Origin of the sequence: Terrabacter ginsenosidimutans, assembly GCF_039539425.1 — a bacterium.
GTDB classification, from domain to species: domain Bacteria; phylum Actinomycetota; class Actinomycetes; order Actinomycetales; family Dermatophilaceae; genus Terrabacter; species Terrabacter ginsenosidimutans.
In genome coordinates, this window is the sequence record NZ_BAABDC010000012.1 from 1 (window position 1) to 56323 (window position 56323).

At 72.0% G+C, this 56323-nt stretch carries 51 protein-coding genes (1 of these 51 cut by a window edge); 17 read left to right on the top strand and 34 right to left on the bottom strand.

Annotation, left to right across the window (positions count from 1 at the left end; translation table 11 throughout):
* Positions 1-483: 483 nt before the first annotated feature.
* From ABD831_RS20610 to ABD831_RS20645, 8 genes are all read right to left on the bottom strand, one after another.
* A complete protein-coding gene (locus ABD831_RS20610) occupies positions 484-2313 on the bottom strand; it encodes an ABC transporter substrate-binding protein (RefSeq protein ID WP_344951377.1) in 1830 nt (609 codons plus the stop codon).
* Positions 2314-2437: 124 nt separating this feature from the next.
* Positions 2438-2851, bottom strand: coding sequence for a hypothetical protein (locus tag ABD831_RS20615; protein WP_142175055.1), 414 nt, complete (start codon positions 2849-2851; stop codon positions 2438-2440).
* A gap of 77 nt (positions 2852-2928) precedes the next feature.
* Entirely contained in the window at positions 2929-5331 is a 2403-nt protein-coding gene (locus ABD831_RS20620) for an ATP-binding cassette domain-containing protein (RefSeq protein ID WP_344951385.1), read from the bottom strand.
* Between the two features lie 117 nt (positions 5332-5448).
* Positions 5449-6183 carry a glutamine amidotransferase gene (locus ABD831_RS20625; RefSeq protein WP_344951388.1) on the bottom strand — a complete coding sequence of 245 codons (735 nt, stop codon included), beginning with the start codon at positions 6181-6183 and terminating at the stop codon, positions 5449-5451.
* A complete protein-coding gene (locus tag ABD831_RS20630) occupies positions 6180-6908 on the bottom strand; it encodes an esterase family protein (protein WP_344951391.1) in 729 nt (242 codons plus the stop codon). Before ABD831_RS20630 ends, ABD831_RS20625 begins: the two co-directional genes overlap by 4 nt.
* 24 nt (positions 6909-6932) lie before the next feature.
* Complete coding sequence (locus ABD831_RS20635) at positions 6933-8084, bottom strand: alpha/beta hydrolase-fold protein (protein WP_344951394.1); 1152 nt, start codon at positions 8082-8084, stop codon at positions 6933-6935.
* On the bottom strand, positions 8081-9007 hold the full coding sequence (locus ABD831_RS20640; RefSeq protein WP_344951397.1) for a type 1 glutamine amidotransferase family protein: 927 nt from the start codon (positions 9005-9007) through the stop codon (positions 8081-8083). Before ABD831_RS20640 ends, ABD831_RS20635 begins: the two co-directional genes overlap by 4 nt.
* Positions 9008-9017: 10 nt before the next feature.
* Positions 9018-10247 carry an ATP-grasp domain-containing protein gene (locus tag ABD831_RS20645; protein WP_344951400.1) on the bottom strand — a complete coding sequence of 410 codons (1230 nt, stop codon included), beginning with the start codon at positions 10245-10247 and terminating at the stop codon, positions 9018-9020.
* A gap of 152 nt (positions 10248-10399) precedes the next feature.
* Between ABD831_RS20645 and ABD831_RS20650 the strand changes: the two genes are divergently transcribed.
* Positions 10400-11077, top strand: a complete 678-nt coding sequence (locus ABD831_RS20650) for an HdeD family acid-resistance protein (protein ID WP_344951403.1) — start codon at positions 10400-10402, stop codon at positions 11075-11077.
* Positions 11078-11159: 82 nt separating this feature from the next.
* Here ABD831_RS20650 and ABD831_RS20655 read toward each other — a convergent pair whose 3' ends face one another.
* Positions 11160-11525: a YciI family protein gene (locus tag ABD831_RS20655; RefSeq protein ID WP_344951406.1), complete on the bottom strand. Its 366-nt coding sequence runs from the start codon at positions 11523-11525 to the stop codon at positions 11160-11162.
* Between the two features lie 117 nt (positions 11526-11642).
* On the opposite strand from ABD831_RS20655, the gene ABD831_RS20660 reads away from it, so the two are divergent.
* Complete coding sequence (locus ABD831_RS20660) at positions 11643-12242, top strand: class I SAM-dependent methyltransferase (RefSeq protein ID WP_344951409.1); 600 nt, start codon at positions 11643-11645, stop codon at positions 12240-12242.
* A gap of 46 nt (positions 12243-12288) precedes the next feature.
* On the opposite strand, the gene ABD831_RS20665 is transcribed toward ABD831_RS20660, so the two are convergent.
* From ABD831_RS20665 to ABD831_RS20680, 4 genes are read right to left on the bottom strand one after another with little or no spacing between them, the layout of a single operon-like run.
* A complete protein-coding gene (locus ABD831_RS20665; protein WP_344951412.1) occupies positions 12289-12903 on the bottom strand; it encodes a response regulator transcription factor in 615 nt (204 codons plus the stop codon).
* Positions 12900-13988, bottom strand: coding sequence for a sensor histidine kinase (locus ABD831_RS20670; RefSeq protein ID WP_344951415.1), 1089 nt, complete (start codon positions 13986-13988; stop codon positions 12900-12902). Before ABD831_RS20670 ends, ABD831_RS20665 begins: the two co-directional genes overlap by 4 nt.
* Complete coding sequence (locus tag ABD831_RS20675; protein WP_344951418.1) at positions 13985-14731, bottom strand: ABC transporter permease; 747 nt, start codon at positions 14729-14731, stop codon at positions 13985-13987. The genes ABD831_RS20670 and ABD831_RS20675 overlap by 4 nt, the downstream gene beginning before the upstream one ends.
* Complete coding sequence (locus ABD831_RS20680) at positions 14728-15723, bottom strand: ABC transporter ATP-binding protein (RefSeq protein ID WP_344951420.1); 996 nt, start codon at positions 15721-15723, stop codon at positions 14728-14730. Before ABD831_RS20680 ends, ABD831_RS20675 begins: the two co-directional genes overlap by 4 nt.
* Before the next feature lie 99 nt (positions 15724-15822).
* Between ABD831_RS20680 and ABD831_RS20685 the strand changes: the two genes are divergently transcribed.
* Complete coding sequence (locus tag ABD831_RS20685; RefSeq protein ID WP_344951423.1) at positions 15823-16266, top strand: hypothetical protein; 444 nt, start codon at positions 15823-15825, stop codon at positions 16264-16266.
* A gap of 105 nt (positions 16267-16371) precedes the next feature.
* On the opposite strand, the gene ABD831_RS20690 is transcribed toward ABD831_RS20685, so the two are convergent.
* Positions 16372-17388, bottom strand: coding sequence for an LLM class flavin-dependent oxidoreductase (locus ABD831_RS20690; protein WP_344951426.1), 1017 nt, complete (start codon positions 17386-17388; stop codon positions 16372-16374).
* Between the two features lie 94 nt (positions 17389-17482).
* Here ABD831_RS20690 and ABD831_RS20695 point away from each other — a divergent pair, with 94 nt between their 5' ends.
* The 5 genes from ABD831_RS20695 (at position 17483) to ABD831_RS20715 (ending at position 22545) form a co-directional block, all read left to right on the top strand.
* Positions 17483-19051, top strand: coding sequence for a molybdopterin-dependent oxidoreductase (locus ABD831_RS20695; RefSeq protein WP_344951429.1), 1569 nt, complete (start codon positions 17483-17485; stop codon positions 19049-19051).
* Positions 19052-19165: 114 nt separating this feature from the next.
* Positions 19166-19831 carry a fasciclin domain-containing protein gene (locus tag ABD831_RS20700; protein WP_344951432.1) on the top strand — a complete coding sequence of 222 codons (666 nt, stop codon included), beginning with the start codon at positions 19166-19168 and terminating at the stop codon, positions 19829-19831.
* Positions 19832-19877: 46 nt separating this feature from the next.
* Positions 19878-20489, top strand: coding sequence for an ECF RNA polymerase sigma factor SigK (sigK, locus tag ABD831_RS20705; RefSeq protein ID WP_344951434.1), 612 nt, complete (start codon positions 19878-19880; stop codon positions 20487-20489).
* The gene (locus tag ABD831_RS20710; protein WP_344951436.1) at positions 20486-21313 is read left to right on the top strand and encodes an anti-sigma factor; all 828 of its coding nucleotides are present in this window, start codon (positions 20486-20488) and stop codon (positions 21311-21313) included. The genes sigK and ABD831_RS20710 overlap by 4 nt, the downstream gene beginning before the upstream one ends.
* Before the next feature lie 206 nt (positions 21314-21519).
* Complete coding sequence (locus tag ABD831_RS20715) at positions 21520-22545, top strand: AAA family ATPase (protein ID WP_344951438.1); 1026 nt, start codon at positions 21520-21522, stop codon at positions 22543-22545.
* A gap of 70 nt (positions 22546-22615) precedes the next feature.
* Here the strand turns inward: ABD831_RS20715 and ABD831_RS20720 are convergent, their stop codons facing one another.
* Entirely contained in the window at positions 22616-22792 is a 177-nt protein-coding gene (locus ABD831_RS20720; protein WP_344951440.1) for a hypothetical protein, read from the bottom strand.
* Positions 22793-22819: 27 nt separating this feature from the next.
* A complete protein-coding gene (locus ABD831_RS20725; protein WP_344951443.1) occupies positions 22820-23737 on the bottom strand; it encodes a class I SAM-dependent methyltransferase in 918 nt (305 codons plus the stop codon).
* 48 nt (positions 23738-23785) lie between these two features.
* On the opposite strand from ABD831_RS20725, the gene ABD831_RS20730 reads away from it, so the two are divergent.
* Both ABD831_RS20730 and ABD831_RS20735 read left to right on the top strand, forming a co-directional pair.
* Positions 23786-24379, top strand: coding sequence for a helix-turn-helix domain-containing protein (locus tag ABD831_RS20730; RefSeq protein ID WP_344951445.1), 594 nt, complete (start codon positions 23786-23788; stop codon positions 24377-24379).
* A gap of 91 nt (positions 24380-24470) precedes the next feature.
* Complete coding sequence (locus ABD831_RS20735; protein WP_344951447.1) at positions 24471-24935, top strand: VOC family protein; 465 nt, start codon at positions 24471-24473, stop codon at positions 24933-24935.
* Here the strand turns inward: ABD831_RS20735 and ABD831_RS20740 are convergent.
* From ABD831_RS20740 to ABD831_RS20750, 3 genes are read right to left on the bottom strand one after another with little or no spacing between them, the layout of a single operon-like run.
* A complete protein-coding gene (locus tag ABD831_RS20740) occupies positions 24880-26148 on the bottom strand; it encodes an RNA polymerase sigma factor (RefSeq protein ID WP_344951449.1) in 1269 nt (422 codons plus the stop codon). The genes ABD831_RS20735 and ABD831_RS20740 overlap by 56 nt on opposite strands.
* An 8-nt stretch (positions 26149-26156) precedes the next feature.
* On the bottom strand, positions 26157-26543 hold the full coding sequence (locus ABD831_RS20745) for a YciI family protein (protein WP_425582863.1): 387 nt from the start codon (positions 26541-26543) through the stop codon (positions 26157-26159).
* 5 nt (positions 26544-26548) lie between these two features.
* Complete coding sequence (locus tag ABD831_RS20750; protein WP_344951452.1) at positions 26549-26929, bottom strand: YciI family protein; 381 nt, start codon at positions 26927-26929, stop codon at positions 26549-26551.
* 147 nt (positions 26930-27076) lie between these two features.
* On the opposite strand from ABD831_RS20750, the gene ABD831_RS20755 reads away from it, so the two are divergent.
* Positions 27077-27631, top strand: a complete 555-nt coding sequence (locus ABD831_RS20755) for a hypothetical protein (protein ID WP_344951455.1) — start codon at positions 27077-27079, stop codon at positions 27629-27631.
* Between the two features lie 29 nt (positions 27632-27660).
* Complete coding sequence (locus ABD831_RS20760) at positions 27661-28602, top strand: phosphotransferase enzyme family protein (RefSeq protein ID WP_344951457.1); 942 nt, start codon at positions 27661-27663, stop codon at positions 28600-28602.
* 15 nt (positions 28603-28617) lie between these two features.
* Here ABD831_RS20760 and ABD831_RS20765 read toward each other — a convergent pair whose 3' ends face one another.
* Entirely contained in the window at positions 28618-29850 is a 1233-nt protein-coding gene (locus tag ABD831_RS20765; protein WP_344951458.1) for an AGE family epimerase/isomerase, read from the bottom strand.
* Positions 29851-29985: 135 nt separating this feature from the next.
* Between ABD831_RS20765 and ABD831_RS20770 the strand changes: the two genes are divergently transcribed.
* Positions 29986-30540 (top strand): hypothetical protein, encoded by a 555-nt coding sequence (locus tag ABD831_RS20770; RefSeq protein WP_344951460.1) that lies wholly within the window; start codon positions 29986-29988, stop codon positions 30538-30540.
* 14 nt (positions 30541-30554) lie between these two features.
* On the opposite strand, the gene ABD831_RS20775 is transcribed toward ABD831_RS20770, so the two are convergent.
* The gene (locus ABD831_RS20775) at positions 30555-30734 is read right to left on the bottom strand and encodes a hypothetical protein (RefSeq protein ID WP_344951463.1); all 180 of its coding nucleotides are present in this window, start codon (positions 30732-30734) and stop codon (positions 30555-30557) included.
* A 159-nt stretch (positions 30735-30893) separates the two neighbouring features.
* Here ABD831_RS20775 and trxA point away from each other — a divergent pair, with 159 nt between their 5' ends.
* Positions 30894-31271 carry a thioredoxin gene (gene trxA, locus ABD831_RS20780; protein ID WP_344951466.1) on the top strand — a complete coding sequence of 126 codons (378 nt, stop codon included), beginning with the start codon at positions 30894-30896 and terminating at the stop codon, positions 31269-31271.
* Positions 31272-31298: 27 nt separating this feature from the next.
* Complete coding sequence (locus tag ABD831_RS20785; protein ID WP_344951469.1) at positions 31299-31697, top strand: DUF302 domain-containing protein; 399 nt, start codon at positions 31299-31301, stop codon at positions 31695-31697.
* 1 nt (position 31698) lies between these two features.
* Here the strand turns inward: ABD831_RS20785 and cobA are convergent, their stop codons facing one another.
* From cobA to ABD831_RS20845, 12 genes are all read right to left on the bottom strand, one after another.
* The gene (gene cobA / locus ABD831_RS20790; protein ID WP_344951475.1) at positions 31699-32922 is read right to left on the bottom strand and encodes a uroporphyrinogen-III C-methyltransferase; all 1224 of its coding nucleotides are present in this window, start codon (positions 32920-32922) and stop codon (positions 31699-31701) included.
* The gene (locus ABD831_RS20795) at positions 32910-34283 is read right to left on the bottom strand and encodes a sulfate adenylyltransferase subunit 1 (RefSeq protein ID WP_344951478.1); all 1374 of its coding nucleotides are present in this window, start codon (positions 34281-34283) and stop codon (positions 32910-32912) included. The genes cobA and ABD831_RS20795 overlap by 13 nt, the downstream gene beginning before the upstream one ends.
* Positions 34283-35239, bottom strand: coding sequence for a sulfate adenylyltransferase subunit CysD (gene cysD, locus ABD831_RS20800; protein ID WP_344951481.1), 957 nt, complete (start codon positions 35237-35239; stop codon positions 34283-34285). Before cysD ends, ABD831_RS20795 begins: the two co-directional genes overlap by 1 nt.
* Positions 35236-35985 (bottom strand): phosphoadenylyl-sulfate reductase, encoded by a 750-nt coding sequence (locus ABD831_RS20805; RefSeq protein ID WP_344951484.1) that lies wholly within the window; start codon positions 35983-35985, stop codon positions 35236-35238. Before ABD831_RS20805 ends, cysD begins: the two co-directional genes overlap by 4 nt.
* Complete coding sequence (locus tag ABD831_RS20810) at positions 35982-37706, bottom strand: nitrite/sulfite reductase (RefSeq protein WP_142175109.1); 1725 nt, start codon at positions 37704-37706, stop codon at positions 35982-35984. The genes ABD831_RS20805 and ABD831_RS20810 overlap by 4 nt, the downstream gene beginning before the upstream one ends.
* A 111-nt stretch (positions 37707-37817) precedes the next feature.
* On the bottom strand, positions 37818-38771 hold the full coding sequence (locus ABD831_RS20815) for a lytic murein transglycosylase (RefSeq protein WP_344951488.1): 954 nt from the start codon (positions 38769-38771) through the stop codon (positions 37818-37820).
* A gap of 149 nt (positions 38772-38920) precedes the next feature.
* Positions 38921-40831: a copper resistance CopC/CopD family protein gene (locus ABD831_RS20820; RefSeq protein WP_344951491.1), complete on the bottom strand. Its 1911-nt coding sequence runs from the start codon at positions 40829-40831 to the stop codon at positions 38921-38923.
* Complete coding sequence (locus ABD831_RS20825) at positions 40831-41349, bottom strand: hypothetical protein (RefSeq protein ID WP_344951494.1); 519 nt, start codon at positions 41347-41349, stop codon at positions 40831-40833. The genes ABD831_RS20820 and ABD831_RS20825 overlap by 1 nt, the downstream gene beginning before the upstream one ends.
* A gap of 68 nt (positions 41350-41417) precedes the next feature.
* Complete coding sequence (locus tag ABD831_RS20830; protein WP_344951497.1) at positions 41418-44606, bottom strand: multicopper oxidase domain-containing protein; 3189 nt, start codon at positions 44604-44606, stop codon at positions 41418-41420.
* Between the two features lie 10 nt (positions 44607-44616).
* Positions 44617-45966: a multicopper oxidase domain-containing protein gene (locus tag ABD831_RS20835; protein WP_344951500.1), complete on the bottom strand. Its 1350-nt coding sequence runs from the start codon at positions 45964-45966 to the stop codon at positions 44617-44619.
* 19 nt (positions 45967-45985) lie between these two features.
* On the bottom strand, positions 45986-47293 hold the full coding sequence (locus ABD831_RS20840; RefSeq protein WP_344951505.1) for a multicopper oxidase domain-containing protein: 1308 nt from the start codon (positions 47291-47293) through the stop codon (positions 45986-45988).
* 124 nt (positions 47294-47417) lie between these two features.
* Positions 47418-52886: an IPT/TIG domain-containing protein gene (locus tag ABD831_RS20845; protein ID WP_344951618.1), complete on the bottom strand. Its 5469-nt coding sequence runs from the start codon at positions 52884-52886 to the stop codon at positions 47418-47420.
* A 319-nt stretch (positions 52887-53205) separates the two neighbouring features.
* Between ABD831_RS20845 and ABD831_RS20850 the strand changes: the two genes are divergently transcribed.
* Complete coding sequence (locus tag ABD831_RS20850) at positions 53206-53877, top strand: response regulator transcription factor (protein ID WP_344951510.1); 672 nt, start codon at positions 53206-53208, stop codon at positions 53875-53877.
* Positions 53877-54956 carry a sensor histidine kinase gene (locus ABD831_RS20855; RefSeq protein ID WP_344951514.1) on the top strand — a complete coding sequence of 360 codons (1080 nt, stop codon included), beginning with the start codon at positions 53877-53879 and terminating at the stop codon, positions 54954-54956. The genes ABD831_RS20850 and ABD831_RS20855 overlap by 1 nt, the downstream gene beginning before the upstream one ends.
* A gap of 3 nt (positions 54957-54959) precedes the next feature.
* On the opposite strand, the gene ABD831_RS20860 is transcribed toward ABD831_RS20855, so the two are convergent.
* On the bottom strand, positions 54960-56323 hold the 3' portion of the coding sequence (locus tag ABD831_RS20860) for a 5-oxoprolinase subunit B/C family protein (RefSeq protein WP_344951518.1). The gene runs 268 nt beyond the window's last position; only the last 1364 of its 1632 coding nucleotides appear in the window; its start codon lies off the right edge, out of view; it ends in the stop codon at positions 54960-54962.

A 56323-nucleotide genomic window follows, 5' to 3' on the forward strand; every position in this document is an offset into this window, starting at 1 on the left:
ACCAAAGGATAATTCGCCCAAAACACAACCCGACCACCAGAACGATGGACCGAGCCACGCCTCGAGACGAGGTAATTGGCATCGATTTTTGACACGCTGTTGAGTTCTCAAGAATCGGACACACACCTTCACCCGGCTCTGTGAGCCAGCCTCAGGGGCATTCCTTCAAAGTTATCCCGCCTCAAGCTTGGGAGTCAAAAGCCGCGAAACGATCTTCAGACCGCGCAGCTCGACCCGCTTGGTTCAGCGGTTCTTGCCCTCCAAGGCTACCCGATCAACTCGAGTGCCTCGGACCATCTCGCCAACCCCGGGACCGGCCAACTTCGCTCGCGATCACTCGCTCCGCGGTGGCGTCCGTTCCTCCCTGTCGGGCTGACGAAGAGAACATTACATGGGGCCTCCCGGATCGCATAATCCGGCCGAGGCCGTCCTTGGGACCGCCTCCAGCGCTGCCCGAGAAGGTCGCCCGTGGCCTCAGCGGGCTCAGCGGATGCGGGCGAGATCGAGCGTCCACACCGGGTTGCCCGGCACCGTCTTGACCCGGTCGCCAGTCGCAAAGCGCGTGGAGGGCTGGACGAGGGGGACGAACGGGCTCCGCTCGTTCATCGCGAGCTGCCACGCGGCATACGCCCCCGCCCTGTTGTCCCCCACGGACTCCCGCGCGGCCTCGGTGAGGTCGTCGACGACCTGGTCGGTGCCGCGTGCCCAACCGGCGCGCGAGCCGACGAGCTCCCCGGGTGCGAAGGCGAGGTAGTTCTCCGGGTCCGGGAAGTCCGGGCTCCATCCCCACAGGCTGAAGGCGCTGCGCCCGGACCGGTAGGCCGCGAGCGCCTCCGCGGCCGGCGCCGGGTTGAGCTGCACCTTGATGCCCACCTCGGCGAGCTGCGAGCGCACGGCCACGGCGAGCGCGCTCGTCGGGATGCCCTGGATCGGCAGGTCCGCGGCATACGACAGCGGGATCGGCTGGCCGCGGTAGCCCGAGCGCCGCAGCGCGGCCTTGGCGGCCCCGACGTCGCGGGCGGGCACGAGCGGCAAGGTCACGACGGGGGTGGGCATGCCGTTGGCCCCCGTCGTGACGGCCGGGCTCGGTGTCGCCGGAGCTCCCGTGGACGACGGGGACGAGACGCCGGGGGAGGAGGACGACGAGGTGGCGGACGAGGGGCTCGGCGTCCCGGTGCCGACACCCCCGGTGGAGTCGGTCGCCGTCGGCGTGGGCGACGGCGCGAGGTCCTCGAGCGCGCCCACGATCCCGGCGGGGATGAGACCTGCAGCAGGGGTCGATCCGGGTGCGGCGCGAGCCAGGGCCTCTCTGTCGAGACCCCGGCGCACCGCCTCGACGAAGTCGGGGTCGGCGGTCCACTGGTTGAGGGCCTTGTTGCGCGCGAGGGCGAGGTAGACGAGCGTGCTCGAGCGCATCGTCGTGACCGTGGCCGGCGGGACCTTCGACCCGGCGTCGACCTTCTCGGCCTGACTCGGGGAGAGGTCGAGGGCGACGTCGACACCGCCGGACTGCAGCTCGGAGAGCTGCCGCTTCGCGTCGAGGTTGCGCACGACGAGCTCGGGGAAGGCGGGTTTGGTGCCCGTCCACAGCGGGTTGGCCTTGAGCCGCACCTCCGACGAGCCTCGCACGCTCTCGATGACGTAGGGGCCCGAACCCGCCGAGTGCTGCGACAGATAGCCGCTTGCGGTGTCGCCGGGGCCGATGGTCCCCCCGTGCGCCTTGACCGCCGTCGCGTTGAGGATGCCGAAGGCCGGGTTGGCGAGGATCGCCGGGAGCGCGAAGTTCGAGCCGGTCGAGCTGAGTGTGAAGGTGCGGTCGTCGACCTTGGTGATCGAGACCGTGCCGATGATCGACGAGGCCGGACCGGAGAGCCCCTTGGCGCGCTCGAGGGTGAAGATGACGTCGTCCGTCGTCACGGGCGACCCGTCGGAGAAGACGAGGCCCTTGCGCAGCCGCAGCGTGAGCCAGCGGCCCTCGGGCGAGAGCGTGTACTCGGCGATGCCGGGCACGACCTTCGTCGGGTCGACGGGGTCGAGGGTCGTCAGCGTCTCGTAGAGGGCGTGCGTCAGCATCGAGCCGCTGCGGTCGAACTGCCGCGTCGGGTCGAGCGTCGAGTGGTCGAAGACGGCACCCAGGACGAGCGGGGCCGATGCCGTGGTGGGGGCCGGCGTCGTCGTGGCTGCGCCCGGTGTCGTACCGCCGGTGGGAACGGGCGTCGCCGTGCTCGTCGGGGCGCTGGTGCAGGCAGCGGTGGCCAGCGCGAGCACGCCGACCGTCGCCACCACCGTGGGGCGGACGAGACGTCGGCGCATGGACTTCCTTCGGGGGCGCCCGGCCGGGACTGGACCCAGGCCGGGCTCGGGGCGGCGGCAGGAACGAGGAGACGGCAGGTGGCACCGCCGGCAACCCGGAGCACCCCTGTCCGTGGTCCGGAGTCTAGCCGCCGGCGCCCGCCGCCGTGCCCGCCTGCTCGGCCGTCGGCGCGAGCACGAGATAGGCCTGGGCGACGAGGACGACACCGATGGCCACCCACTTCCCGGTGGGCAGCTCCACGCCGTAGCGCCAACGGTCGACGAGGACGAGTCCCACCTGCAGCATGACGACCCAGCCCATCGTGACGAGGGCGAGCTCGGCGTACCTCAGCGACGACGCATACACCCAGAAGAGGACGAGGAAGGCGCCCGCGCCGAGGACCAGCGCGCGGATGCTGCCGTTCTCGGCCCACTCCTTGGCGAAGACCGCGCCGAGCAGGTCGAGCCCGGCGAGGCAGACCATGGCGATCGTCGCGACGACCGGGACCGGCCAGGCCTCGGGCGCCTTGATGAGGGGGAACACGTCGGTCACGCTCATGAGGCGTCCTTCCGGGGAGGGGCCCGACCCCACGGACCCTTCCCCTCAGAGGGCGCCGTCGACCGCGCTGATACGCCTCACGCTCCGACGTAGGTGGCCAGGTGCTCGCCGGTCAGGGTCGAGCGGTCCGCGACGAGCTTCGCGGGTGTCCCCTCGAAGACCACGTTGCCGCCGTCGTGGCCGGCGCCCGGACCGAGGTCGATGATCCAGTCGCCGTGCGCCATGACCGCCTGGTGGTGCTCGATGACGACGACCGACTTGCCCGACTCGACGAGGCGGTCGAGCAGTCCCAGCAGGTTGTCGACGTCGGCGAGGTGGAGGCCTGTCGTCGGTTCGTCGAGGACGTAGACGTCACCCTTCTCGGCCATCTGCGCGGCGAGCTTGAGGCGCTGGCGCTCGCCGCCGGACAGCGTGGTCAGGGGCTGGCCGAGCGTCAGGTAACCGAGGCCCACGTCGGCGAGCCGGGTCAGGATCGTGTGGGCGGCCGGGGTCTTCGCCTCGCCCTCTGCGAAGAAGTCCAGCGCCTCGGTCACCGGCATCGCGAGCACCTCGGCGATGTTGCGTCCGCCCAGCTCGTAGTCGAGCACCGCGGCCTGGAAGCGGCGCCCCTCGCACTCCTCGCACGTCGACTCGACCGTGGCCATGACACCGAGCTCGGTGTAGATGACGCCGGCGCCGTTGCAGGCGGGGCACGCGCCCTCGGAGTTGGAGCTGAAGAGCGCCGGCTTCACGCCGTTCGCCTTCGCGAACGCCTTTCGGATCGGCTCGAGCAGGCCGGTGTAGGTGGCCGGGTTGCTGCGGCGGGAACCCCGGATGGCGCCCTGGTCGACGACGACGACCCCGTCGCGCTTGGCCAGCGACCCGTGGACGAGCGAGCTCTTGCCGGAGCCCGCGACGCCGGTGACGACGCACAGCACCCCGAGCGGGATGTCGACGTCGACGTCGCGCAGGTTGTGCGTCGACGCGCCACGGATCTCCATCGCGCCGGACGCCTCGCGCAGCGCGTCCTTGAGGCTGACCCGGTCGTCGAGGTGGTGACCCGTGACCGTGTCGCTGCGACGCAGCTGCTCGACGGTGCCCTCGAAGACGACCTCGCCGCCGCCGGTGCCGGCACCCGGTCCGAGGTCGACGACGTGGTCGGCGATGGCGATGGTCTCGGGCTTGTGCTCGACGACGAGGACCGTGTTGCCCTTGTCGCGCAGCTGGAGCAGGAGCGAGTTCATCCGGGCGATGTCGTGCGGGTGCAGCCCGATCGTCGGCTCGTCGAAGACATAGGTGACATCGGTGAGGGACGAGCCGAGGTGCCGGATCATCTTCGTGCGCTGAGCCTCTCCGCCGGACAGGGTGCCGGCCGGCCGGTCGAGCGAGAGGTAGCCCAGGCCGATCTCGGCGAACGAGTCGAGCAGGTGCTGCAGCCCGCGCAGCAGCGGCGCCACCGACGGCTCGTCGAGCTCGCGCAGCCACTCGGCGAGGTCGCTGATCTGCATCGCGCACAGGTCGGCGATGTTCTTGCCCCTGATCTTGGAGGACAGCGCCTCCTTGGACAGGCGGGTGCCGTTGCAGTCCGGGCAGGTCGTGAACGTGACGGCGCGCTCGACGAAACGCCGCACGTGGGGCTGCATCGCGTCGAGGTCCTTGGACAGCATCGACTTCTGCACCTTGGTGAGGACGCCCTCGTAGGTGAGGTTGACGCCCTCGACCTTGATCTTCTCGGGCTGGCCGTAGAGCAGCTTCTGGCGCTGCTTGTCGGTGAACTTCCCGATGGGCTTGTCCATGGGCAGGCCGGCGCCGCTGAAGATGCGGCCGTACCACCCGTCCATGCTGTAGCCGGGGACGAGCAGCGCTCCCTCCGCGAGCGACTTCGTCTCGTCGTAGATCGCGGTGAGGTCGAAGTCGTTGATCGCCCCCATCCCCTCGCACCGTGCGCACATCCCGCCCTGGTAGACGGCCTCGCGGACGATCGAGGTCTCCTGCCGGTTGCCGCGGTCGGTCTTCATGACGCCGCTCGCGACCCGCGTGGGCACGTTGAAGGCGAAGGCGGTGGGCGGGCCGATGTGCGGCGTGCCGATGCGGCTGAAGAGGATCCGGAGCATGGCGTTGGCGTCGGTCGCGGTGCCGACCGTCGAGCGCGGGTTGGCGCCCATCCGCTCCTGGTCGACGATGATCGCCGTCGTCAGGCCCTCGAGGAGGTCGACGTCCGGGCGTGCCAGCGACGGCATGAAGCCCTGGACGAACGCGCTGTAGGTCTCGTTGATCATCCGCTGCGACTCGGCCGCGATCGTCGCGAAGACGAGCGAGCTCTTGCCGGAGCCGGAGACGCCGGTGAAGGCCGTGAGGCGGCGCTTGGGCAGCTCGAGGCTGATGTCCTTGAGGTTGTTCTCCCGCGCGCCCTGGACGCGGATCGTGTCGTGGACGTCGGCGGGGTGGGACTCACGCGAGGCGGCCGGTGCGGTCCTGGTGGCGGCGGTCTTCGTCTCCATGCGACGTACGCTACGACGCCGCGGCCGCCCGCGGGTGGCGACGTCGTGTGCACAGTTCCCGACGTCGAGGTTCCGTCGGGACGTGGGCACTCGAGGGGGTGGGGTGGGACGTGCCGCTCAGCCGAACTCGGTGACGAACCGGCGCAGCACGTCGTGCGCTGCCGACACGTCGGCGGCCTCGACGACCTCGATGATCGCGTCCTGCTCGTCCGGGCGGAAGTAGCCGAGGTGGGCGTAGGCGCGGATGCGCTCGACGAAGGTCTCGACCTCGAGCTCGGGATGGAACTGGGTGACCCATGCGCACGGCCCGACGCGGTAGGCCTGCACCGGGCACGCATCGCTCGTCGCGACGACCACGGCGCCGGGAGGGGTCTCGGTGGCGGCCTCCTTGTGGCCGACGAAGGCCGCGAACGTGTCGGGCAGGGCGCCGAAGATGCGGTCCTCGCGGCCGGCGTCCGTCACCCGCACCGTGGTCGTGCCGACGGGCTCGCCGTACGTGCGGTCGACGACGCCGCCGAGCGCGAGGCTCGTCGCGCCGACGCCGTAGCAGAGCCCGAGGTAGGGCACCTGCCGCTCGACGAGCTCGCGCACGAGCACGGTCAGCTCGTCCTCGACGCGCCGCTCGGTCGGCGACTTCGCGGAGTCGGGCTCGCTCACCGTGAACGGGCTGCCGCCCAGCACGACGCCGGAGTATGCCGTCACGTCGAGGGGCAGGACGGGCCCCTGCTCGAGGCGGTGCTGCACCACGGCGTCCTCGCGCAGGCCGGTCAGCCGCAGGAAGGCGGCGCGCTCCTGGACGGCGAGCGTGTCGTCGACCCGCGTGGTGAGGAGCAGGAAGGGGCGTCCCGTCACGGCAGCAGGTCGTCGAGGTAGAGCGGCAGCATCTCCCACCAGGTGGGCCAGTCGTGGTCGTAGGACGGGCCCCAGTCGTCGACCCGGTTGGGGATGCCCTTGCTGCCCAGCACGTGGGCGACGGCACGCGACTCCCCGACGTCCTCCCACCGGCCGCTGCCCGAGGCGAGCACGACCATCCGGGTGCGCAGCACGTCCAGGGCCGGCCCCTCGAGCCCGGGCAGGAAGCGCAGCGGCGAGCTGAAGTAGAGGTCGTCGTTGACGTGGCCGTCGAGGAACCGCTCGATGGCATACGTCCCGCTCATGCAGACCGCGGAGTGCACGAGCTCGGGATAGCGGCACGTGATCGCGAGGGCGTTGAAGGCGCCGATGGACGAGCCCGCGACGGTGACCGGGACGTGGTGGCCCCCGAGGTCCGAGTGGATCGCGGGGATCACCTCGCGGGCGATCGTCTGGTGGAAGGCGTTGAACAGGGCCAGACGGTCCTCGACCGAACCGCGGTGCTGGGCCAGGGCCCGGCCGGCGACGCTGTCGACGGAGTAGACCTTGGCGCGACCCGAGGCGATGAGGGGCTCGAGGTGGGCGATCATGTGGTGCCGCTCGACCTCCTCGGCATCACCGCCTGCGGTCGGGAAGAGCAGCACGGGGGCGCCGTAGCTGCCCCACCTCGCGACGCTGATGTCCTGGCCCAGACGGTCGGAGTACCACCGGTCGGTCACCTTCATGAGCTGCCTGCCCTCTCAGTTGCTTCACTCGTAGACGAACTTCTGGGGTCCAGGGAAGAGCCAGGACAGGCCGTCGCCGAGCCGGTCGCGCCAGTTCTCCCAGTTGTGGCCGTCGCGCGACTCGGTGTAGCGCACCGTCATGCCGGTGTGACGGAAGACCGGCACCATCGACCGGTTCGGGGTGATGAGCGGTTCGTAGACGCCGCAGGACATGAAGATCCGGTCGACGACGGCGGACGGCTTCTCGCGAAAGCGGTTGACGAACTTCACGACCGGGTCGAACGCCGGACCACCGCCGTGATCGAAACCGATGTCGGTGAAGACCAGCGACGCGGACTGCAGCATCAGGGAGCCGAAGAACCCCGGATAGCGCACGGCCGTCGAGAGCGACGCGATGCCGCCGAACGAGCTGCCCATGAGGCAGCGCGCCTCGGGGGCGTCGATGAGGGGCAGCCGCTCGGTGAGGAGCGGAACGAGCTCGCGTGCGACGAACCGGGCGTGCGGGGCGTGGTTGGGATACTCCCTGAGCCGGTCGCGCGGCGGCACGAAGACCGCGACGAGCGGGTCGATGTCGAGGCGGTGGATGAGGTTGTCGAGGACGGTCTTCATCGCCGCGAACTCGAGGTAGTCGGTGCCGTCGTGGACGACGAGCAGCGGGTAGCGCTGCGCCCGGTTGAAGCGGGCCGGCAGGTAGATCTGGACCGGCTGGTCGCGGCGCAGGGCCTTGCTGCGGACCTGCTCCTCGACGAGGGTGCCCGGGCGTGCCTCCGGGTCGAAGGCGACCCACTCGGGCACGCGGTAGCCGATCGCCGCGCACACCGACGACGACCCCATCGGGCTGTGCGCCAGCCGCGGGTTGAGCGGGTCGTTGAAACGCTCGTAGTGCTCGCCCTTGCGGATCTCGATCTGGTACTCCACCCGCGACCCCTCGGGAAGCACGGTCGTGACCGACCACAGGTCGGACTCGCCGATCCGCTTGAGCGGCAAGGGGTCCGGCAGCCCCACGACGCGGTGCCGGACCCACACCTCGTCGACATCGCCGCGGTAGAGGAAGGTCGCGCGCTCGCCCTCGATGATCGGGCAGCCGTATCGCTCGACGAAGCGGTCGATGGTCGGGCCGTCGAGGGGCATGCGCTCGCGCAGCAGGTTGACGGCGAGACGCTCCATGGCGCTCATGCGACCCCCACCACGGTCACGTGTCCCGTCCGGTCGAGGACTCGAGCCCCGGCCGGGAGGTCGGTGACGCCGTCGGGGAAGCGCACGACGGCGCCGTCGTCGAGGAGCAGCAGCTGGTGCTCCGCGAAGCGCCTCGCCAGGACCGACATCCGCGCATGGTCGTCGAGCCGCAGGCGCCGCTTGGCGTGCGGCAGCGCGATGACGCCCGGCAGGCGACCGAGCCCTCTGTCGTGCACCTCGGCCGCCGTGACGCCGAGCGGGGTGAAGTCGTGGAAGAGCACGACCTCGTCGGTCAGTGCCATCGCCCCCGCCGACCAGGCGACGACGGTCTGCTCCGGCCGGAGCGTCACGTCGAAGAAGCGCAGCGTCCACAGCAGCGTGCGCACGTTGCCGCCGGCGATGACGACGGCGTCGCACTCGTCGAGCACCGCCCCGATCTCGCCGCGGTGCCAGCCGACGGTGCCGCTCTCGTCGGGCGCGGCGGTGGCGCGGGCCGCGCGGTAGAGCTCGTCGAGCTGGCCGGCATACCACCGGTCGACCTCGCGGACGGCCTCGATGGCGGCGTCCTCGGCGACGGGTCCGACGGCGTGGAGCGAGGTGCGGTGCGAGACCGCCTGCACGGCATCGATCGCAGCCTGCAGGCGGATGCCGTAGAAGGCGCGCAGCTCGTCCATGCGGTCGCGGAACACCAGTGCCGCCGCGGCGATCTGCTCGTCCTTGACGAGCACGTCGAGCATCCGGTGGTGCAGCCTGAGGTTGACCCCGCGCCCGTCCAGGTGGCCGGCGAGCTCGGCGTCGTCGGACTCGCGCTCCTCCCAGCCGGAGTTGACCATCGCGATGCGCCCGCTGATGTCGAGGGAGCGCACGGTGGACCCGACCGTCGTCGTGAACCGTTGGGGCCCAAGGAGAATCGTCGTGGACATGGACGGGCGCTCAGCCCGCGTGCATGCGGATCGTGCGGCCGACGTCGTCGAGCATGGCGCGCGCCGTGTCGAAGTCGGGGTGGCGCAGGCGCACCCACGCGTTGGCCATGTAGCCCGCCTCGACCGCCTGGGTGCCATGACCCACCGGCGGGAAGTAGCCGTCGATGACCCACTCGCCGTAGCGCGACTGGATCTCGTCGATGCCGGTGTAACCCGTCACCGCGCCGTCGCGGTCAGGGCGCAGCGCGACGATGCCCGCGGCATACGTGCGCCTCATCTGCTGCTCGGGCGCGCGGTGCGTGATGACGTGCGCCCACTCCCGGTAGACGTCGACCTCGTTGGCGGCGGAGTAGACGTCCCACGCGCCCACGCCGGGCGGGCGGGCGCCGATCTCGCTGAACTTCAAGCCCTTCGGGCCGTAGAACCACTCCATGTGCGTCGCCGACGTCTCGATGCCGAGCGCCTCGATGACACGGCGCCCGAGGTCGCGGACCTCGGCGTAGAAGGCGTTGCCCGGCTCGTCGATGCGGTTGGTCGTGATGAACTCCGGAGAGATCCACCGGTGCCGCATCGCCTCGAGCACGTTCGGGTAGTAGTGCGTCGCCCAGTCGTGCACGACTCGGCCGTCGAGGCTGATCGTGTCGTAGAAGCCCTCGTGACCCTCGACGAACTCCTCGATGGCGATCGAGCTCGCACCCTCGCGGGCGTAGCCCTGCAGCGCCTGCTCGAGCTCGGCGTCGCTGTCGACCCGGACCGTGCCCTGCGCGCCGGCGCCCGCGCGCGGCTTGAGGATGAGGGGGTAGCCCTCGCGCTCGGCGAAGGAGCGTGCCTCGTCGGCCGAGTCGACGGCCGCGCTTGCAGCCGTGGGGACCCCGGCCTGCCGCAGCGCCTCCTTCATCGACGGCTTGTCGCGGCACAGCCACGTCGTGCGCACGCTGGTACCGGGGATGCCGCACGCCTCGCGCACCTGCGCCGCCGGCATCGTGTGGGCCTCGACCGTCGCCTCGAGGGCGTCGATCCACACCTTGCCCTGGAAGTAGCGCACCGCCTCGATCATCTGGTCGACATTCGTCACCGAGCCGACGCGGTAGTAGCCGCGGAGTGCACCCAGCACCTCGTCGCCGAGGTGCGCCTCGTCGGTCTCACCGATGCCGTAGACGTTCGCGCCCACCGAGGCGAGCGCGTGCACGAAGCGGCGCTGGTTCGCCGGGAACGACGGCTCCACGAAGATGATGTTCACCCCGCCGACGCTATCGGTCCTCCGGAAGGGTTGCCACGGACGGACGTATGCCGTCGGGCGGGTCGCACCCGAAAAGCGGGCATCCGCGGCGGCGGAGGGTGAGACTGGTGCTGTCGCACCTCGGGCAGCACCTCACCCCTACGGAGGAAGACATGTCGAGCACCGTCCCGAACCCAGCGTCACCTGATCCGGCCGACCCCTCGTCGCAGCAGCCGCGGACCCGGCGCGAGGCGACGAGCACCTGGTCCGCAACCGCCACCTCGTCCGGCTGGTCCGGCGCCCTCATCGCCATGGGCATCATCTCGGTCATCCTCGGCGTGCTCGTGCTCGTCTGGCCGAAGGCGACGCTCCTCGTCGTCGCGATCACCTTCGGTCTGCAGCTCATCGTCGCCGGGGCCGTGCGCCTCTCGGTGAGCCGTGACCTGCCGAGCGACCCGGGTTGGCTCAAGCCGGTCTCGATCGGGCTCGGCGTGCTCTCGATCATCGCCGGCATCATCTGCCTCTTCCGACCGGGCACGTCGCTCCTCGTCATCGCGATCTTCATCGCCGTCGGCTGGATCGCCGAGGGCATCGCAGCGCTCGCGCAGGGCTTCGGCTCGGACCGCACGACCGGCGCACGCGTCTTCCTCATCGTCATGGGCGTCGTGTCGATCCTCGGCGGCCTCATCGTCGCGATCTTCCCGGGGTCCTCGCTCGTGGTCCTGACCCGCATCGCCGGCATCGCGCTCGTCGTCATCGGCATCGTCGAGCTCGTCGTTGCCTTCATGGCCCGGCGCGCCGCGGGAACGGGTGCGGGCACGGGCAGCACGGCGGCGCCCAGCCCGGCCTGACGGCATACGCCGCCTGACGGCACACGGCGGCGTGGAGGTCCGCTCCCCTCGGCGGGGGCGGACCTCCACGACGTCGGCCCGGTCAGGCCTGCGGCACGTCCTCGAACTCGTGGATGCGGCGCACCTCGACCGAGACCTCCGTGAAGAGGGACATGAACCGCTGCGCGAGCTCGACCGCCTGCTCCTTGCTCTCGACGTTGACGACGGCGAAGCCACCGACGACCTCGCGGGCCTCGGTGAACGGGCCGTCGGTGACCGTGACACCGCCGCCCTCCGTCTTGCGCAGGACCGCGCCGTCCTTGCTCTGGGTGACGCCCTCGGCGGCGAGCAGCACGCCGGACTCGGCGCACTCGGCCATGAAGTCACCCATGGCCGCCTGGAACTCCGGGCTGGGGTTCCAGGCCTCCGGGCGGGACTCGTCGATCTTGTGGATCATCAGGTAGCGCATGGGCTCTCCTTGCCTCGTGTGCCGGGTCTGTCCCAGCCTCCACCACGACGTCGATCGGTGTCGCCCCGACTCGACACGTCGCTTCCCGAATGACCTGCGATGGTTAGGTTGGCCGTCATGAGCGACGTCGCGGGCCGGCTGGTGGACTACTACGAGCGGGAGATGGCCGAGCGCGCCACCCGGCCCCGCGGCGAAGAGCGCGAGCGGCGTCTCGCCGCCTTCCTCGACACGGTTCGCCGGGAGGGGTTCACCTCGGTCGTCGAAGTCGGATGCGGCGCGGGGCGCGACGGGGTCGTCATCGCGCGGGCGGGGGTGGCGTACACCGGCCTCGACCTGACCCCGGCCGCCGTCGAGCTGTGCCGGGGTCTCGGGCTGGACGCGCACGTCGGCCGGGCGACCGAGCTGCCCTTCGAGAAGGACGCCTTCGACGCCGCTTGGACGATGAGCACCCTGATGCACCTGCCGGGTGACGAGATGGTGACCGCGCTCGCCGAGCTGCGACGGGTGGTGCGGACCGGCGGGCTGATCGAGGTCGGCGTGTGGGGCTCCGACACGAGCGGCGAGTGGACCGACGACGGCGGACGCTACTTCCGCAGCCGCAGCGACGACGAGCTGCGCGGCCTGCTGGCCGCCGTCGGTGAGGTCGTGGCCTTCGACACGTGGACGCACTTCACGGACGGTGGGCACTACCAGTGGGCACGCGTCGTGGTCGCCTGACCCGGGCTCGAGAAGGGGTGCGCGCGTTCGAGAGGCGGAGCGCCGGTCAGAGCCAGCCGCGGTCCTGGGCGACGCGGGCAGCCTCGGCGCGGGTCGACGTGCCGGTCTTGCCGATGGCCGAGCTGAGGTGGTTGCGGACCGTGCCCTGCGAGAGGTGGACGACGGCGGCGATGGCCGCGACGGTGCCGCCGCGCAGCGCGACGGCGAGCACCTCGCGCTCGCGCTCGGTCAGCGGGTTGGCGCCGTCGACGAGCGACTCGGTGGCGAGCGAGGGGTCGACGACGCGGAGGCCGGCGTGCACGCGGCGGACGGCCTCGGCGAGCTGGCGCGCCGGGGTGTCCTTGACGACGAAGCCCGACGCGCCGGCCTCGAGGGCTCGCCGCAGGTAGCCAGGCCGGCCGAACGTCGTCACGACGAGCGTGCGCACGCCGGGTAGGGCGTCGCGGACGGCGGCAGCCGCGGCGATGCCGTCGGCGCCCGGCATCTCGATGTCGAGCAGGCACACGTCCGCGCCGGACGCCCGCGCCGCGGCCACGACCTCGTCGCCGCGACCCACCTCGGCGACGACCTCGAGGTCCGGTTCGAGGGCGAGCAGCGCGGCGAGCGCCCCACGCACGAGGGCCTGGTCGTCGGCGAGCAACACCTTGATCGTCCCGCTCACAACGTCACCTCCAGCACGGTCCCGTGGCCCTCCGGGCCGGTCTCGATCGCGAGCCGACCGCCCGCGGCCTCGACCCTCTCACGCAGCCCGCGTATGCCGTTGCCCTCGGGTCGCCCGTCGATGCCGCGTCCGTCGTCGCGGACGGTGAGCCGGTTCGTGCCGAGCTCGACCGAGCAGGCGTCGGCGTCGCTGTGGCGCACGACGTTGGTCGTCGCCTCACGCAGCACCCAGGCCAGCACCGTGCGGTGGCGGGGGTCGACGACGTTCGGGTCGTCAGGGACGTGCGCCTCGATGCCGGCGCCGGCGAGGGCCGTTCGTGCGGAAGCCAGCTCGTCGCCGAGACGCGCGACGCGCAGCCCGCCGACGGTCGCCCGGATCTCGGCGAGCGCCTGCCGGCTCAAGGTCTGGATCTCGGCCAGCTCGCCCTTGGCGCGTTCCGGGTCGAGGTCGACCAGGCGCTCGGCCAGCTCGGCCTTGACGGTGACGACGGTGAGCGAGTGGCCCAGCACGTCGTGCACGTCCCGGGCCACGCGCTCGCGCTCCTCGACGATGGCGAGGTCGCGCGACATCCGCTCGTACTGCTCTCCGCGATCGGCGACGAGCCGCACGCCACCGGTCATGACGCCCACGGCGAAGACGATGATGGCGACGCTCCACGTGCCCTCGCCCGGGTCGGTGACGACGGCTGCCGCACCGGCCACGACCGTGGCCGCCACGCCGATCGCGATCGCCGGGACGATCGGCAGCGCGAACATCGCGAAGGCCACGACGAACGGGAGGAAGCCGAGGCTGCTGGCGCCGATGAGCAGGGCCGAGCCCACCGTGCAGCCGAGCAGGAGCGCGAGGTAGGCCACGGCACGGCGCCGGCTCGACGCCCCACGTCGGCCCATCCGCTCGAGGTGCGAGGAGCCCCTGACGTAGGCCACGGCGAAGACGACGACGAGCACGAGCCCGACGACGACCTGCCAGACCGGGCGCGGAGTCGTGACGAGGGCGAGCACGGGGAAGACGAGGAAGACGAGCCAGACGCCCCGCACGATCCACCCGTAGCGCTCCCACGGGTTGCGCTCGGGCGCCTGGGTCACTGGCGCTCCCGGCCCCGGCGCACGAGAAGCACGGCGAGGACTCCGAAGATCGCGAGCCAGGCGAGCACGTTGACGACAGGCAGCCACAACGGGTCCTGCGACCCGTCGGGCAGGTAGCCCTCGGTCAACGGATAGCGGGCCAGCGCGGCATACCCGTAGAGCGGGGTCAGCTTCGCGAAGGAGAGGAGCGCCCCCGACAGCGGGATGAAGAGGTTGCCGAGGAAGGCGAAGATGACGAGCGTGCCCGCCGCCGCGCCGACCGCGGCCTCGGAGCGGAACGCGGTGCCGATGAGCAGGCCGTAGAGCGCGAAGACCGACGACCCGACGAGCACGAGCGCGGCGCTGAGCGCCCACGCCTGCGGCGAGCCCTTGGCGCCGGTGGCCACCCCGAGCGTGAAGGTGAGCAGGACCGGCACGGCCGCGACGGTCATGGCGATGAGCGCCTTCATGGCGATGTAGGAGGAGTCGGCCAGCGGGGTCAGGCCGAGCTGACGGCCCCAGCCCTGCTGGCGCTCGACGGCCGCGTTGCCGCCGATGCTCGTCGTCGCTGTGACCGCGCCGTAGGCGGCCATGCTGATCATGACGTACATCGCGACGTTGCCGTTGCCGATGCTCGCGTCCTTGGCGTCGACGGTCGCGCCGAAGATGAGGTAGAAGAAGGCCGGCAGGACGGCGGTGAAGAACATGCCGCTCCAGTCGCGGGTGATCCGCCGCATCTCGAGCAGCGTGAAGGTGGCGTTCATCGGGCGAGCTCGCTCTCGAGATCGGGGGTGGCGGCGGTCCGGTCGTCGCCGGTCAGGGTCATGAAGGCCTGCTCGAGGCCGGCGGTGACGATCTCGAGGTCGGTGCCGTCGAGGTCGAGCATCAGCAGCCGGGCCACCGCGTCGGAGTCGGCGGCCGTGACGACGACACGAGTGCCGCGCTCCTCGACGCTCCGCACTCCTGCGACGGCGCGCAGCCGCTCGACCGACGACTCGACCGACCCTGCCGGCAGGGTCGCCGCGACGGTGCGGCCGCTGGCCCGGGACCGGATCTCGGCGGTCGTGCCGTCCGCGACGATGCGCCCACCGGCGATGAGGACGATCCGGTCGGCGAAGGCGTCGGCCTCCTCGAGGTAGTGCGTCGCGAAGACGACGGTGCGCCCCGCACTCGCGTCGGCGTGCATCGTGTCCCAGAAGGCGCGCCTGGCCGTCACGTCCATGCCGGCCGTCGGCTCGTCGAGGATGAGGAGGCGCGGGTCGGGCAGCAGGGCCAGGGCGAAACGGAGGCGCTGCTGCTCACCCCCCGAGCACTTGGACACGCGGCGGTTCGCCAGCGACCCCAGCCCGGCGCGGTCGATCACCTCGTCGACGGGGGTGCTGACGGCATACGTCGACGCGATCATGCGGACGGTCTCGCGCACGGTGAGGTCGCGCAGCAGGCCTCCCGTCTGGAGGACGGCGGACACGGAGCCGGCGACGACGGCCTCGCGGGGACGGCGGCCGAAGACCGCGGCCGAGCCGCTCGTCGGCTCGGTGAGCCCGAGCACCATGTCGAGCGTCGTCGTCTTGCCGGCCCCGTTCGGGCCGAGGAAGGCGACGACCTCGCCGGGCTCGATGCGCAGGTCGACGCCGTCGACGGCGCGGACCTCCGTGTCGTGCGACCCGCGTCGGGGCGGGAAGGTCTTGACGAGCGAACGCAGCTCGACCGCCGGCGCCCCCGAGGTGCCGGCGACCGAGGAGTGTGTGATGGTCATGGGCCACTCTCCCGTGGCGCGGCGCTCCCCGTCACCAGCAGGCGTCACGTCCTCCCCATGACAGGTGTCACGGAGGCCCGGGCCCGACAGACTGTGGTCATGGCCGACTTCGAGGTGCACCTCGACCCGTCCCTGCCCGCACCCGAGGCGTGGAGGCGCATCCTCGACCTGCGCGCGCACACGGCCGTCATCCCGCTCACGACCGTCACCGGGGACGCGATGGTCGCGGACGACCTCGTCGACGGGTCACGCTTCGTCGCCCGCACCAGCCTCGGCCCGGTCGGCTTCGACGACGTCATGGTCGTCGACAGCATCGTGCCGCCCATCGGGACGACGGCCGGCAGTGCGCGGATCCGCAAGGAGGGCAGGGTGGTTCGGGGCTTCATCGAACTCGTCGTGACACCGACGGAGGCCGGGTCGAGCGTCCGGTGGCGGCAGCACATCGGCGTCCGGGGTGTGCCGGCGATCCTCGACCCCGTCGTGTCGAGGATCGCCCGGGCCGCCTACGGTTCGACCCTGCGCCGGCTGCTCGCCCGCGGCTGAGGACCCCGCGCGGTCCCTCGCGACACACGAAGTGCCGCGCGGGGGCGGACCGTGTGCGTGGTCACCCCACGCCGCACGGACGTGGTGCGTCCTGCGGGACCGCCGTCAGCGCCAGCCGAGCTCGGGCGCCACGTGCGTCAGGAGGCTCTCGATGACGTGCGCGCTGTAGTCGACCCCGAGCTGGTTGGGCACGGTGATGAGCAGGGTGTCGGCGGCCGCGACCGCCTCGTCCTCCGCGAGGTCACGCACGAGCTGGTCGGGCTCGCCGGCATACGTCTTGCCGAAGCGCGCCGTGCCGCCGTCGATGATGCCGACCTGGTCCTGGCTCGCCGACTCGCGGCCGAAGTAGGCGCGGTCGACGTCGCTGACGATGGGAAAGACGCTGCGGCTGACGGAGACTCGCGGCTCACGCTCGTGGCCGGCCGCCGTCCACGCGTCCCGGAAGCGCTGGATCTGCTCGGCCTGCAGGCGGTGGAAGGGCACGCCCGTGTCCTCCGTGAGGAGGGTCGAGCTCATGAGGTTCATCCCCTGCTCGGCCGTCCACTCGGCGGTGGCGCGGCTGCCGGCGCCCCACCAGATGCGGTCGCGCAGACCGGGCGAGTGCGGCTCGACGCGCAGCAGGCCGGGCGGGTTGGGGAACATCGGCCGCGGGTTCGGCTCGGCGAAACCCTTGCCGGACAGGACCTCGAGGAAGACCTCGGTGTGCTGCCGGGCCATCGCGGCGTGGTCGCCGTCGGTCGGCTCGTAGCCGAAGTAGCGGAAGCCGTCGACGACCTGCTCGGGTGACCCACGGCTTATGCCGAGCTGGAGCCGGCCGCCGGAGATGAGGTCTGCGGCGCCCGCGTCCTCGGCCATGTAGAGCGGGTTCTCGTAACGCATGTCGATGACGCCGGTGCCGATCTCGATGCGGCTCGTGCGAGCGCCGACCGCGGCCAGCAGCGGGAACGGCGACGCCAGCTGCCGGGCGAAGTGGTGCACCCGGAAGTAGGCGCCGTCCGCGCCGAGCTCCTCGGCGGCGAGCGCGAGGTCGATGGACTGGAGCAGGGCGTCGGCCGCCGACTGCGTCCCGGAGTGCGGGGAGGGGTTCCAGTGCCCGAACGAGAGGAATCCGATGTTCTTCACGTGCGGTCAACAACCGTGGTGCTGGCGCTCTTCCCGGGCCCCGGGCGATGAGGTCGGACAATCCGTGGGGGCCGCCCGCCCCGAACCACGATGCATGACGCGCCTACGACTTGCCCTCAGCGGGATCCTCGCCGCGGTTGCCGGGATCGCCGCCGGCCACCTCGTCGCAGGTTTCCTCGCTCCTGCATCGTCTCCGGTGCTCGCCATCGGGTCGACGGTGATCGACCTGACGCCCACGCCCGTCAAGGAATGGGCGATCGCGACCTTCGGGACCAACGACAAGCTGATCCTGCAGGGGTCGGTCCTCGTCGTGACGCTCGTCCTTGCCGCCGTGGCAGGCCTGCTCGCCCGCCGCCGTATGCCGTTTGCCGTCGGTCTCATCGTGCTGCTGACCGGCCTGGCCGGCGCGGCTGCACTGCTGCGCCCTGCCGCCCGCCCACTCGACGTGCTGCCCGCGCTGGCCGCGATGGCGGTCGGTGTGGCGACTCTCGTGTGGCTCGCACGGCTGGCCGGCGCGTCAGCGAGCGCCGACACCGGTCCTCGGAGCGGCGCCGAGCCGGGCACGAGCCCGACCGCCAGCCCGACCACGAGCCCGACCACCGTCGCGGCGACTGGCCGACGTCGCTTCATCGGCGGTGCGCTCGGAGTCACCGCGCTCTCGGTGCTCGCCGCCGTCGGGGGTCAGCTGCGCAGCGGCGCGCAGTCGGTCAAGAAGATCGTGCTGCCCCAGGCCATGGAGGCAGCGAAGGCACTGCCCAAGGGCCTCGAGACCACCGTTGCCGGCATCTCCCCGCTGCGCACCCCGACCGAGAAGTTCTACCGCGTCGACACCAACCTGGTCGTGCCCAAGGTCGACGTCGACAGCTGGACCCTCGAGGTCGACGGCATGGTCGAGAAGCCCTTCACGATGACCTTCGCCGAGCTCGCGGCGATGCCGCTCATCGAGCGCGACATCACGATGACCTGCGTCTCCAACGAGGTCGGCGGCGGCTACATCGGCGCCGCCCGCTGGCTCGGCGTCCGCCTCACCGACGTGCTCGACCGGGCCGGGACCAAGGGCAGCCCCGACCAGGTGCTCAGCACCGCAGTCGACGGCTTCACCATCAGCACCCCCCTCGGGGTCGTCCGCGACGGACGCGACGCGATGATCGCCATCGGGATGAACGGGGCCCAGCTCAGCGACACCCACGGCTTCCCTGCCCGGCTCATCACGCCAGGCCTCTACGGCTTCGTCGGCGCCACGAAGTGGCTGACCAAGCTGACCCTGACGACGTATGCCGCCGACCAGTCGTACTGGACGAAGCGGCAGTGGGCGACGGACGCCCCCATCAAGACGAGCGCCCGCATCGACACCCCCGCGCCGCTCTCGACGATCAAGGCCGGCACGACCGCAATCGGCGGCGTCGCCTGGGCCCAGCACCGCGGCGTCGGCAAGGTCGAGGTCAAGATCGACGACGGCCCTTGGCAGCAGGGCAAGCTCGGCCCCGACGTCGGCGTCGACTACTGGCGACAGTGGTACCTCCCGTGGGACGCCAAGCCGGGCCTGCACCGGATCTCCGTGCGCGCGACCGACCTCGAGGGTCGGGCGCAGATCACCGAACGTGCCACGCCGTTCCCCAGCGGGTCGAGCGGCATCCAGGAGGTGGTGGTGACCGTCGCGTGAACGCGACCACCCGGCATACCCGCGAAAAAACTTGTCCGACAAGCAATCCGGAGCCACAGCGGCACCGAATCCCAGATGACCGTGCACCAACAGCCACACCAAGGAGTGACTGAAATGAAGAGCATGAAGACCCGTACCAGCCTCGTCGCCCTCGCCATCGCCCTGCCCCTGAGCCTCGCGGCCTGCAGCAGCTCGAGCGACGCCGCAACGCCGGCAGCCGGCAACACGCCTGCCGCCAGCACCCCCGCCGACACGATGTCGAGCACCCCGTCCGACACGATGACGTCCTCCGAGTCGATGGACGCGACCGCCGCCGTCTTCGGCGAGGGCTGCGCGGCCGTGCCGAAGGACGGCAAGGGCTCGTTCAACGGCATGGCCACCGACCCGGTGGCGACCGCCGCGAGCAACAACCCGCTGCTCTCGACCCTCGTCACGGCTGTCAAGCAGGCCGGCCTCGTCGACACCCTGAACTCGGCTCCCGAGATCACCGTCTTCGCGCCCGTCAACGACGCGTTCGCCAAGATCCCGGCGGCCGACCTCAAGAAGGTCCTCGCCGACAAGCCGACCCTCACCAAGATCCTCACGAACCACGTCGTGGCCGGCAAACTGTCGCCGGACCAGCTCGCGGGCGACCACAAGACCCTCGCCGGCACGACGATCACGGTCAAGGGCTCCGGTGAGAACTTCACCGTCGGCAAGGCCGACGCCAAGGTGATCTGTGGCAACGTCCCGACGGCCAACGCCACGGTGTACATCATCGACGGCGTGCTGATGCCCTGATCGTCCGTCGACCAGGCTGACGCAGAACACGACGACGGGCGACACAATGGACCCCATGTCACGGTTCTCGGTGGTCCCCTCCGGCGATGAGTCGCCGAAGGGGCCCACCCGCCCAGTCCCAGTGGAGCAGCTGCTCCGCAGAGCGGCGACCGGCGACGAGACCGCGTTCGCAGAGCTCTACGACGCGGTCTCGCCCCGGCTCTTCGGTCTCGTCCGGCGGGTCGTGCGCGACCCCGCCCAGTCCGAGGAGGTGACCCAGGAGGTCTTCCTCGAGATCTGGCGGCACAGCGCCCGCTTCGACCCGAGCAAGGGTGCGGCGATGTCGTGGATGCTCACGATCGCCCACCGCAAGGCCGTCGACCGGGTCCGGTCGGCGGAGGCGGCTCGCAACCGCGACGAGGGTTACGGCGCCAGCAACCAGGACGTCACCCACGACTCGACTGCGGAGGCCGTCGTCGAACGGCTCGATGCGGAGCGGGTTCATCGGGCGTTGGAGACGCTCACCCCGGTCCAACGGCAGGCTCTGGAGCTGGCCTACCTCTCGGGATACACGCACACGGAGGTGGCGACCATGCTCGACCTGCCACTCGGGACCGCCAAGACACGCATCCGTGATGGACTCATCAGACTACGAGACACGTTGGGGGTGACCCTGTGAACGAGGACATCCACGCCCTGTCCGGCGCGTATGCCGTCGACGCCCTCGACGAGGTCGAGCGGGCTCGGTTCGAAAGCCACCTGGCCGGCTGCTCCGCCTGTCGTGCCGAGGTCGAGAGCCTCGTCGCCGCCGCGTCAGAGCTGTCGGTGCTGACCGAGGTCACCCCGCCCGCCTCGCTGCGGGCCAAGGTGCTCGCCGAGATCTCGACGGTCCGTCCCCTTCCTCCGCTCGCGGCCCCGCATCACGGCCCCACCGACGAGGACGTCACCTCCACCCCGGCGGCGCCGGTCCAGGCTCCGGCCGCCACGAGTGCCACCGGGACCCGGGTCGAGCAGGCCGACGACCTCACCGAGCGTCGTCGGTCCCGGTCCGCCCGTGGGCTCGCCCGCGGCTGGCGTGTCGTCGTCGCGGCCGCCACGGTCGCAGTCCTCGCCATCGGCGGCTTCACCGTGTGGCGCCAGATCGACAAGGACCCGCAACAGGCCCTTGCCGACCAGGTGCTCGCGGCACCCGACGCCACCCGCTACGGCCAGCGGCTCGCCGGCGGCGCCACCGCCACGATCGTGCGGTCGAACTCGCTCCACAAGGCCGTCATCGTCACCTCGGGGATGTCGCAGCCCCCGGCGGGGAAGGTGTTCCAGCTCTGGCTCCAGGACGCGACAGGTCACATGACCTCTGCGGGCCTGATGCCGGGTGGCGGTGACCAGGTGGTCGTGCTGAGCGGCGACGCCAGCCACTCCAAGGGTGCGGGCATCACCGTCGAGCCCGCCGGTGGCTCGGACCAGCCGACGTCCAACCCGATCGCCTACGTCGCCTTCGCCTGAACGACCGGTCGCCCGAACGTCGGGCGGTCACGAGCTCGCTCCCGGCTTCCCCGCCTGGTGCTCGTGACCGCCCGACCTCCGCACTGCCCTGACGCTGTTACGTTGCGCGTCATGGACTGGACCGAGCCTGCCGGCCCCGCAAGGGGGGCCGTGGGCGCGACCCCCGGGGTGCGCCGCAGCGTGTGGGACCTCCTCCGGAGCGCGCGATGAGCGCGGCACGTCACCGGCACGGGCTCGTCATCGGCAAGTTCTACCCCTTCCACGCCGGACACCAGGCGCTCGTGCGGGCCGCGACGAGCTCGTGCGACCGGGTCACGGTCGAGGTCATGGCGCACGTCGTCGAGTCGATCCCGGTCGACGTCCGCGTCGGCTGGGTGCAGGCCGAGCACCCGACGGCACGCGTCGTCGCGGCGCCGGACGACCACGAGGTCGACTTCGACTCGCCGGAGGTCTGGGACCTGCACATGAAGGTCATCGAGTCGCACCTCGACGGCCCGGTCGACGCCGTCTTCACGAGCGACGCCTACGGCGAGGAGATGGCGCGGCGCCTCGGGGCGACGTGGGTGCAGGTCGACCCCGGCCGCGCGTCGACCCCGATCTCCGGGACGGCGGTCCGCGCCGACGTGGCCGGCTCGTGGTGGGCGCTGCCGACACCCGTGCGGGCGTGGTTCACCAAGCGGGTCGTCGTCCTCGGCGCCGAGTCGACGGGGACGACGACGCTGGCCGACGCGCTCGGCGCGCACTACGCGACGACCGTCGTGCCCGAGTTCTGGCGCGAGTGGACCGGGCGGCGCCCCGGTGGGCTGACCGCACCGTGGCACACCGCCGAGCTCGACCTCGTGGCGCACGAGCAGGCCTCGCTCGAGGACGCTGCAGCCGCCGCCGCGCCGCGACCGCTGCTCGTGTGCGACACCGACGTCCTCGCGACGGCACTGTGGCACGAGCGCTACGTCGGGAGGCCGTCACCCAGCGTGCGGGCCCTCGCCGACGGGCGTCCGGCGCCCGCGCTCTACGTCCTCACCGGCGACGAGATCCCCGTCGTGCAGGACAGCCTGCACGACGGCGAGCACGGGCGGGCGTGGATGCAGGCACGCCTCCGCGAGGAGCTCGCGGCTCGCGGCGTGCCGTGGATCGAGGTTCGGGGCAGCCGCGACGAGCGGCTCTCCGCAGCCACCACCGCGGTCGACGAGGTCGTCGCCGAGGGATGGCGACTCGCCGACCCCGTCGGCTGACCGACCCGCGCCGGCTGGGGAGCCCAAGCCGGCCCGAAGGCGGCCCGAAGGAGTCGCCCGGCGGGACCGGTCACTGGCCGGTGCGGCCGTCGATGCACTCGCGCAGCAGGTCTGCGTAGCGGGCCTGCACCTCGCGGGCGTGCTCCACCTCCCGGTGCCACGACTCCCAGGCGTCCGCGACACAGTTGGCCGTGCCCGTCGCACCGTCGAAGTCGAGGTCGGGCTCCTCCTTCGACTCGTAGAGCACAGCCAGGTCGGACTGCTGACCCGGCCGTCAGCGGCGGGCGATGGTGAGAGTGCGTATGCCGTGCAGGTGCAGGTCCGCACGCCGCAGCAGCCCGTGCGGGCTGTCGTCGTCGAGCAGCGCCGCGAGGGTGCGCTCGTCGTCGGGGTCGAGCCGGCCCTCGAGGCCGTGGGCCAGCCGGGTGAACCACTCCTGGGCGTAGCGGCCCGCGAGGGGGTGCTCGGGGGAGCGCTCGTCGATGACGACGTCGTGCTGGTCGACGACGGTCCACCCGGCGTCCGCGAGCAGGTCGGCCCAGGCCGACCCGATGTGGGGCACGGCTTCTGCGTGCACGGACTCCAGCGCCCCGAGCAGCCGCCCCTCGAAGCCGGGACGTCCGGCGCCGAGGTAGTCGGGCAGGAAGCGCACCGGCTCGTCGAACTCCGAGACCGCGAGGTACCCGCCGGGAGAGGTGATCTCGCGGAGCTCGGTCAGCGAGCGGACCGGGTCGGCGAGGTGGTGCAGCGACATCGAGGCCCACGTGAGGTCGACCGGCCCGAGGTCGGGACAGCCGTCGTCGAGGTCGGCCACCAGCGTGCGCACCCGGTCAGCGACACCGGCGGCCTGCGCCTTGGCCGCGACGCGAGCCAGCGACCGTTCGGCCACGTCGACCGCGACGACCTCGGCCTGCGGCAGCCGACGCGCCAGCCCGAGGGCGCCCGTGCCCGTGCCGGCGCCGAGGTCGACGACACGAGCAGGTGACCGCGTGCCGGTCCCGGCAGCCTCGGTGACGGCGGCCGCCACCCGGTCGAGGGCTGCGTCCCAGTACGCCGCCAGGACCTCGCCGTCGAGGTCGAGCAGGTCGTCACCCCCGTCGGGGAACCCTGCGTCGTCGTGCCGGTGGCTGTTGTCGTCGGTGGCCTGCCCGTGCACCCTGTGGGCGGAGGCGGCGTGATGGGAGTGCGTCATGACAGCCACGGTAGGACGGCGTTGCGCACACGGCATACGATCTTGCTGATGACGCAAGATGTTGATCTCGACGCCGTGATCCGCGCCCGCATCCGCGGGCTCCGCGTCGCGCGTGGCTGGTCCCTCGACGCCCTCGCCTCGCGCTGCGGCCTCAGCGCGTCGACGCTCAGCCGGATCGAGACCGGGCACCGCCGCATCGCCGTCGACCAGCTCAGCCCGATCGCCCGCGCGCTGGGCACGAGCATCGACCAGCTCGTCGAGCTGGCGAGCGACGACGACGTCGTGATCCACCCGCGCCGCAACGCCGCCCACGGCCACACGACGTGGCTGCTCACGCGCGAGGACGAGCCCCACGGCCTCGTCGTGGCCAAGATGCGGATCACGGACCGGCGGCGGACGGCCCAGCCGGGCGTGCACCCGGGACACGAGTGGTTCACGGTCCTGTCGGGCACGGCCCGCCTGCAGCTCGGCGAGCGCATCCTGCTCGTCGAGGAGGGCCAGTCCGCGCAGTTCTCGACGATGGTGCCGCACGCGATCACGGCCGCGGAGGGCCCCGTCGAGATCATCGTCGTGCTCGACCGGGAGGGCCGGCGCGCCCACCTCGACCCTGGCTCCGGGCAGCACGAGCCACCGGCACCGTGACCCGATGTCCGGTCCATGTCGAGAACACGCTGCCGGCTCCGTCCCACTGACACGAGCGGCCACGAGAGCCCGCGACCGAAGGAGAAGCACCGTGAGCATCCAGAGCCTGCACCACGTCAGCGTCGTCGTCGACGACCTCGACGCGGCCAAGACCTTCTTCACCGCGCTCGGCCTCGAGCTCGAGGGCGAGACGCCGATCGAGGGAGCCTGGGCCGACCGCATCAACGCCATCGACGGCCTCCGCGTCGACATCGCGATGATGCGCACCCGCGACGGTCATGGCCGGCTCGAGCTGACGAAGTTCCACTCGCCGGCCGCGGTCAGCGAAGGCCCCCAGCCGGCCCCGAGCAACACACTGGGACTGCGCAGCGTCATGTTCGAGGTCGACGACGTCGATGCCGCCGTCGAGACGGCGCTGGCCCACGGCGGCGAGCTCGTCGGGGAGGTCGTCCGCTACGAGGACGTCTACCGGCTCTGCTACGTCCGCGGGCCCCAGGGCATCATCGTGGCCCTCTCGGAGGACCTGCGCCGACGAGCTGGTCGCGTCGGCGGGTGAGGTGTGCCCGTTCCGCCGGGTTGCCCGTCAGCCCGATGGCGCGGTCGTAGGCCGTTCGGGCCTCGCCGCTGCGACCGAGCCTGCGCAGCAGCTCCGCCCGGGCGACGTGGAAGGCGTGGTAGCCGTCGAGGGGTTCACTCAGGCGGTCGACCTCGGCCAGGCCGACCAGTGGTCCGTCGAGCTCGGCGAGCGCGACGGCCCGGTTGAGGCGCACGACCGGCGACGGGTCGAGGCGGACGATCGCGTCGTAGAGGGCGACGATGCGTGACCAGTCGGTGTCACGGGCGGTCGGCGCGTCGGTGTGAACCGTGTTGATCGCGGCCAGCAGCTGGTAGCGCCCCGGCCGCTCGCCGCCCGCCGCGACGACCCGCAGCCGCTCGTCGACGAGTGCCCGGCCCTCGGCGATCAGGTCTGGGTCCCACGCGCTCCGGTCCTGCTCGTCGAGCGTCACCAGCTCACCGGTGCGGGAGACCCGCGCCGCTCGCCGGGCGTCGGTCAGGAGCATCAGGGCGAGCAGCCCGGTCACCTCGCCGTCGTCCGGCAGCAGGTGGCGGAGCAGACGGCCGAGGCGGATCGCCTCGTCCGTGAGGTCGACGCGGACGGCGTCGTCACCCTCGCCGGCGAGGTAACCCTCGTTGAAGACGAGGTAGACGACCGCGAGGACGCCGGTGACCCGCTCGCGGAGGTCCTCGGCCGAGGGGACGCGGTAGGGGATGTGCGCCGCGGCGATCTTGGCCTTGGCCCGGGTGATCCGCTGGGCCATCGTCGTCTCCTGCACGAAGAAGGCGCGGGCGATCTCGGCGACCGTGAGCCCCCCGAGCAGGCGCAGCGTCAGGGCCACCCTGGCCTCCATCGCGAGCGCAGGGTGGCAGCAGGTGAAGACGAGCCGCAGCCGGTCGTCCTCCACCGGGCCGGTCGGCTCCGCCGGGGTGTCGTCGTGGACCATGAGGGCCGCCTGGTGCTTGGCGTCGCGCTGGGACTCGCGGCGGAGCCGGTCGATCGCCTTGCGCGTCGCGGTCGTGGTGAGCCAGCCGCCGGGATTGGGCGGTATGCCGTCACGTGGCCAGCGCTCGGTGGCCACGGTGAACGCCTCGGCGGCCGCTTCCTCGGCGACGTCGAGGTCGCCGAAACGGCGGGCGAGGCCGGCCACCACCCGGCCCCACTCCTCGTGGTGGACCCGGGTGATCGCCTCGTCGACGTCAGCGGGGAGCACGGTCCCGCTCAGCCCTCCGTCAGGGCGCGGATGGAGTCGGCGGTCTGGAACGGGCGCACCTCGACCGTGCCACGGCACGCCTTGGACCCCTCGGCAGCCAGCGCCAGGGCCTCGTCGAGGTCAGCCGCCTCGATGACCCAGAAGCCCCCGAGGTGCTCCTTCGTCTCGAGGTAGGGGCCGTCGGTGAAGGTCGGTCGCTCGCCCCGGCCGTCCACGGTCGTGGCGGTCGTCGCCGGCTCGAGGCCGTCGGCGAAGACAAGGCGGCCCTCGCTCTGCAGCCTGTCGTTGAAGGCGCCCGTGTCGGCGAACGCCTCGAGCATCGCCTCGCGCGACGGATAGCTGCCGAACTCGGTGGGCTCGGCGGGTCCGAAGACGGACAGCAGGTATCTCGCCATGGCGCTCACGCCTTCACGGAGGCTTCGGGGCGGCCCAGCCCGGCCCCGCGGAACCGGTGGACCTCCTGCGGCCAGTCGAGAGCCACGGCGAGGCGTCCGGCCCAGTAGCGGGCGGTCTCGTCGTCGGCGACGTCCACGACGCAGAAGCCGCCGAGATGCTCCTTCGTCTCGACGAAGGGCCCGTCGGTGAAGACCGGCTTGCCCTCCTCTGCCACGACGCTGCAGATCGCGGTGTCCCGGTCGAGTCCGCCGTTGGTGAAGACGAGGACGCCCTGCTCCTGCATCTCGCCCACCACGGTCCTGGCGGCCACCGCCTTGGCCTTGATCTCGTCCTCCGTGTGCTCCTGCACCCACTCGTCGTTGAAGGTGATCAGGTACTCCGTCATGCTCGTCTCCTCCTGGTCCTGTGGCGAGGCCGGTCCGGCCTCACACCGGTTCCACGAACCATCGCGCCCCGATACGACACCCTCTCGGAAAATCCTCGTGGGGGCAGCCTCAACATCGCACGTGCCGGGGCGAGGTACGTTGGCGCCATGAGCGACACCCCCGCCGCGGGCGGGCCCAGCGGGTCGACACCCGACCAGCAGTTCACCGTGCCGGTGCCCAACCTGCCGCCGGCCCCGACGTCTGCTCCGACGACTGCTCCCGCAGCCGCTCCCACCCAGGCGATCCCGGTCTTCGAGCCCACCCGCGAGCTCCCCGTTCCGCCGAACCCGTATGCCGGACAGGCGGTCTGGCCGGGGACTCCCGTCACGCCCGGCCCGGCGGGACGCGCCGTCGACGAGAGCGTCGACCCCCTGCTCGGCCAGATCGGCGTCGCGCTCTTCTGGATCACCGTCGGGTGGTGGCTCTTCTTCCTGATCCGCATCCTGGGCTTCCTCACCCGCAGCGGCCTCACGGACACGATCCTCATCCGCACCATCGACCTGGGCGCGGAGGAGACCGTCGTCGCCGCGGTGCTGTCGGTGCTCGCCGCCCTGCTGCTGCTCCTCGGTCGTGGCCGCGCCGGACGCTCGCCGCTCGGATGGTGCTCACTGGCCCTCGCGATCGTCACGGTGGGCGTCGCCGTCTGGCGACTGCTGCCGTGAACGGGACCGTCTGAGACGGAGAGGACCCGATGCTCACGGCTGCGACGGCGCAGGAGGTCGCAGACGCCTACGGCCTGGGCGGGTCGGCCACCCTGACCGGCCCTGTCGCGCGGGGCCAGCTCGGTCAGGTGTGGCGGCTCGACACCGGAGAGGGCAGCCACGCCGTCAAGGAGTGGTTCGCGACGCCCGACCTCGAGGAGGCGTCCCGCGACGCCGACCTCGTCGACGCCGCGCGGGAGGAGGGCGTCGTCACGCCGGCGATCCGCCGCACCCCCTCGGGTGACGTGGCCACGTCGGTGGACGGCACCGCCGTGCGGGTCTTCGAGTGGGTCGACCTGCAGCCCCGCTCGCGCCGGCTCGACCCCGTCGCGGTCGGCCGGGCGCTCGCGGCGCTGCACCGCGCCGGGACCCCGACGGACAAGCCGGTCGACAACTGGTTCGCCACCGGCCTCGGCGAGCAGCGCTGGCACGACGTGCACCGGCGCGTCGTCGACGAGGGCGCCCCCTTCGCCGGTCAGCTCGGCGCGCTCGTCGACCAGCTCGTCGCCGTCGAGTCGGTCATCGAGCCGCACGAGGCCCCGATCGTCTGCCACCGCGACCTCTGGGCCGACAACGTGCTCGCGACCCGTGACGGCAGGGTCTGCGTCATCGACTTCGAGAACCTCGGCCCGGCGGACCCCAGCCAGGAGCTGGCGATGGTGCTCTTCGAGTTCGGCGACGACGACCCGTCGCGAGCGCGACTGCTGCACACGGCATACCGCGACGCCGGTGGGCCCGCACGGGTAACCCGGCGCGGCCACTTCACCATGCTCGTGGCCGAGCAGGCCCACATCGGTCAGCTCGCGTGCTCGCGCTGGGTGGGGGCGAGCAGCGACTCCGAGCGCGAGCGGCTGGCCCGCTGGTTCCTCGAGATCCCCGACGACCCGGTCACGCTGCCGCGCATCGACCGGGTGCTCGCCGCCGTCACCTGACGGGGACTGCGCCGGTCACCAGCCGCCCTGCGCGGCACCGATGAAGCTCGCGGCCTCGGGCATCAACGGCAGCACCGTGGCCTGGTAGGCGTGGTAGACGTCGGGACGGCCCGCCCAGACGCGGCTCGAGGGCTGGTTGTGCACGTCGAGCTCGTGGCGCCACGAGCCGTCGGCGGGGTCGACGAGGTGCTGGACGGCATACGCCCACCACCGCTCGTAGTCGTCGGCGTATGCCGTGTCGCCCGTCGCGCGGTGCAGCGTCCACGCCGCGGCGATCGCCTCGGCGACGACCCAGTGCATGCGCTCGCGCACGACGGGCCGGTCCTCGAAGTCGGTCGTGTAGACGAAGCCGGGAGCGCCGTCGACGTCCCACCCCCGCCGGACGCCGGCGGCGTAGAGGTCGCGGGCGGCACCCGGGATCCAGGACGGGGACTCGTCGCCGAGCGCCGTCGCGACGTGCAGCGACAAGCGCGACCACTCGATGAGGTGGCCAATGGTCACGCCGTAGGGCTGGAACGGGTGACCCGGGTTGTCGACGTTGTGGTCCAGCAGGGGACTCCACTGCTCGTCGAAGTGCTCCGGCAGCCGCCAGTCGTGCGACCGCGCGAAGCCGTCGACGACCCGGGTCAGCACGCGGGTCGCCCGGTCGAGCCAGACCCGGTCGCCCGTCACGTCTGCCGCCGCGAGGAAGGACTCGACCGTGTGCATGTTCGCGTTCACACCGCGATAGGGGTCGAGACGGGTCCATGACGCGTCCCACTGGTCGACGACGAGCCCCTCGTCCTCGTCCCAGAAACGGTCGACCATGACACCGAGCGCCTCGTCGAGCAGGGCCCGGCCGTCGGGGTGGCCCATCCCGGTGGCGGAGGCGGCGGCCAGGACGACGAAGGCGTGGGCATAGGCCTCCTTGCCGCCGTCGGCCCTGCCGGCGACGGACAGCCAGCCACCGTGGCGCTCGTCGTGCAGCGTCGTGCGCAGCGCCTGCACCCCGTGGTCGACGAGGTCAGCGGCCCGGGGGTCACCGTGCAGGTGGGCCAGCGCGAACGTGTGCGTCATCCGGCACGTCACCCACGTCTCGGCCGGCCGACCCGGGGTCAGCCGGCCCGCGTCGTCGAGCCAGCCGAAGCCGCCCGCCGGGTCGAGCGAGCGGGTCGCCACGTCGACGAGCCGGGTCGCCGCGTCGTCGAGGCGCCGGGCCTCGGTCTCCGGGAGGCGGGCGGCACTCTCGGGGTGGGGCGTCTCGGGCATCGTCGTCCTCGTCAGGTCGGTGCGGGCGGGCTGGTCGTTCAGCCGCGTCAACGCAGGGCCGCGACCCCTGCCATCCTCCCGCACCGCCACCCCGGACGTCCGGACGTTGCGGCCGCCGCGGCATATCGTGACCGCGTGACGAACATCGGACGGCTCATGCTGGCGCAGGTCAGGTCGATCGGGTCGCGCAACGCCTGCCTGGCAGCGGCAGACGTGCCGGGCGGCCCATGGGTCGCGCGGGGCGGACGGACGTATCGCACCGGGGCGAGCGGCAGCACGAGCGAGGCCATCACCCGGGCGCGCGCCATCCGTTCGGTCACGAGCGTGCGCGGCTACCAGGAGGTCGGACGGGCCGACCTCTTCATCCAGGTCATCCCGTTCGCGTCACCGGAGGACGCGCGCACGGCGCTGACGGAGCTGCGGTCCCTGCCGCGGACGATGCCGAAGAGCAAGGGACTCTCGGACGTCGGCGAGATGCGCACGGTGGCGCCGCCCGCGGTGACGGGCACGAGCCACGTCGAGGCTGCCGAGCAGCCGTTCGTGCTGGACGGCGAGCACGCGCGCACCCTCACCGTCTGGTGCGTGGCGGGGCACACCGTCGTCGTGACGGCCCTCGGCGGCCGCGCCGAGGCAGTGCGCTGGCCGCAGCTCGCCGAGATCGTCGAGGCGCAGGTCGCAGCGCTCGCCTGAGGCCCGAGGAGGCGTCAGCCGCGACCGAGGAAGCGACCGAAGAAGCCGGAACCCGAGCCGGAGGCCTTCTCGGCCGGGGCGTGACCGGGGCAGCGCTGGCCCGAGGGCACGTTGCGCATGACCTGGTCGACGTGCTGGCCGCAGCCGGCCCACGTCGTCTTGCCGCAGCTCCTGCAGGTGGCGGCTCGGCACATGGTGGTCTCTCCTCGATGCGTCATTCATACCCATGGGGGTATCGGTCTGCGATCACGATAGCCGACACGGCCCGGGTCGGCCAACCGGGAACATCGGCGTCACACCTGTCGTTGCATACCCCGGTGGGTATAGAATCGAACGACAGAGAAGGAGCCCCCATGGCAACCCAGACCCTCACGGCCGCCGACTTCGGCACCACGATCTCCGAGAGCCCGATCGTCCTGGTGGACTTCTGGGCGTCCTGGTGCGGCCCGTGCCGCATGTTCGCACCGGTCTACGAGGCCGCGTCCACGCAGCACCCCGACATCGTCTTCGGCAAGGTCGACACCGAGGCCGAGCAGCAGCTCGCCGCGGCCGCCCGCATCACCTCGATCCCGACCCTCATGGCCTTCCGCGACGGCATCCTCGTGTTCAGCCAGCCGGGCGCCCTCCCGGCAGCCGGCCTCGAGCAGGTCATCGCCGCCGTCCGTGAGCTCGACATGGACGACGTCCGCCGCAGGGTCGCGGCCCAGCAGCACGACGACGCGAACGCCTGACCGACGAGCAGCACTCGAGGAGCCAGCATGACGCACAGCCTCAGCACGACGCTCGAGCTCGGCTTCGCGCAGGCCCTCGAGGCCACCCCCACCCAGCTGGCCGAGGTCGGTTTCGGCATCCTCACCGAGATCGACCTCGCGGGCACGCTCAAGGCCAAGCTCGGCGCCGACATCGCGCCGCAGGTGATCCTGGGCGCCTGCCGCCCGCCGCTGGCTCTCGCCGCGATCGAGGCCGAGCCGTCGATCGGGGTCTTCCTGCCGTGCAACGTGGTCGTGCGCTCGGTCGACGCGCAGCACACGGTCGTCGAGGCCATCGACCCCGACGCCATGGTGCGCCTCACCGACAACGAGACGCTCGCCACCGTCGCGACCGACGCCCGCGAACGGCTGTCGAAGGCCCTGCAGGCCCTCGGCTCCGGGCAGTAGGTCAGCCGGCGCGCCAGTCGGGCCCGAGTCGCACGACGTCGCCGACGACCACGACGGCCGGGGCACGCACGCCCCGGTCCCGAGCGAGCCCGGCGATCGTCGCGACCGTGCCGACGGTGGTGCGCTGGTCGGGCGCGAAGCCGCGCTCCACGACGGCGACGGGGCAGTCCGCGGACCGGCCGTGGAGGGCCAGCAGCTCGGTCGTGCGTGCGAGCTGGGTCACCCCCATGAGCAGCACGAGCGTGTGGTCGCCGCCGGTGGGCAGCACCGGGATGTCCTCGTGACCGGTGACGACCGTGAAGCCGCGCGCGACCCCGCGATGGGTCACCGGGATGCCTGCGGCCGCAGGCACGCTGACCGCACTCGTCACGCCGGGCACGACCTCGACGCGTATGCCGTGTGCCTCGCACGCGTCGCGCTCCTCGCCTCCGCGGCCGAGCACGTACGGGTCACCACCCTTCAGCCGGACGACACCCAGACCCCGCTGCGCCTCCTCGACGAGGAGGTCGTTGATCCGCGACTGCGGGACCGGGTGGTGGCCGGGCGTCTTGCCGACGTCGATGACCCGCACCGAGGCGGGCAGTCGGTCGACGACGGCACGGGGTGCGAGCCGGTCGACCACGACGACGTCGGCCGAGGCGAGCAGCTCGTGGCCGCGCGCCGTGAGCAGGCCGTCGATGCCCGGGCCGCCTCCGACGAGCGCCACCCAGCCACGGCGCCCGTGCGTGCGGGTGCGGCGCAGGTCGAGGGTGCCCGACACGAGGGCCCGCTCGACCCCGTCGCGGACCGTCACGGCCAGGCCCGGGTCGCCGGCGGCATACGCAGCCACGGTGACCCGGCCGTCGGGAGTGGTCACGTCGGCGCGGGCCGCGACGCTGGCGGTGGTGCCGGCGGCATCGGTGGCGTCGACGCACCAGACGCGCAGGGCCTCGGCGTCCGCGGCGACCTCGCGGTCGACGGACGGCTCGCCCGTCGCGGTGTGGGCGAACCAGGCGCCCTCGAGGTCGCCGGGGCCGGCGTAGTCACGCTGGAGCCAGTCCATGCGGCCGGCCAGCGCCAGCTCGCGCAGGTCCTCGCATAGCCAGGGCGAGATGACCCGCACGACGGCTCCCTCGTCGAGGAAGGCCCGGACCCTGCGCGCGGACACGGGACCCCCGCCGACGGCGACGACGAGACGTCCGGTCAGGTCGAGGACGACCGGCAGCGCCGGCTTCAGATCTCCCATTCCTCGTCACCCTCGGGCTCGGTGGGGGCCGCTGCCGCGGTGGGGAGCGTCGCGCCCACCATCCCGGCCGCGACGGTGCGCCCGTCATGGGCGTCGATGAGCAGGAACGAACCGCCTCGGCGCGATACCGAGTAGTTCTCGACCGGGACGGGCGCGGCCAGACGCAGCGTCACGAGGCCGATGTCGTTGAGGGACAAGGCTTCCGACGGCACCGCGTGGAGGTCGTCGAGATCGAGCACGCCGTCGAGCGTGCGGACCGCGGTCTGGACCGTGCGCGAGCCGTGCTTGAGGAGCAGGCGCTGCCCGGGACGCAGGGGCACGTCGCCCAGCCAGCAGACGACCGCCTTGATGTCCTGCGTCGGCTCGGGAGCATCCGCGGCCGCGGCGATGACGTCGCCCCGGGAGATGTCGATCTCGTCGGCCAGGCACAGCGTCACCGACTGGGGCGCGAAGGCCTCGTCGAGCGACCGCTCACCGAGGTCGATGCCGGTGACCGTCGTGCGCCTCCCGGACGGGAGCGCCACCACGTCGTCACCGACGCGCACGACGCCGGAGGCGACCTGGCCGGCATACCCCCGGTAGTCGCGGTGCGCCTCGTCGCGGGCCGCACCCTGCGGGCGGATGACGAGCTGCACCGGCAGGCGGAAGGACTCGTTTGCCGGGTCGTCCGACGGAGGAAGTGCCTCGAGCAGCTCGAGCAGGCTCGGACCGGCATACCAGGGCGTCCGTGCCGAGCGCTCCGCGACGTTGTCGCCGTCGAGCGCGCTGACGGGGATCGCGATGGCGTCGACGACACCGAGCTCGCGCGCGACGGCCTGCACCTCGGCCTCGACGCGGTCGTAGACCTCCTGCGAGAAGTCGACGAGGTCGATCTTGTTGACGGCGACGACGACGTGCGGGACGCGGAGCAGCGCGGTCACCGCGAGGTGCCGGCGGGTCTGCTCGAGCACCCCCTTGCGGGCGTCGACGAGGAGCACGACGACGTCGGCCGTCGAGCTGCCCGTGACGGTGTTGCGGGTGTACTGCACGTGGCCCGGGCAGTCGGCGAGGACGAACGAGCGGCGGGCCGTGGCGAAGTAGCGGTAGGCGACGTCGATCGTGATGCCCTGCTCACGCTCGGCGCGCAGGCCGTCGGTGAGCAGTGCCAGGTCGGCCGCGGTCAGGCCCCGGTCGCGGCTGACGCGCTCGACGGCGGCGAGCTGGTCGGAGAGGACCGACTTCGTGTCGTGGAGCAGCCGGCCGACGAGCGTCGACTTGCCGTCGTCGACGGAGCCCGCGGTGGCCAGGCGGAGGAGCGTGCCGCGGGCGGCGCCTGCGACGGCGGCCGGGTCGAGCACGGGCGTGGTGGTGGGGGCGACCATCAGAAATAGCCCTCCTTCTTGCGGTCCTCCATGGCGGCCTCGGAGATCCGGTCGTCGGCACGCGTGGCCCCGCGCTCGGTCAGGGTCGAGGCGGCCACCTCGACGACGATCTCGGCGTTGGTGGTGGCCGGGGACTCGACGGCCCCCGTGCACGACATGTCGCCGACGGTGCGGTAGCGCACGAGCCGTGTCTCGACGGGCTCGTCGTCACGCGGCTGGCTCACGGGACCGACGGCGAGCCACATGCCGTCGCGCCGGAAGACCTCGCGCTCGTGGGCGTAGTAGAGCGGTGCGAGCGGGATGTCCTCACGGTCGATGTAGCGCCAGATGTCGACCTCGGTCCAGTTGCTGATCGGGAACACGCGCACGTGCTCGCCGGGACGGTGCCGGGGGTTGAAGAGGTTCCACAGCTCGGGGCGCTGGTTCTTCGGGTCCCACTGGCCGAACTCGTCACGGAGGCTGACGATGCGCTCCTTGGCGCGCGCCTTCTCCTCGTCGCGACGGCCGCCGCCGAAGACGCCGTCGAAACGGTTGTCGTTGATGGCGTCGAGCAGCGGCACGGTCTGGAGCGGGTTGCGGGTGCCGTCGGCGCGCTCGCGCAGCCGGCCGTCGTCGATGTAGTCCTGCACGCTCGCGACGACGAGGCGCAGCCCCAGCCGCTCGACCGTCTCGTCGCGGTAGGCGAGCACCTCGGGGAAGTTGTGCCCGGTGTCGACGTGCAGCACGGGGAACGGGATCGGCGCCGGCCAGAAGGCCTTGGCCGCGAGGTGCAGCATGACGACGGAGTCCTTGCCGCCGCTGAAGAGCAGCGCCGGCCGCTCGAGCTCGCCGGCCATCTCGCGGATGACGAGGATCGCCTCCGCCTCGAGCACGTCGAGCTGACTGAGCCGCCGGTCGCTCGCCGTGCTGTCGTATGCCGACACGGTCGTCGCGCGGTCCTCGGTCGTCGTCGTCATGTGTGGAGTCCGCACTCGGTCTTGGCGAAGCCGGCCCAGCGGCCGGCTCGGGGGTCCTCGCCGGGCTCGACCCGGCGCGTGCACGGCTCGCAGCCGATCGACGGGTAGCCGTCGGAGAGCAGGGAGTTGACCTCGACCTGGTGCTCACCGGCATACGCCAGGAGCTCGTCGAAGGTCCAGGCCGCGAGCGGGTTGATCTTGACGAGGCCGTTCTTGGCGTCCCACGTCACGAGCGGGGTGTCGGCCCGGGTGGGACCTTCCTCGCGACGCACGCCCGTCACCCACGCCTCGTAGAGCGGCAGGGTCCGCGCGAGCGGCTCGACCTTGCGCATCTGGCAGCAGAGGGCCGGGTCACGCTCGTAGAGGCGCGCGCCGTACTTCTCGTCCTGCTCAGCGACGGTGAGCTCTGGACGCACGTCGACGAGGGTGATCGGGAGGTCCTCGGCCACGATGTCGCGGGTCACGATCGTGTCGGAGAAGTGGTAGCCGGTGTCGAGGAAGAGCACGTCGACACCCGGTGCGAACCGCGAGACGACATGCGGCAGAACGGCATCGGCCATCGAGCAGGCCACGGCGAGGGTGCCGTCGAAGTGGAACGCCGCCCACGCAGCGACCTCGTCGGCGGTCGGCTCGCGCTCGGGGTCGGCGGCCAGGGTGGCGTTGAAGTCGTCGACGACGGCCTTGAGCTCGGCCTCGGTGCGCCGCCTGCGCGGCACGGTGGGGGTCGCGAGGGGGACTGCGGTCACTGGAGGGCTCCTTCGTCTGCTCGGTGGCTCCACTGCGCGAACGTCTCGCCGTCGGTGCGCTCGGCGACGTAGGAGCGCACGACCCGCTCGACGTAGTCGGGCAGCTCCGTGGCCGGGACCTTGAGGCCGCGGACCGTGCGACCGAGGCCGGCCTCGTCCCGGTCGTAGGACGCGAGACCCCCACCGAGGTGGACCTGGTAGCCGGGCTGCTGCTCGCCGTCGACGGTGATGATCTGGCCCTTGAGCCCGATGTCGGCCGTCTGGATGCGGGCGCAGGAGTTGGGGCAGCCGTTGACGTTGAGCAGGATCGGCGCGTCGAGCGAGCCGTCCTCGACGAGGTCTGCGAGCCGGGTCTCCAGCTCGGCGATGGCCGCCGTGGCGGTCTGCTTGGTCTCGACGATGGCGAGCTTGCAGTACTCGATACCGGTGCAGGCCATCGTCGTGCGACGGAACGGGCTCGGTCGGGCCGTGAGGCCGAGGCCCTCGAGGTCGGCCACGAAGTCGTCGACCCGGTCGGCGGGCACGTCGAGGACGACGAGCTTCTGGTGCGCCGTGAGCCGGACCGCGCTGGCGCCGTAGGACTCGACGAGGTCGCCGAGGCGGGTCAGCAGGGTGCCGCTGATCCGTCCCACCGTCGGGGCCGCCCCGACGTAGTAGTTGCCGTCCTTCTGCAGGTGCACGCCGACGTGGTCGCCGGGGCCCGTGGCGGGCGCGGGCGGCGGGCCGTCGGGGAGCGGGTGTCCGAGGTACTCGGTCTCGAGCACCTCGCGGAACTTCGCCGGGCCCCACTCGGCGAGGAGGAACTTCAGGCGGGCCTTGTTGCGCAGGCGACGGTAGCCGTAGTCGCGGAAGATCGAGATGACGCCGTGCCAGACGTCCACGGCCTCGTCCTCGGACACGAAGACGCCGAGGCGCTCGGCGAGGCGCGGCGAGGTCGAGAGGCCGCCGCCGACCCACAGGTCGTAGCCGGGGCCGAGTTCGGGGTGGACGACGCCGACGAGCGAGATGTCGTTGATCTCGTGGACGACGTCGAGGCTCGGGTGACCGGTGATGGCGGTCTTGAACTTGCGCGGCAGGTTGGACAGGTCCAGGTCGCCGAGGTACTTCTCGGTGATCCGCGCGATGAGGGGCGTCGGGTCGATGATCTCGTCGGCCGCCACCCCCGCGACCGGGCTGCCGAGGAAGCCACGCGGGGTGTCGCCGCAGGCCTCCGTCGTCTGCAGGCCGACGGTCTCGAGGCGCCGCCAGATCTCCGGCACGTCCTCGATGCCGACCCAGTGGTACTGGATGTTCTGCCGGTCGGTGATGTCGGCCGTGTCCCGGGCGAAGTCGGTGGAGATGCCGCCGAGGACCCGGAGGCGCTCGGGCGTCAGGGCCTGGCCGTCGCTGCGGACTCGGAGCATGAAGTAGCGGTCGCTCAGCTCGTCGTCGCTGAGCTGTGCCGTGCGGCCCCCGTCGATGCCGGGACGGCGCTGCGTGTAGAGCCCCCACCAGCGGAAACGGCCCGACAGGTCCTGGGTCGGGATGGAGTCGAAGCCCTCGCGCGAGTAGACCTGCTCGATGCGCTCGCGCACATTGAGGCCGTTGTCCTCGTGCTTCCACGTCTCGTTGCCGTTGAGCGGCGCGGGGCCGTCGACCTTCCACTGGCCGTTGGAGCGGTCGGTCCGCGGCGGACGGGTGCCCGGTCGGGCTGCGCCGGTCGTGGAGTCGGTGACGGTCATGTAATCGAATGTATAACCCATCATTATCTGGACCCACTCGGGTCCAGAGTGCGGCCCTTTCCCACCAACCGAGTGGGAATGCCGTGTGGTGCCGCTCGTCGCCGGGTCCGGTCAGGGGCCGGCGAGCTGTCCCGAGTCGACGGCCTGGACGATGCCGAGCACTGTCGCGAGGTAGCGCTGCGAGTGGTTGTAGGAGAGGACGGCGGCCTGCAGGTCCGCCGGACGCGACAGGTCCCGGCCCCCGGCACACAGGTAGTCGGCGGCCGCGAGCGCCGCGTCCTCGATGTTCTGCGGGTCGGCCACACCGTCCCCGTTGCCGTCGGCGCCCCAGAGCCGCCACGTGCCGGGGATGAACTGCATCGGCCCGACGGCGCGGTCCCAGACCGGGTCCCCGTCCCAACGGCCACCGTCGGTGTCCCGGATCGCGGAGAACGAGCCGCCCGAGAGCGCGGGCCCACGCACCGGGGGCACGGCGTCGTGCGACGCGTCGAGGCTGCGGCCACGCAGCGACGACGACTCCACCTCGCCGATCGCGGCCAGCAGCATGACGGGGATGTGGCAGCTGCTCTGGCGCTGGGCCGCGGACGCGTAGGCCGCCCAGATGATCTCGTCCTTGGTCAGCGCGCTCTTGCGGGTGGTGGTCTTGCGCGGCACCGGCGCGGCGACCGGGATCTTGATGACCGCCTTGGGCTGCCACGGCGTCGGGTTGCTGCTCGTCCCGCCGCCCGGCTCGAGGGCCGCCGCGGGAACCGGGGCCGCGTTCTCGACCGACAGGGTGGCGGCGACACGGATCTCGTCGAAGACGGGGAGCACGAGATCGCCTGCCACGGAACCGAACCCGGGCCCGATGAGCTGCGAGCCCGCTGGCCCGGCTCCCGTGCCGGTGGTGGGGGCCGCGCTGCCTCCGGGGACCAGTGGTGAGAGCAGCGGTGCCGGCGTCGGTGTCGGGGGCGGCTGGTCGGCGGCGACGGCTCCGGTCGCCGAGCCGAGCAGGAGCCCGCTCATGGCGAGCGAGGCCACCGCGGCGCGGGCCGTGGTCAGCCGTCGCTCGGTCCGGCGTCGCATGTCGCATCCCTTCCGTGGCCGGCCCGCGGCCGGTCTGCTCTCCAGTACACCCCGGATCGTGCCCTCACGGCGACGAACGCCAACTCCCACAGGGAGCGAACCATGCTGCCACGACAGCGGCCCCGGCGCCCGCGGGGGAGCTCACGACATCACCGCTCGGCGCCGGCGCGGGTGACGCTCCCTCGCGCGACGTCCGGCTGTCTCCCGCTCGGGGGCTCGGAACCGGACCGGCCGCTCTCGGGCGCCGGGTCACGAGGTGCAGGACCGTCCACCTCCCCCGCACCACGCACACGCCCTCGGGACGGTGCCGCGAACGGGCGGCGCCTCCGGAGGAGCACGACGGCAGCCAGCAGCGCAGCGACCGCGAGGGCGACGGAGACCCACGCGAGCAGGTCGGACACCGGGGCGCGGGAGACGACGGTCGCGGGGTCGGAGCCGCTCGGGCCGACGACCCAGTGCACGGTGCTGCGGACGTCGTCGACGCCCCGTCGGTGCACGACGACGTCGAGGTCCACGGCTCCGGCCGCCGGGAGGACGAGGTTCGCCGACCACCGGGACGGCGTGACCGGGGTGGCCGCCTCCGAGGTGGCACGCGACGTCCCCCCGCCCGCGCCCTCCGACGCGACGTCGCGGACCGTGACGGACACTCCCGTGACCGGACCGGGGGACGGCCGGCGCGTGTCGAGGACGTCGACGAGGGCCACGCTCGCCCCCGGGCGGTTCGGTCGGAGCGCGACCGTCTGCTGGAGGTCGGCGACCGGCCGGTCGTCGATGACGCTCGGCGCCTGCTCGGTGACCAGCCGAGGCGAGACGGCCGGCTGCCCCGTCGCCAGGACACCCGCCAGGGCGACGACGGCGAGCAGGCCGAGGGCCTCCACCCCGACGAGGGGTCGGCCGGCCCCCGCCCCCCGCACCCCCCGAGCGTGCAGGCGGCGGGTCGTCAGCAGGGCGACGGCGCCGACAAGGCCCGCGAGCGCGACCTTGGCGAGCAGCACGCGGCCGTAGGTCGTCAGCAGGACGGCGTCGACCGAGACCACGACGTCGCTCGCGAGGTAGGTGCCGGTGACCGCGACGACGACGACCGAGACCGTCGCCGGTAGGCGGAATCCCCTGAGGACGCTGCGGACGTCGGGGTGCGACAGTCCCAGGTGGGCTGACCGCAGCCCGAGCAGCGCGAGGGCCCCGACCGACCCCGCCCAGAGCAGGGCCGCGAGCAGGTGCACCGTGGAGGTCACCTCCCAGGTGGGCCCCCCGCGCAGCCCGAAGTGGCCGATGCTCACCGTGAGCAGGCCGGCCCCGACCAGCGCTGCGCCGGCGCTCCGCCACGACCCGCGCCCCAGCGCGAACGCGGCACCCAGCAGGGCGACCTCGCGCACCCCCCAGCGCACGACGTAGCCCGTCGTGAAGGCCCCGGTCCCGAAGCGGACCAGGTCGACGAGGGCGACGACGAGCGCGGCACCCGCGGCCACCACGAGGATCCGGCCAGCCAGACGGTGCAACCTGGCCCGCGGCATACGCCCCGTCGCAGCCGGAAGCCTGCCGAGCAGGCGTCCCACGACGAGGGCACCCAGGCCGGCGCCGAGACCGGCGAGCACGGCCCACCGGGAGGCGAGCTCGAACAGGTCGGGGTTCGTCTCGCTCGGGCCCGACGCCTGCACCTCGCTCTGGATGCCGAAGGCGAAGGTCCCCGCGGACTCGTGGAGGTCGTCGCTCGAGAGGGTCCGCCAGGCCACGTGGTAGGCGCCGACACCCAGGGCCGGCATCGTGGCGACGACGGTCGCGGGCGCCTCCTGGTCCTCGTCGCTCTCCGCCAGGGTCAGGCCGGTCGGGGCCAGCCGTCGCCCGTCGCCGGTCACGACGGTGATCTCGGTGGCCTCGAGGACGACGTGCTCGGTGAAGCGCAGCTCCACCGTGCGCGGCGCCGCGGCCAGCGTGACCCCGTCGCCCGGGCTGCTCGAGGCGAGGTAGGCGTGGGCCGAGGCCGGCGATGCCCCGAGCCCGACGAGCAGCGCCGTGCCGAGGGCCACGGCGAGGGTCACGAGCACCCGCCGGATGCCCATCACAGCACCGGCACGTGCTCGAGGCGGAGCCCGCCGTACTCGATCGTCACGTCCTCGCCGGCGCGGAGCGCGCCGCGGGTGTTCTGGTAGACGAAGTAGTACGTCGCGCCCGCCCGGTTGATGTGACCCTGCCGCATGACCGAGACGCGGTTGGTGGACTCGTCCCGCGCCTCGCTGCGCAGCACCGGCGGGTGCTTCGTGTCGGCCTGGAACCGCGAGGCCTTGTCGACGTCGAGCACGACGTAGCTCATCGTCACGAGCCCGCCGTCGCCGACGACCGCGACCCGTGAGATCCGCACGCCGAGGGCGGTCTCCATCTCGGCGGACTGCGGGACGGCACGGCCCGGGTCGTCGTCCCCGGCCCGCAGGGCCCGTGCCCCGAGCAGGCCGAGGACGGCGACGAGGAGCACGGCGAGGACGGCGAGCGCCGTGCGGGCGCGACCGTCCCGCCCGGCTCGGGCCGACGGGTGGTCGGTGCCTGCTGGCGGTGGCCCCGAGGGGGCCGTGGTGGTGGTCATTCGGACTGCCCTCCGATGCTGCCGGCCGGGGTCACGGGCAGGTGACCCCGGCACGAGGTGGGACCGGATCAGGGGATGCTGTTCCGGGTCGAGACGAAGGAGTCGAACCAGGCCGTGCCCGCCATGGTCGACGTCGTGGTGGGTCCGGCGGTGACGCCCAGTCGTGCCGACTGGACCTGCATCGCGGTGCCCGTGTTGTTGCCGGTACGGGTGTCGCGCAGGGTGCCGTCGACGCGGAGGGCCAAGGAGCCACCCGTGCCCTGGACCCAGTCGACCCGGACCGTGTGCGCGCCTGCGGCGAGGTTCACCGCGGGACCGGTCGTGTTGCCGATCGTGTTGCGGTTCATGACGATCCGCAGCTGGCCGGCGGTGGCCCCGGTGCCCACGCGGTGGAACTGCACCGCGAAGGCCTGGCCCGTGCTCGTCCGTCCCTCGAAGACCGTCGCCCAGGCCGTCGCGCTGGCGCCGGTGGACAGGGTGTTGGGGTGGAACGAGAACTGGGCGCGGTAGGTCGGCTCGTTGGCCGGGTTGTCGTCGGCGACGTAGGCGGGGGCGTTGCGCGTCCCCACGGTCGCCGCGAGCCCGACGTTCGTGCCGCCGAACGGGATGCCCGCCGCTGTCGTGCCGGCCACCCCACCGACCTTCGTCGACCAGGCCGACAGCGCGGTGTCGAACGAGTCGCTGAAGATGGCGTTGGCGCGGACGACCTTGACGGAGACCGAGGCGGCGTTGCTCCAGTTGCCGGCCGCGTCCTGGACGCGGAGGTTGAACTGGGCCGTGCCGTTCTGGATGCCCGTCAGCGGGATCGCCGCCGTGACGCCGGTGCCGGTGTCGGTCACCTGGACACGCGTGGCGTTGCCGGCGCCCGGGTCGGTCGTGCCGGTCCAGAACTCGGCGCCCTGGAACCGCGGACCGACGTAGGCCGCGAGCGGCGTCTCGGTGACACCGGCCGTGAGGGTCAGCGTCGCCGCACCGTTCGTCGGGTTCGGGCTCCCGGTCATCGTCCCGAGGACCGGCGCCGTCTTGTCGATGAAGAGCCGCACGAGGGCGTTGCTCGCGGTGAGGCTGCCCCAGTTGCCCGCGGCGTCCTTGCCGTGCACGTAGACCTTGTGCTCGCCCGCCGTCATGGCCTTGACCTGGGTCAGCGGGATGAGGCCGTAGACCTGCTCCGTCGGCGAGTCGAACGATCCGTCGACGGCGATGAGGCTGAGACCCTTGCCGAAGGCCGGGGTCGTGCTCGTCGGGTCGATGAAGGCCTCACCTGCGAGGACGGTGCTCTGCAGCCCGTTGCCGGCGTCGCGGTCCTGCAGCTCTGCAGAAACCACGAGGTAGCCGGGGTAGGACTTCGAGCCGACCAGACCGTTGCTCGGGTTGGGCCCGACGGTCGCGGCGTTGACGGCCGGCGCGGTGAGGTCGACGGTCAGGTCGACGGGCACGGCCGGTCCCCAGATGCGCTGGGAGTTGCGGCTGTGCACCCAGACCTGGGCGGTGCCCTCGCCGAGGGCGAGAACCGTCGCGGCCGGGATCGTCCCGGTCTCGGCGACCTTCGTGGCGACCCGGTTGAGGGTCATGGCCGTGCCGGAGCCGTCGGCGCCGGCCGCCGCGCCGACGAAGAACTCGGCGTCGGTGATGGTGCCGCCCGCGGCCGTGTCGTCACCCGTCGCGTTGACCGTGACGGCGCCCTTGCCGCTCGCCGGGGACGGGCTCACGCTGAGCGCGACCGTCTGGGGTCCGGTCTTGGCCAGGTTGAGGATGACCGACCCCACGACGCCCCAGTTGCCCTCGGAGTCGAGGCCGCGCACGAAGATCGTGTGCTTCTCCGACGTGAGGCAGTGCAGGTCGAGGGGCGGCGCCGGCAGGGCACAGTCCGCGGCGGTGGCGACGGACGGGATGGTCCCGGTCACGGTCGTGCTCGTGGTCCCGAACGTCCCCCCCATGGCCAGCCCGAAGCCCGGCCCCACCGAGACGGCGTCGTCGACGACGAGCTCGGCGCCGCTGACGGCGTGGTTGCCCGTCGTCGCGTCACTCACCGTCGCCGTCACCGTCACCGGGCTCGTCCCGGCCGACGGGTTCGGGGTGGCCGTGATGCCGGTCGACACCGGTCCCACCCGGTCGAGGCTGGGCGGCGGCGCGTTGGTGTCGAGGAAGGTCAGCATGCCGCCGAAGGCCACTGACAGCGGGTCGGCCGTGCTCTGGCCGGCGTTGTCGAGGCGGGCCGACGACTCGAAGACCGCGATCTTCGACTCGGGGCCGGTCGGCACGGTGACGAGCGCGTCGACGGTGACGCCCGGGTCGACCGCGGCGACGACCGACGGCTCGGGGAAGGTCAGCCCGTGCCCGTCGTGCGACAGGACGGTCTGGTCGGTGCCGAGCGTGCTCATGGAGTGCAGCTCCGAGCCGACGTTGACGTAGCGCAGCAGCACCCGGTGGCCCTGGTCGGTCGGCACGGGGTCGCTCGACGGGAAGGGCTTGCCGTTGATGAGGCGGTAGGCCGGGTGGAACTCGCGCATGTCGAACGTCGTCGGGTGCGCGTTGAAGGCCGGGTCGATCTCGCTGAGCACGAGCACCGACTCGTCGTCGTAGGCCTGGCCGTATGCCGTGCCGTCGCCGAGGACGACGAGCGCACCCGCGAGCCCCATGGCCACCTGCCGCGCACCGCCCGAGGTGTGTCCGGCCTCGTAGAGGAACGTGCCGGCCCGACCCGCGGTGAAGACGTAGCGTGCCGTGGCGCCCGGTGCGACCCCGGGCGTCGCCGCCGCGGTGGGCAGGCCCTCGCTGATCGACGTCGACGGCTGGCCGGGCAGCGCGAGCGACGTCGGCTCGGTGAGGCCGTTGTGCAGGGTCAGCACGACCCGGTCACCCTGCCGGGCGATGATGACCGGCCCCGGGGCGGTGGCCGCCCCGGATTCGGTCGTCGAGTAGCCCCAGATCGGGACCGGTTGTCCCAGAACCTGGTTCGTGCCCGTCTTGGCCCAGAGGTCGCACGAGACGATCTCGGGATCGAGAGCCGTGGCCGGCGTCACGGTGCAGCCGGGCGTGTTCGGCGTCAGCTTGCCGACCGCCGCCGCGGGCGCGGCGGGGACGGCGGCCGAGGCCGTGGACGGTGCCGCAGCGGCGGCCGACGCGGACCCGGAGGCCGGCGACGCGGCATACGCAGTCGTGGCGGCGAGTGCAGTGCCCGCGAAGGGGACGGTCGCGAGCGCGGCGGCGACGGCGGAGACGCCGAGACGGTGCCGGAGGCTGTGTCGAGAGGTCATCGGATCGTCCTCAGCTCGTCGGGCAGCCGGCGGGCGGGTCGATGCGGAAGACCGTCATCATGCCGCCGAAGGCTGCGCCGTAGTTGGTCGCCTGCTGGAGCGCGTGGCTGTGGGCCACGTGGTAGTACTCGCCGCACTCGTTGTTGACGGTGATGTTGGCCGGGTAGGTGCCCTGCGTGCCGAGGTAGGGGCTCTCGCTGAACCACGTGTCGGCGCCGACGAGGAGCTGGTCGGTGATGGCGGGCAGCTGCGTCGGGATCGGGTTCGTCGTCGCGTTCCAGTGCTCGACGTCGCGCCAGTCCATCAACGCGTCGACGGTCTGGCCCGGCATGACGTCGATGTCGTACTTGAGATACGAGAGGTCCTGCGGCGCAGTGGAGCTCGTACCCTGCAGCGCGTGGCCGTCCTTGTTGACGACGCGCTCGTCACTGCCGTGCGGGTGGAACGGGTAGCTGACGCGTCCAGCGTTGAGGTAGCGGATGACGGCGGGCAGCGGGTTCGTCGCCGCGTCCCACGGCTTGATGTGCACGAGGGCGCCGTAGGGCTGGCTCGGCAGCCAGGACGCGTTGTTGGGCGCGAGCGTGTCCGGCATGCTGCGGCCGTTGATGAGGTAGTAGCGGGCGTTGTAGGCGGACCAGTCGACCGGCTGGCTGCGCTCGACCGCGAGATGCACCTCGGGGTCGATCTCCGAGAGGAGGAAGACGTACTCGTGCTGCGGGCTGAAGGCGGAGTCGGCGCGGTCGTTGACCTGGCCGGCCGCCCCGGCAGGCCGCACGACGAGTGCACCGTAGAGGCCCATCTGCTGCTGCTTCGTGACGTCGGTGCCGCTCGAGTAGAGATACGTCCCGGGCGATCCCGCCGTGAAGGTGTAGGTCACCGAACCGCCGTCGGCCGCCGCCGGCTGGACCATCGAGGTCATGGAGCCGGTGACACCGGGGCCATCGAACTGTGGCTGGGCCGGGTTGCCGTTGGCCTTCACCCCGCGCTGGCCGGGGAAGAGGATCGAGGTCGCCTCGGGCAGCTCGTTGTGCAGGATGACGGTGACGGGCTGGCCCGAGGTGACGCAGAGGACCGGGCCAGGCAGCTGGAACCGGCCCGAGCTCATCCCGTATCCCCACATGTAGATCGAGTTGCCGTCCGGCGTCGAGACGTAGCCGGTGCGCGCCGTGAGCGAGAACGTCTGGTGCGCGTCCTGCTGGCAGAGCAGGCCCTCGGACGTGGCCGCCTGGGCGCCGGCGGTCGAGCCGATGGCCACCGCGGCCACGAGCGCGCCGACGGCGGCGAGGATGCCGGTGCGCCGACGGGTGCGCGCGGCACGGGCCGGGTCGCCCGTCTGACGTCGTGATCGGTGAAGTCGCATGGTCGTCCTCCGTCGGCTCTCAGGTGTTCGGCTGGGTCTGGGGGCCGTACGTGCCGGCCGGGCCGACGCGGAGGACGGTCATCATGCCGCCCCACCCCGGTCCGCCGCCGTTGCCCAGGTAGGCGTAGTTGCGGTCGTAGAGCAGGTACTCGCCGGGCTGGTGGGGCGTGACGAGCACGTCCCGGCTCTCACCGGGGCCCACGTCGACCGTGTTGGTCTCGAGGTAGTTCGTGTAGCCGTCGCGGCCGCGGAGCAGGCTGGCGTCCTTGGCGATGACCTGCATGTCGACGTTGTCGAGCGTCAGCGCGTGGTTCTGGTAGCCGAGGTTGGAGAGCCGGAGCAGCACCGTCTCGTTCACGTTGCACGTGATGAGCGAGCTGATCGGCTGGTACTGGAGGCGTCCCGCCGTCGCGACGCTCGGGTTGCCGGCCGGCGCGATCGTGTCGGGGTAGCCGCGGCCGTTGAGCAGCCAGAAGCTCGGCGCGTAGTCGGTCCAGTCGCTGACCTGGATGTGCGCGTCGCGGTAGTGGGCCGCCGACCACAGCTCGGTGATCATGAAGGCGAACTCGCGGTCGTAGCGCGTGCTGCCGTCGCCGTCGTTGTAGGCGTAGGCCAGACGCGCCCCAGCCGGGGCGGTCCCGACGCGCGTGCCGTTCTGCTTCGGCCGCACGAACACCATGCCGGTCATGCCCATCTGCACGTGCTCGACGTCCTCGAAGTGGCAGTGGTACATGTACGTCCCCGCGTCGTGGGGGCGGTAGAAGTAGGAGAGGTCGCGCCCGATCGGCACGGCGAGCGACAGCTCCGGCACCCCGTCGAAGAGCGGGATCGCGTTGACGAAGCCGTGCCAGTGCAGCGTGTGCCCGTCGAAGAGGTCCGGGCGCATGACGAGGCCGAGGTTGGACAGCGTGATCGTCACGTCGTCGCCCTCGTCGAAGGCGAGCATCGGGGCCGAGATCTGCGCCTTGCCGCGCGTGGCCGCCACCTGCTGCGCCGTCATCCCCGTCACGTCACGGAAGCCGAAGACGTAGGTGTCGAAGGGCGAGGGCGCGAGCGAGTCGGGGAAGAAGGGCAGGTCGTCGGGCGAGCCGGCCGGCATGCTGACCCAGCCGTCCGTGCCTGCGAGGTGCACCGACTTCGCCGTGCCCGAGGCGGCGGCCCGGACGACGGTGGGTCGGGACGGCTGCTGCCCGAAGCCGAGGCGCGTGCCGAGCAGGACGCTGCCGACGGCACCCGCGCCGCCCAGCATCATGGCCCGCCGGCCGAACCCCGAGGGCCCCGAGGGCTCGGAGAACCCGCTGGCGTCTGAGCGCGTTTCGTCTGTCATGAGGTGCTCCTGAGGTCGGTCCGACGCTCGCGCCGGGCGGTGGTGTGTGGGAGTGCCGCCGAGGACCCCCGGGGCCGGGGGGCCAGTGGGAGAGACTGGTCTGCCCCGGGGGCCGGTCGGCGGGTCACGGCACGAACTGGTCGGAACCGGAGTCGAACCGCCGGCTCGTGCCCGCGACCGTGGGCCTCGGCTGGTTGTCGATGTCCCGCGGGGGTGCGGTGACGGTGACGGTCCACAGGACGGTCCGGCCGAGGACGAGCTGGCTGCCGTAGGTGACGGTCGTGGTCCCACGACCCTTGCCGTAGGCCGTCGCGGACGTCCCGGAGAGGTGGTAGTCCGCCCGCAGCCGCGGGGGTAGCAGCGCCGTGACGATGGCCGCCTCCCGGAAGGCCGGGTAGGTGCGGGCCGCCAGGACCGTGACCGTCAGCTCGGGCGTCGGGTCCTTGAAGCCGGGGGTGTCCGAGACGGTCACGTTGGCGCCGCCGTCGGTGCCCGTCGTCGTCTGGATGACGCCGCCCACGGGGTGGAGCAGGCCGGGGTCCCCCACGACGCCCATGTCCCACGGGTCGACCGAGTTGTCGGTGCCGTCGGGCAGGGTGCCCCCGATGCCGTAGACGTAGCCACCGATGTAGGTGCCGGCCCTGTTGTCGTTGAAGACGTTGTCGAGCAGCACCGGCCGGCTGAACGTCTGCTGGCCGTCGACCTTCACCAGGGAGAAGGACGAGAAGGTCCTGCTGCTGTTCAGACGGGCCATGAGCGGGTCGCTGTTGGGCCCGGTCGACAGGCCCGCCGGGGCCGGGAGACCGTCCGAGGTGACCGCCGTGGCCGTCGTCATGTTGCCTGCGACGGTGTTGTCCGCGATGGTGACGAACGGTGCGTCGTCGAGGGCGATGCCGCCGCCCTCGTGGGCCGACACGTTGTTGGTGATCGTGTTGTTGGTGATGGCGATCGGCTGCGTGTCGTTCTTCGTGACGTGCGTGCCGCTCACCTGGAGCAGCCGGATGCCGCCGCCGTCGTCGCTCGCGAGGTTGGCGTCGATGACGTTGGCGTCGATCGTCGCCGGACCGGTGCCGGGGCTGAGGCCGGTCGGGTCGGCCGGCAGCTCACCGGCGAGCATGACCGCGCCGCCCTCGTCGTAGGAGCTGTTGAACCAGACGGTGTTGCCGTTGACGGTGCCGCCGTTGCTGCCACCGGAGTTCGCCATGTAGCCGAAGGCCGTCAGGGCGCCGCCGTACTCCGCGGAGAAGTTGCCGCAGATGGCGTTGTGCGTCACCTTGTAGCCGTCACTGCCGGTGAAGAGCCCGATGCCGCCGGCGAGGTTGGTGCCGCCGTTGTTGAGCACCTGGTTGTCGGCGATGAGGGCATCGTAGTTGCGGTTGTCACCCGTGTAGGGCGTGCCGACGCGGATGCCGCCGCCGTAGCTGCCGCTGTTGCCGACGATGACGTTGTCGGTGATGCGGACGCTGCGGTTGTTGTTGTGCAGGTAGATGCCGCCGCCCTGGGTGACGAGCGCGCCGGTGGCGCCGTAGGGCGTCGTGACGCCGCCTGTCAGGACGTTGACGTTGCCCGGGAAGTCGGACTGCGCGCCTCCGGTGACCTGCAGTCCGTCGATGGCGACGGGGTATGCCGTGTCGCTGACGTTGGCGCGGGCCGGATCGTCGAGCACGGTGATCGTCGCCGCGTCGGGCACGTCGAGCTCGCCGCTGTAGGTGAGGCCGGCGAGCCGGGTGATCCAGGCCGTGCCACCGGGCAGGTCCGGACTGAAGCCGGAGCCGTCGATGATCGAGCCGGGCACCCACTGCTGGGAGCCGTCCGCCTTGGTGACGAAGCCGCCGGGGCCGACGCCCTGGATGGCGACCCGGTGGTGGACCAGCAGGTTCTCGTTGTACTCCCCGCGCGGGTTGAGGGCGGTGGCCGCGCCGGGCCAGACCACGACGAGCCAGTGCCTGCGGGCGGAGCTCGGCGTCGCCGCCTCGAGCGCAGCCTGCACGGTCGCGTACGTCCTGCCCGGCCCCACGTCGACGACGCGCGGGTTGCTCAGCGTGGAGCCGCTCGTGCTCGTCTGTGTGCCGAGGTTCCAGATCGTCAGACCGTTGTAGGTGGAGCGTCCGGAGCCGTTCGTGATCGACAGCTTTGCCGACCCGGCCAGCGTCGAGAGCGCCGGCATCGTGAACGTGATGCTCGTGTCGCTCCAGCTCGTGACGGCAGGCAGGACGGGTGTCGTCGAGCCCGACGTCCGGGTCAGTGACACGGTGCCGGTGCCCCGCGTCGCTCCGAAGCCCTTGCCCGTGATGGTCACGGCCCGGTCGGTCTCGGTCGACCGCACGTACGGCTTGCTCACCGCGAGCAGCTGCGGGTCGGTCGTGCCGAGGTTGCAGCGCGCCGGGTTCGACGCGGTGGTCCCGGGCGCGAGCACCGTCGCGGCGGCCTGGGTCGGCGCCGTGTCGGTCACGGTGTAGAGCCCCGGCCAGCCCTGGAAGTTGGTGCTGATCGTCCGGTAGGCCGGGTTGTAGTCCGGGTTCGGGTCACCCAGTCCTCCGGGGTCGTTGCCGGTGAAGCGGTACATGTTGGGGCACGGACCGGCCGGGACCGGGCAGTTGTACGTCCCGGTCGAGGGCTCGAGGGCCTCGTAGAAGCCGTTGAAGTCCGTGTGCGTCGTGTCGACGAGGCGGCCGCTCCAGTCGTAGAGGCCGACGGGGACGTTGGGCAGGCCCTGGGCCTCGCCGTAGTTGGCGCTCCGCTTGTCGAGGGACAGGCCGAGGTCGTTGATCGTCAGGCCCCAGAAGTGCGTCGGGAGCGGGACGGGCGTGAAGAGGTTGAAGTTCGGCGCGACGGTCTGGCCACTGCGGACGGTGATGAGCTTCGCGTCGCACAGTGGCCGGTCCTGGCCCTCGAACGGGCTGCCGCCGCCGGCGAGGAAGGCCGGGTCGGACACGCGGACCGTGTGGAGGGCGCCCGCGCAGCCGGAGATGATGCCGGCTCCCTGCGACGGTGGCTGGGTCGGCGGCAGCGGGTCGTTGCCGGTGCCGGGACCGTCGGACGCTGCCTCGACGGAGCTCGGCGGGAAGTTCTCCTGGGGGAGGTAGGTGTCGCCGTCGAAGACGTTGACGTCCTCCTCACGGGTCACCTGGTACATCGGCTTGCCGTCGACCGGGTCCTTGGGCACGTCGACGGCCACGATGTAGTCGCCGGCGGACAGGTCGCCGAAGCCGTAGTTGCCGTTGACCGTCTGCCCGGCCGCACCGGGGGTGTTGTCGGACGGGCCCACCTGCACGCCCATCATCGGGGCCTCGACGCAGAGGTTGTTCGCCTCGGGTCCGGACTCGGGCAGGGCCAGCTGGTCGGTCAGCTCGGTGCCGTCCCACTGGCGGGCCGTGCAACCCCGCGGCGGAGCCCACTCCTCCGTCGTGTACTTCGGCTGGACCTCTGCACCCTTGACGAGCGCACCACGCTCCGGGTCAGGGTTCGGGATCGTCTGGGGGACACCTGGGTTGGTGGTCGCGTCGTAGGCAGGGTTCGGGATGGACAGGGGCACGACGGCCTTGCCCTGACGGCAGGCGTTCGCCTTCTCAGCGTCCGTCGTGGCCGTGCAGGGCACGGGCTCGTAGACGTGGACGTTCACGTCCGGGATGCCGGGCTGGTAGTCCTCGCTCACTGCGTCGGCCGGGTCGAGCTCGTTGCGGGTCGTGTCGTAGGAGACCGTCGCGGCGATGCCGCCGTTCTCGTTCGTGCCGTAGGGCTCGACGCCCCAGTCGATCCGGCCGGAGAGGCCGATGACGGGCAGGAAGTCGATGTCGACGAGGCCGCCGAGGATCGTCGTCGGGGAGTCCTCGTTGTCGGCCTGGTAGGTCACGCCCGTGGTCCGGTAGCGGGTGTTGAAGGCCTCGAGGACGAGCCACTTGCTGAGCGGGTAGCCCTCCTTGATGTCGTAGACGCCCTGGTCGCTCGTGTTGACGAGGTTCGTGTACTGGTCCATGAGCGAGTTGTCGCGCTCGCGGACGGTCAGGGTGAAGCCGGGGACCGGCGCCTCACCCGGGTCGCGCCTGCCGTTGCCGTTGTCGTCGACGAAGACGGTGCCGCGCACATGCGTGAACCAGCCGACGAGCATCTTGTTGCCGACGTCGACGAGGTCACCGCCGGAGACCTCGACGTTGAAGCTCCAGAGGATGTAGTCCTGGGCGTCGTCCCAGAGGGTCAGCTGGTAGGTGCCGTCCGGGACGTTCTTGATGTCGAACGACCCGTTCGCGGCGCCCCGGCCGACGTAGATCGCGGCGTCACCGCCGGTGAGGTCCGACAGGGCCACCCACGGAGCGGGGATCGGTCCGGCGGACTTCGCGCCGGCCCAGCCGGTCTCGGGGACGACCTGGCCGTTCTGGCCGCCGATGTAGGGCAGGCCGGCGACGGCGACGCCCTTGATCTCACCGGTCGCGGAGGAGGTGGGCAGCGCCCGGACCCGGACGAAGCCGAACTGGGTGGCCGGGACCGGCTCGGCGCCCTTGATGAACTCGGTGTCGAGGCCGGTGTCGCCCTCCTGCACCCAGATGTCGTGGTCGTGTCCGCCCTCGAGGGTCGTCGTCTGGACCCAGCCCGACTGGCCGGCCGGCGGCGACACGGTGGCGCCGTAGCGGTTCGGGCCGAGGTTGGGGATGGTGATGACGCCCGAGGCGTCGCTCGTGCACTTGCCGGTCGAGCGGGTCGTGTCGACGACCGGCTTGCCGTCGGTGCCGTACAGCATCCGTCCACCGGTCCCGTGCTTGTAGACCGTGCACAGGGCGTTGCCGTAGTAGTCGGTCGTCACCGGCCCGAGCACGTCGGAGAGGTTGCCGGTGAAGCCCGCGAGGCCCCGCTCGGCGTCGGCCTCGTAGGTGCCGTCGGCAGGGACGTTGTCGTTGAAGACCTGGATCTTGATCGTCGCGAGCGGCAGGGGCAGCGGCTGCATCCCGACGCTGACGAGGCCCTTGAGGCCGGGCGTCACGATGAAGTGCGCGCCGTCGATCTTGTAGCCGTCCGCGGTCACGGAGATCAGGTACTTGCCGGGCTGCAGGCCCTCGAGCACGTGACCGGCGGCGAGATCGGTCTCGTCGCCCTGGGCCACGATCTTCGAGTGTCCCGACGTCGCTCGCACGGACGGCCAGGGGCAGCTGTCGGCATACGGCTCGGTGGGGTCGCCCGCGGCCGGGTTCGCCGGCTTGGTGCTCCCGCCCGGCGCCCGGGAGGGCAGGCAGCGGTCGAGGAGCGGCGCGTCGGCGGTCCCGGGGTCACCGCTGCTGTCCTCGTTGATCATCCAGCTGTAGGCCGGGACGGCGTCACCCTTCTTCGGGGCGTTCGCCGGTCCGACGGTGCGCGCGCTCGTCACCGTGAGGGAGATGCAGCCCTTGCCGGCCGTCGTCGTCGACGGGCAGGGACCACCCGTCGGCGTGGCTGCGGCAGGCGCTGCAGCGGGCGAGGCGGGCGCAGCGGCCGCTGGTGCGGCAGCGGGTCTCGGCGCAGCCGCCGCCGCTGCCAACGGCCCGCCCACCTGGGCCACTCCGGCGAGGGCTAGCGCGGTCAGAGTGGCGACGATCGGGACGCAACGCCGGCGCAGCTTCGACATGTCCACGGCAAACCCCCACGTGATGCTCTTGCCGGGCTCGGAGCGAGCCCGTCGTTCCGTGAAGGTCGCACGCGCCCTGCCAGGGCCCCGGCGAGATGGCCGCAGGACTCAGCCAACTGTCATCGAGGCGGTGGCCGATCGCTCACGGACGGCTCACCACAGCGAGAGGATCCCGTCATCTTCCTGTCATGTTGGCGTCCGGTTTGCGGCGATAGGTCCGGCGCGCGAAGCCCTACCGAGGGCACTTGTCACAGCTTTCGCTCCTGACCTCTGAGCACGCCCGCATACTGATCGACATATCGGGGAGTGGGGGGCATTCATGGCCACAGTCATGGTGGTGGACGACGAGGAAAGAGTTCGGACGCTGTTGGCGAAGTCGCTGGCATCGCAGGGGCACTCGGTGGTGACCGCCGCATCGGCGAGTGCCGCCATCGAGCGGCTGGAGTCCAGGGAGGTGGACCTGGTGGTCCTCGACCTCGTGATGCCGGGCCTCGGCGGCCTGGCCGTGCTCGACGCGGTGAACAAGCGCAGGCAGCCGACGCCCGTCATCGTGCTGTCGGGGGTCACCGACGTCGGGACCCGGGTCGCGGCGCTCGACCGGGGCGCCGTCGACGTCGTGTCCAAGCCGTTCAGCCTGACCGAGCTGCTCGCTCGCGTCCGTCGCAACATCGGGACCGAACGCAGGCCGACGGACGACCGCTATCTCGACGCGGGCGGCATACGCCTCGACGTCGGGCGACGTCGGGCCACGTTCCGTTCGGCCAGCGCGTCGCTCACCGAGCGGGAGTTCAGCCTGCTCGCGCACCTCATGCGACGCGCGGGCGAGGTGTGCCGCAAGGAGGAGCTGCTCCACGACGTCTGGCACCTGGACTTCGACCCCGGCAGCAACGTCGTCGAGGTCTGCGTCGGCCGGCTGCGGTCCAAGCTCGGTGCGGACATCCCGATCGAGACGCTGCGCGGCGTCGGGTACGGCCTGTACGAGGACGCCTGATGGCTCGGCGGCGCATGGTCCTCGTCTGGAGCGTCGTCGCGACGGCCTGCGCAGGCGCGATGCTGCTCGTCCCCGGCAGCGAGACCGTGCCGTACCACGTCGGGTGGGCCGCGTTCGCGCTGTGCTTCGGCCTCGAGCAGTGGAGCCCGCGGGCCACGTGGGTCGGCCTCGGCCTCTACACCGGCGTGACGGGCCTCATCCTCGTCGTCCGCGTCGCGAACGGGGTCCTCGACTGGCAGGAGACGACGGAGATCCCGCTCATGCTGCTGCTCATGGCGCTCATGATCTGGCACGTGCGACGCCGGCAGCAGGCGCTGTCGGACCTCACGGACAACGCGGCGCGCGAACGGGCCGACTCGACGATGCGCGAGCTGCTCACCCTCCGGACCTCGCACGAGATGCGCTCGCCGCTCATGATCTCGCGCGGCTACCTCGAGATGCTCATGGACCGCACCCCACCGGGCGAGGACCTGGCCGACCTGCAGGTCGTCGACGAGGAGCTGGCGCGGCTCACCCGCGTGTGCGAGCGGCTCGTGCGCAGCATGCGGGTGGGGACCGACCTCGAGGTCACGAACATCGACATCGACGCGGTGCTCCGGCAGACGGCCCAACGGTGGTCGACGGTGGCACCGCGGAACTGGCAGGTCGAGGCGTCGGGCATCGCCCTCGAGTGCTCCGTCGAGCGACTCCGGGCCTGCCTCGACACCCTCATCGAGAACGCCTTGCGCTACACCGAGCGCGACGACGACACCGTGCTGCTCTATGCCCGTCCGATGCGCGACGCCATCGCCCTCGGCGTCGCGGACTCGGGACGCGGCTTCACCACCGACATGCTGCGCACGGCTGCCGGGCACGGCCTGTCGCCCGCGACCGGCGAGGTCCTCGACGGGGTGCGCGACGACCTCTCGCAGACCGGGCTCGGCCTGTCCCTCGTCCGCGACGTCGCGACCCGTCGCGGCGGGTGGGTCCAGTTCGGGGTGTCCGCCTGGGGCGGGGCCGACGTCGCGATGATCCTGCCGCTCGTCCCGCAGCTCCCGGTGGCCCAGACCCTCCGCCCGGTCCAGACCTCGACCGCCTGACCGTCAGGGCCGGCTCGCCCACCGCAGACGCACGGCCTGACCCGGCCGCAGCTGGGCGGCACGCGACACGGACGCCGTGGTGAGCACCGCGACGACGGGGTATCCCCCCGTCACCGGGTGGTCGGCGAGGAAGACGACGGGCTCTCCACCGGGTGGCACCTGCACCGCTCCCGGGACCAGGCCCTCGCTCGGCAGCTCGCGGTCCGCATACATACTCTTGCGGTGGATCTGCTTGCCCTCCAGACGGATTCCCACGCGGTTGCTCCTCGACGACACGGACCAGGTGCCACTCTCGAGCTCGGTGAGGTCACACCAGTCGGCGCGGGGCCCGGGATCCAGCTCGAGCACGACCTCACCCTCGGCCGGAGGTGGCTGGGGTGCGGCCTCGACGACGGGGAAGGTCCGTGGCGCCGGTCCCACGGCGAGCACGTCACCCACAGCGGGGCGCCGGGGGCCGACCCGGGAGAGCGTGTCGGTCGAGCGCGACCCCAGCACCGGCGGGACGGCGATGCCGCCTCGCACCGCGAGCCAGGTGCGCAGGCCGGCCGGGGGTGTCCCGAGGGTCAGCACCTGTCCGTTGGCGAGGGCCACCGGCGCGGCGTTCGGGACGGCACGCCCGTCGACGTCGGCCGGGCACGGTGCCCCGGTCAGCGCGACGAGCAGGTCGCCGTGGGCGCGGACCGACAGACCCCCGAGCGTGACCTCGAGCGACGCGGGCGCTGTTGCTGCTGTTGATGACTCGTCATCGAGCAGGTGCCCCACGAGACGCAGACCGAGAAGGTATGCCGTCGGGTCGGCCGCGCCGGAACGGCTCACCCCCATACCGGCCAGTCCAGGACGGCCGGTGTCCTCGACGAGCGTGAGCGGGCCGGTGGCCAGCACCTCGAGTCCCCGGCCACCTGCCTCGTCGAGTGCCCGCGTCGTGCCCCCTGCCCCACGTGGTTCACGCAGGTCCGCGATGCGGGGGACGGCGGGGCCACTCGACAGGGCCTGCGCGTCGAGCGCGACGAACCGCACGGACCGTCCGGGAGCGAGAAGCGCCGGCGGGTCGCGGTCGACGTCCCACAGCACGGCGTCGGTGCTGCCGAGCAGCTGCCAGCCTCCCGGTGAGGCGTGCGGGTAGATGCCGCTGAACTCGCCTGCGAGAGCTACGGATCCGGCCGGGACGGACGTGCGCGGCTCGGACCGGCGTGGCACCGCCAGGCGGGAGTCACCGCCGACGAGGTAGGCGAAGCCCGGCGCGAAACCGCCGAACCCCACCCGCCAGTGCGTGCTGGTGTGCGCCTGCACCACCTCGTCCGGCGACAGGTCGGTGAGCCGCGCCACCTCCTCGAGGTCCGGGCCGTCGTAGCGCACCTCGACCTCGA

Bases quoted from the DNA above. Each gene is read 5' to 3' on its own strand.
- ABD831_RS20610 (WP_344951377.1), bottom strand. From the start codon at position 2,313: ATGCGCCGACGTCTCGTCCGCCCCACGGTGGTGGCGACGGTCGGCGTG.
- ABD831_RS20615 (WP_142175055.1), bottom strand. From the start codon at position 2,851: ATGAGCGTGACCGACGTGTTCCCCCTCATCAAGGCGCCCGAGGCCTGG.
- ABD831_RS20620 (WP_344951385.1), bottom strand. From the start codon at position 5,331: ATGGAGACGAAGACCGCCGCCACCAGGACCGCACCGGCCGCCTCGCGT.
- ABD831_RS20630 (WP_344951391.1), bottom strand. From the start codon at position 6,908: ATGAAGGTGACCGACCGGTGGTACTCCGACCGTCTGGGCCAGGACATC.
- ABD831_RS20635 (WP_344951394.1), bottom strand. From the start codon at position 8,084: ATGAGCGCCATGGAGCGTCTCGCCGTCAACCTGCTGCGCGAGCGCATG.
- ABD831_RS20640 (WP_344951397.1), bottom strand. From the start codon at position 9,007: ATGTCCACGACGATTCTCCTTGGGCCCCAACGGTTCACGACGACGGTC.
- ABD831_RS20650 (WP_344951403.1), top strand. From the start codon at position 10,400: ATGTCGAGCACCGTCCCGAACCCAGCGTCACCTGATCCGGCCGACCCC.
- ABD831_RS20655 (WP_344951406.1), bottom strand. From the start codon at position 11,525: ATGCGCTACCTGATGATCCACAAGATCGACGAGTCCCGCCCGGAGGCC.
- ABD831_RS20660 (WP_344951409.1), top strand. From the start codon at position 11,643: ATGAGCGACGTCGCGGGCCGGCTGGTGGACTACTACGAGCGGGAGATG.
- ABD831_RS20675 (WP_344951418.1), bottom strand. From the start codon at position 14,731: ATGAACGCCACCTTCACGCTGCTCGAGATGCGGCGGATCACCCGCGAC.
- ABD831_RS20680 (WP_344951420.1), bottom strand. From the start codon at position 15,723: ATGACCATCACACACTCCTCGGTCGCCGGCACCTCGGGGGCGCCGGCG.
- ABD831_RS20685 (WP_344951423.1), top strand. From the start codon at position 15,823: ATGGCCGACTTCGAGGTGCACCTCGACCCGTCCCTGCCCGCACCCGAG.
- ABD831_RS20695 (WP_344951429.1), top strand. From the start codon at position 17,483: ATGACGCGCCTACGACTTGCCCTCAGCGGGATCCTCGCCGCGGTTGCC.
- ABD831_RS20700 (WP_344951432.1), top strand. From the start codon at position 19,166: ATGAAGAGCATGAAGACCCGTACCAGCCTCGTCGCCCTCGCCATCGCC.
- sigK (WP_344951434.1), top strand. From the start codon at position 19,878: ATGGACCCCATGTCACGGTTCTCGGTGGTCCCCTCCGGCGATGAGTCG.
- ABD831_RS20715 (WP_344951438.1), top strand. From the start codon at position 21,520: ATGAGCGCGGCACGTCACCGGCACGGGCTCGTCATCGGCAAGTTCTAC.
- ABD831_RS20725 (WP_344951443.1), bottom strand. From the start codon at position 23,737: ATGACGCACTCCCATCACGCCGCCTCCGCCCACAGGGTGCACGGGCAG.
- ABD831_RS20730 (WP_344951445.1), top strand. From the start codon at position 23,786: ATGACGCAAGATGTTGATCTCGACGCCGTGATCCGCGCCCGCATCCGC.
- ABD831_RS20745 (WP_425582863.1), bottom strand. From the start codon at position 26,543: ATGGCGAGATACCTGCTGTCCGTCTTCGGACCCGCCGAGCCCACCGAG.
- ABD831_RS20750 (WP_344951452.1), bottom strand. From the start codon at position 26,929: ATGACGGAGTACCTGATCACCTTCAACGACGAGTGGGTGCAGGAGCAC.
- ABD831_RS20755 (WP_344951455.1), top strand. From the start codon at position 27,077: ATGAGCGACACCCCCGCCGCGGGCGGGCCCAGCGGGTCGACACCCGAC.
- ABD831_RS20760 (WP_344951457.1), top strand. From the start codon at position 27,661: ATGCTCACGGCTGCGACGGCGCAGGAGGTCGCAGACGCCTACGGCCTG.
- ABD831_RS20765 (WP_344951458.1), bottom strand. From the start codon at position 29,850: ATGCCCGAGACGCCCCACCCCGAGAGTGCCGCCCGCCTCCCGGAGACC.
- ABD831_RS20775 (WP_344951463.1), bottom strand. From the start codon at position 30,734: ATGTGCCGAGCCGCCACCTGCAGGAGCTGCGGCAAGACGACGTGGGCC.
- trxA (WP_344951466.1), top strand. From the start codon at position 30,894: ATGGCAACCCAGACCCTCACGGCCGCCGACTTCGGCACCACGATCTCC.
- ABD831_RS20785 (WP_344951469.1), top strand. From the start codon at position 31,299: ATGACGCACAGCCTCAGCACGACGCTCGAGCTCGGCTTCGCGCAGGCC.
- cobA (WP_344951475.1), bottom strand. From the start codon at position 32,922: ATGGGAGATCTGAAGCCGGCGCTGCCGGTCGTCCTCGACCTGACCGGA.
- ABD831_RS20795 (WP_344951478.1), bottom strand. From the start codon at position 34,283: ATGGTCGCCCCCACCACCACGCCCGTGCTCGACCCGGCCGCCGTCGCA.
- cysD (WP_344951481.1), bottom strand. From the start codon at position 35,239: ATGACGACGACGACCGAGGACCGCGCGACGACCGTGTCGGCATACGAC.
- ABD831_RS20810 (WP_142175109.1), bottom strand. From the start codon at position 37,706: ATGACCGTCACCGACTCCACGACCGGCGCAGCCCGACCGGGCACCCGT.
- ABD831_RS20815 (WP_344951488.1), bottom strand. From the start codon at position 38,771: ATGCGACGCCGGACCGAGCGACGGCTGACCACGGCCCGCGCCGCGGTG.
- ABD831_RS20820 (WP_344951491.1), bottom strand. From the start codon at position 40,831: ATGGGCATCCGGCGGGTGCTCGTGACCCTCGCCGTGGCCCTCGGCACG.
- ABD831_RS20825 (WP_344951494.1), bottom strand. From the start codon at position 41,349: ATGACCACCACCACGGCCCCCTCGGGGCCACCGCCAGCAGGCACCGAC.
- ABD831_RS20830 (WP_344951497.1), bottom strand. From the start codon at position 44,606: ATGACCTCTCGACACAGCCTCCGGCACCGTCTCGGCGTCTCCGCCGTC.
- ABD831_RS20835 (WP_344951500.1), bottom strand. From the start codon at position 45,966: ATGCGACTTCACCGATCACGACGTCAGACGGGCGACCCGGCCCGTGCC.
- ABD831_RS20840 (WP_344951505.1), bottom strand. From the start codon at position 47,293: ATGACAGACGAAACGCGCTCAGACGCCAGCGGGTTCTCCGAGCCCTCG.
- ABD831_RS20845 (WP_344951618.1), bottom strand. From the start codon at position 52,886: ATGTCGAAGCTGCGCCGGCGTTGCGTCCCGATCGTCGCCACTCTGACC.
- ABD831_RS20850 (WP_344951510.1), top strand. From the start codon at position 53,206: ATGGCCACAGTCATGGTGGTGGACGACGAGGAAAGAGTTCGGACGCTG.
- ABD831_RS20855 (WP_344951514.1), top strand. From the start codon at position 53,877: ATGGCTCGGCGGCGCATGGTCCTCGTCTGGAGCGTCGTCGCGACGGCC.